General features: G+C 72.0%; 60 protein-coding genes (2 of these 60 cut by a window edge). 38 read left to right on the forward strand and 22 right to left on the reverse strand.

The genetic code is table 11. The features are described 5' to 3' along the window. Window positions 1-1,268 carry the 5' portion of an AMP-dependent synthetase/ligase gene (locus tag ABD785_RS18900; RefSeq protein WP_344829805.1) on the reverse strand. It extends 505 nt beyond the left edge of the window, so only the first 1,268 of its 1,773 coding nucleotides appear in the window; its start codon is at window positions 1,266-1,268; the stop codon falls past the left edge of the window. 164 nt (window positions 1,269-1,432) lie between these two features. Here ABD785_RS18900 and ABD785_RS18905 point away from each other — a divergent pair, with 164 nt between their 5' ends. The 7 genes from ABD785_RS18905 (at window position 1,433) to ABD785_RS18935 (ending at window position 6,588) form a co-directional block, all read left to right on the forward strand. Beyond that, window positions 1,433-2,092: a copper homeostasis protein CutC gene (locus ABD785_RS18905; protein WP_344829807.1), complete on the forward strand. Its 660-nt coding sequence runs from the start codon at window positions 1,433-1,435 to the stop codon at window positions 2,090-2,092. Between the two features lie 13 nt (window positions 2,093-2,105). Next, a complete protein-coding gene (locus tag ABD785_RS18910; RefSeq protein ID WP_344829811.1) occupies window positions 2,106-2,879 on the forward strand; it encodes a metallophosphoesterase family protein in 774 nt (257 codons plus the stop codon). 37 nt (window positions 2,880-2,916) lie between these two features. Further along, window positions 2,917-3,357, forward strand: coding sequence for an SRPBCC family protein (locus ABD785_RS18915; RefSeq protein WP_344829814.1), 441 nt, complete (start codon window positions 2,917-2,919; stop codon window positions 3,355-3,357). 96 nt (window positions 3,358-3,453) lie between these two features. Then, a complete protein-coding gene (locus tag ABD785_RS18920) occupies window positions 3,454-3,777 on the forward strand; it encodes a hypothetical protein (protein WP_344829817.1) in 324 nt (107 codons plus the stop codon). Between the two features lie 51 nt (window positions 3,778-3,828). Then, window positions 3,829-4,773: an ROK family glucokinase gene (locus ABD785_RS18925; RefSeq protein WP_344829819.1), complete on the forward strand. Its 945-nt coding sequence runs from the start codon at window positions 3,829-3,831 to the stop codon at window positions 4,771-4,773. A gap of 3 nt (window positions 4,774-4,776) precedes the next feature. Continuing rightward, window positions 4,777-5,454: an endonuclease/exonuclease/phosphatase family protein gene (locus ABD785_RS18930; protein WP_344829822.1), complete on the forward strand. Its 678-nt coding sequence runs from the start codon at window positions 4,777-4,779 to the stop codon at window positions 5,452-5,454. A 99-nt stretch (window positions 5,455-5,553) separates the two neighbouring features. Then, window positions 5,554-6,588 carry a glycoside hydrolase domain-containing protein gene (locus tag ABD785_RS18935; RefSeq protein WP_344829825.1) on the forward strand — a complete coding sequence of 345 codons (1,035 nt, stop codon included), beginning with the start codon at window positions 5,554-5,556 and terminating at the stop codon, window positions 6,586-6,588. Here ABD785_RS18935 and ABD785_RS18940 read toward each other — a convergent pair. After that, window positions 6,585-7,316, reverse strand: a complete 732-nt coding sequence (locus ABD785_RS18940) for a hypothetical protein (protein ID WP_344829827.1) — start codon at window positions 7,314-7,316, stop codon at window positions 6,585-6,587. The genes ABD785_RS18935 and ABD785_RS18940 overlap by 4 nt on opposite strands. 222 nt (window positions 7,317-7,538) lie before the next feature. Here ABD785_RS18940 and ABD785_RS18945 point away from each other — a divergent pair, with 222 nt between their 5' ends. The 3 genes from ABD785_RS18945 (at window position 7,539) to ABD785_RS18955 (ending at window position 9,928) form a co-directional block, all read left to right on the forward strand. After that, entirely contained in the window at window positions 7,539-8,177 is a 639-nt protein-coding gene (locus ABD785_RS18945) for a lysophospholipid acyltransferase family protein (RefSeq protein WP_344829828.1), read from the forward strand. 25 nt (window positions 8,178-8,202) lie between these two features. After that, window positions 8,203-9,348, forward strand: a complete 1,146-nt coding sequence (macS, locus tag ABD785_RS18950) for a MacS family sensor histidine kinase (protein WP_344829830.1) — start codon at window positions 8,203-8,205, stop codon at window positions 9,346-9,348. Window positions 9,349-9,433: 85 nt separating this feature from the next. Beyond that, window positions 9,434-9,928: a hypothetical protein gene (locus ABD785_RS18955; protein ID WP_344829832.1), complete on the forward strand. Its 495-nt coding sequence runs from the start codon at window positions 9,434-9,436 to the stop codon at window positions 9,926-9,928. Window positions 9,929-10,015: 87 nt separating this feature from the next. Here the strand turns inward: ABD785_RS18955 and ABD785_RS18960 are convergent, their stop codons facing one another. Together ABD785_RS18960 and ABD785_RS18965 are read right to left on the reverse strand one after the other, a co-directional pair. Further along, window positions 10,016-12,472 (reverse strand): AAA family ATPase, encoded by a 2,457-nt coding sequence (locus tag ABD785_RS18960; RefSeq protein ID WP_344829834.1) that lies wholly within the window; start codon window positions 12,470-12,472, stop codon window positions 10,016-10,018. Then, window positions 12,473-13,141: a hypothetical protein gene (locus ABD785_RS18965; RefSeq protein WP_344829837.1), complete on the reverse strand. Its 669-nt coding sequence runs from the start codon at window positions 13,139-13,141 to the stop codon at window positions 12,473-12,475. It abuts the gene before it with no gap. A gap of 106 nt (window positions 13,142-13,247) precedes the next feature. Here ABD785_RS18965 and ABD785_RS18970 point away from each other — a divergent pair, with 106 nt between their 5' ends. The 6 genes from ABD785_RS18970 to ABD785_RS18995 all read left to right on the forward strand — a co-directional run bounded on the left by ABD785_RS18970 (window position 13,248) and on the right by ABD785_RS18995 (window position 17,804). Next, entirely contained in the window at window positions 13,248-13,886 is a 639-nt protein-coding gene (locus ABD785_RS18970; protein WP_344829839.1) for a response regulator, read from the forward strand. 106 nt (window positions 13,887-13,992) lie between these two features. Further along, complete coding sequence (locus ABD785_RS18975) at window positions 13,993-14,913, forward strand: TIGR04222 domain-containing membrane protein (protein ID WP_344829842.1); 921 nt, start codon at window positions 13,993-13,995, stop codon at window positions 14,911-14,913. Next, window positions 14,910-15,701, forward strand: a complete 792-nt coding sequence (locus tag ABD785_RS18980) for an MbnB/TglH/ChrH family RiPP precursor modification enzyme (protein WP_344829845.1) — start codon at window positions 14,910-14,912, stop codon at window positions 15,699-15,701. The genes ABD785_RS18975 and ABD785_RS18980 overlap by 4 nt, the downstream gene beginning before the upstream one ends. Continuing rightward, a complete protein-coding gene (locus tag ABD785_RS18985) occupies window positions 15,698-16,105 on the forward strand; it encodes an SCO6045 C-terminal-like domain-containing protein (RefSeq protein ID WP_344829847.1) in 408 nt (135 codons plus the stop codon). Before ABD785_RS18980 ends, ABD785_RS18985 begins: the two co-directional genes overlap by 4 nt. 91 nt (window positions 16,106-16,196) lie before the next feature. Next, window positions 16,197-17,222, forward strand: a complete 1,026-nt coding sequence (locus tag ABD785_RS18990) for a 6-phosphofructokinase (RefSeq protein WP_344829849.1) — start codon at window positions 16,197-16,199, stop codon at window positions 17,220-17,222. Between the two features lie 57 nt (window positions 17,223-17,279). Further along, the gene (locus ABD785_RS18995; RefSeq protein WP_344829851.1) at window positions 17,280-17,804 is read left to right on the forward strand and encodes a DUF3592 domain-containing protein; all 525 of its coding nucleotides are present in this window, start codon (window positions 17,280-17,282) and stop codon (window positions 17,802-17,804) included. A 19-nt stretch (window positions 17,805-17,823) separates the two neighbouring features. Here the strand turns inward: ABD785_RS18995 and ABD785_RS19000 are convergent, their stop codons facing one another. Next, entirely contained in the window at window positions 17,824-18,897 is a 1,074-nt protein-coding gene (locus ABD785_RS19000) for a carboxymuconolactone decarboxylase family protein (RefSeq protein WP_344829854.1), read from the reverse strand. Between the two features lie 124 nt (window positions 18,898-19,021). Between ABD785_RS19000 and thiI the strand changes: the two genes are divergently transcribed. Continuing rightward, on the forward strand, window positions 19,022-20,233 hold the full coding sequence (gene thiI, locus ABD785_RS19005) for a tRNA uracil 4-sulfurtransferase ThiI (protein WP_344829856.1): 1,212 nt from the start codon (window positions 19,022-19,024) through the stop codon (window positions 20,231-20,233). Between the two features lie 18 nt (window positions 20,234-20,251). Here the strand turns inward: thiI and ABD785_RS19010 are convergent, their stop codons facing one another. Further along, window positions 20,252-21,178, reverse strand: a complete 927-nt coding sequence (locus ABD785_RS19010) for a DUF5954 family protein (RefSeq protein WP_344829859.1) — start codon at window positions 21,176-21,178, stop codon at window positions 20,252-20,254. Window positions 21,179-21,228: 50 nt separating this feature from the next. Further along, entirely contained in the window at window positions 21,229-22,395 is a 1,167-nt protein-coding gene (locus ABD785_RS19015) for a M20 metallopeptidase family protein (RefSeq protein WP_344829861.1), read from the reverse strand. A gap of 120 nt (window positions 22,396-22,515) precedes the next feature. Between ABD785_RS19015 and ABD785_RS19020 the strand changes: the two genes are divergently transcribed. The 3 genes from ABD785_RS19020 to ABD785_RS19030 are packed head-to-tail and all read left to right on the forward strand — an operon-like array spanning window position 22,516 to window position 24,594. Beyond that, complete coding sequence (locus ABD785_RS19020; RefSeq protein WP_344829863.1) at window positions 22,516-23,562, forward strand: DUF5919 domain-containing protein; 1,047 nt, start codon at window positions 22,516-22,518, stop codon at window positions 23,560-23,562. 26 nt (window positions 23,563-23,588) lie between these two features. Continuing rightward, window positions 23,589-23,927: a tRNA-binding protein gene (locus ABD785_RS19025; RefSeq protein WP_344829864.1), complete on the forward strand. Its 339-nt coding sequence runs from the start codon at window positions 23,589-23,591 to the stop codon at window positions 23,925-23,927. Continuing rightward, entirely contained in the window at window positions 23,917-24,594 is a 678-nt protein-coding gene (locus ABD785_RS19030) for a hypothetical protein (RefSeq protein ID WP_344829865.1), read from the forward strand. Before ABD785_RS19025 ends, ABD785_RS19030 begins: the two co-directional genes overlap by 11 nt. A gap of 4 nt (window positions 24,595-24,598) precedes the next feature. Here ABD785_RS19030 and aroF read toward each other — a convergent pair whose 3' ends face one another. Continuing rightward, entirely contained in the window at window positions 24,599-25,630 is a 1,032-nt protein-coding gene (gene aroF / locus ABD785_RS19035) for a 3-deoxy-7-phosphoheptulonate synthase (RefSeq protein WP_344829868.1), read from the reverse strand. A gap of 235 nt (window positions 25,631-25,865) precedes the next feature. Here aroF and ABD785_RS19040 point away from each other — a divergent pair, with 235 nt between their 5' ends. The 5 genes from ABD785_RS19040 to ABD785_RS19060 are packed head-to-tail and all read left to right on the forward strand — an operon-like array spanning window position 25,866 to window position 30,505. Beyond that, window positions 25,866-26,450 carry a sulfite oxidase-like oxidoreductase gene (locus ABD785_RS19040; protein ID WP_344829870.1) on the forward strand — a complete coding sequence of 195 codons (585 nt, stop codon included), beginning with the start codon at window positions 25,866-25,868 and terminating at the stop codon, window positions 26,448-26,450. Window positions 26,451-26,493: 43 nt separating this feature from the next. Next, entirely contained in the window at window positions 26,494-27,609 is a 1,116-nt protein-coding gene (locus ABD785_RS19045) for a histidine kinase (protein WP_344829873.1), read from the forward strand. 60 nt (window positions 27,610-27,669) lie between these two features. Next, window positions 27,670-28,422 carry a LytR/AlgR family response regulator transcription factor gene (locus tag ABD785_RS19050; RefSeq protein WP_344829876.1) on the forward strand — a complete coding sequence of 251 codons (753 nt, stop codon included), beginning with the start codon at window positions 27,670-27,672 and terminating at the stop codon, window positions 28,420-28,422. Further along, the gene (locus ABD785_RS19055) at window positions 28,419-28,790 is read left to right on the forward strand and encodes a hypothetical protein (protein ID WP_344829878.1); all 372 of its coding nucleotides are present in this window, start codon (window positions 28,419-28,421) and stop codon (window positions 28,788-28,790) included. The genes ABD785_RS19050 and ABD785_RS19055 overlap by 4 nt, the downstream gene beginning before the upstream one ends. A 5-nt stretch (window positions 28,791-28,795) precedes the next feature. Next, the gene (locus tag ABD785_RS19060) at window positions 28,796-30,505 is read left to right on the forward strand and encodes a sodium:solute symporter family transporter (protein ID WP_344830140.1); all 1,710 of its coding nucleotides are present in this window, start codon (window positions 28,796-28,798) and stop codon (window positions 30,503-30,505) included. A gap of 393 nt (window positions 30,506-30,898) precedes the next feature. Here the strand turns inward: ABD785_RS19060 and ABD785_RS19065 are convergent, their stop codons facing one another. The 6 genes from ABD785_RS19065 to thiO all read right to left on the reverse strand — a co-directional run bounded on the left by ABD785_RS19065 (window position 30,899) and on the right by thiO (window position 37,939). Then, on the reverse strand, window positions 30,899-31,753 hold the full coding sequence (locus tag ABD785_RS19065; protein WP_344829880.1) for a deoxyribonuclease IV: 855 nt from the start codon (window positions 31,751-31,753) through the stop codon (window positions 30,899-30,901). A gap of 106 nt (window positions 31,754-31,859) precedes the next feature. Beyond that, the gene (pknB, locus tag ABD785_RS19070; protein ID WP_344829882.1) at window positions 31,860-33,836 is read right to left on the reverse strand and encodes a Stk1 family PASTA domain-containing Ser/Thr kinase; all 1,977 of its coding nucleotides are present in this window, start codon (window positions 33,834-33,836) and stop codon (window positions 31,860-31,862) included. Window positions 33,837-33,913: 77 nt separating this feature from the next. Continuing rightward, window positions 33,914-35,836 (reverse strand): serine/threonine-protein kinase, encoded by a 1,923-nt coding sequence (locus ABD785_RS19075; RefSeq protein ID WP_344829885.1) that lies wholly within the window; start codon window positions 35,834-35,836, stop codon window positions 33,914-33,916. A 6-nt stretch (window positions 35,837-35,842) separates the two neighbouring features. Beyond that, a complete protein-coding gene (locus tag ABD785_RS19080) occupies window positions 35,843-36,619 on the reverse strand; it encodes a thiazole synthase (RefSeq protein WP_344829888.1) in 777 nt (258 codons plus the stop codon). A gap of 1 nt (window position 36,620) precedes the next feature. Continuing rightward, window positions 36,621-36,821: a sulfur carrier protein ThiS gene (gene thiS, locus ABD785_RS19085; RefSeq protein WP_344829891.1), complete on the reverse strand. Its 201-nt coding sequence runs from the start codon at window positions 36,819-36,821 to the stop codon at window positions 36,621-36,623. Continuing rightward, window positions 36,818-37,939: a glycine oxidase ThiO gene (thiO, locus tag ABD785_RS19090; protein WP_344829892.1), complete on the reverse strand. Its 1,122-nt coding sequence runs from the start codon at window positions 37,937-37,939 to the stop codon at window positions 36,818-36,820. The genes thiS and thiO overlap by 4 nt, the downstream gene beginning before the upstream one ends. 190 nt (window positions 37,940-38,129) lie before the next feature. Here thiO and ABD785_RS19095 point away from each other — a divergent pair, with 190 nt between their 5' ends. Genes ABD785_RS19095 through ABD785_RS19130 form a run of 8 tightly spaced genes read left to right on the forward strand, consistent with a single transcriptional unit; the run spans window position 38,130 to window position 43,679 of the window. Continuing rightward, window positions 38,130-39,299, forward strand: a complete 1,170-nt coding sequence (locus tag ABD785_RS19095; protein WP_344829893.1) for an NAD(P)/FAD-dependent oxidoreductase — start codon at window positions 38,130-38,132, stop codon at window positions 39,297-39,299. 46 nt (window positions 39,300-39,345) lie between these two features. Next, window positions 39,346-39,723: an Rv2175c family DNA-binding protein gene (locus ABD785_RS19100; RefSeq protein WP_344829894.1), complete on the forward strand. Its 378-nt coding sequence runs from the start codon at window positions 39,346-39,348 to the stop codon at window positions 39,721-39,723. A 21-nt stretch (window positions 39,724-39,744) separates the two neighbouring features. Beyond that, window positions 39,745-40,401, forward strand: coding sequence for a thiamine phosphate synthase (gene thiE, locus ABD785_RS19105; RefSeq protein WP_344829896.1), 657 nt, complete (start codon window positions 39,745-39,747; stop codon window positions 40,399-40,401). A 49-nt stretch (window positions 40,402-40,450) separates the two neighbouring features. Next, entirely contained in the window at window positions 40,451-40,609 is a 159-nt protein-coding gene (locus ABD785_RS19110) for a hypothetical protein (RefSeq protein ID WP_344829897.1), read from the forward strand. A 30-nt stretch (window positions 40,610-40,639) separates the two neighbouring features. Further along, entirely contained in the window at window positions 40,640-41,161 is a 522-nt protein-coding gene (locus ABD785_RS19115) for a carboxymuconolactone decarboxylase family protein (RefSeq protein WP_344829899.1), read from the forward strand. 56 nt (window positions 41,162-41,217) lie between these two features. Next, window positions 41,218-42,144, forward strand: coding sequence for a serine/threonine-protein kinase (locus tag ABD785_RS19120; protein ID WP_344829901.1), 927 nt, complete (start codon window positions 41,218-41,220; stop codon window positions 42,142-42,144). An 18-nt stretch (window positions 42,145-42,162) separates the two neighbouring features. Beyond that, complete coding sequence (locus tag ABD785_RS19125) at window positions 42,163-42,849, forward strand: PP2C family protein-serine/threonine phosphatase (protein WP_344829904.1); 687 nt, start codon at window positions 42,163-42,165, stop codon at window positions 42,847-42,849. Then, on the forward strand, window positions 42,846-43,679 hold the full coding sequence (locus ABD785_RS19130; protein WP_344829906.1) for a serine/threonine-protein kinase: 834 nt from the start codon (window positions 42,846-42,848) through the stop codon (window positions 43,677-43,679). The genes ABD785_RS19125 and ABD785_RS19130 overlap by 4 nt, the downstream gene beginning before the upstream one ends. 57 nt (window positions 43,680-43,736) lie before the next feature. Here the strand turns inward: ABD785_RS19130 and ABD785_RS19135 are convergent, their stop codons facing one another. After that, entirely contained in the window at window positions 43,737-45,185 is a 1,449-nt protein-coding gene (locus ABD785_RS19135; protein WP_344829908.1) for an MFS transporter, read from the reverse strand. 131 nt (window positions 45,186-45,316) lie between these two features. Here ABD785_RS19135 and ABD785_RS19140 point away from each other — a divergent pair, with 131 nt between their 5' ends. Genes ABD785_RS19140 through ABD785_RS19150 form a run of 3 tightly spaced genes read left to right on the forward strand, consistent with a single transcriptional unit; the run spans window position 45,317 to window position 47,336 of the window. Then, window positions 45,317-45,826 carry a MarR family winged helix-turn-helix transcriptional regulator gene (locus ABD785_RS19140; protein ID WP_344829910.1) on the forward strand — a complete coding sequence of 170 codons (510 nt, stop codon included), beginning with the start codon at window positions 45,317-45,319 and terminating at the stop codon, window positions 45,824-45,826. Between the two features lie 41 nt (window positions 45,827-45,867). Then, on the forward strand, window positions 45,868-46,743 hold the full coding sequence (locus tag ABD785_RS19145; RefSeq protein ID WP_344829912.1) for a homoserine O-acetyltransferase/O-succinyltransferase family protein: 876 nt from the start codon (window positions 45,868-45,870) through the stop codon (window positions 46,741-46,743). 26 nt (window positions 46,744-46,769) lie between these two features. After that, window positions 46,770-47,336, forward strand: coding sequence for a GNAT family N-acetyltransferase (locus tag ABD785_RS19150; protein ID WP_344829914.1), 567 nt, complete (start codon window positions 46,770-46,772; stop codon window positions 47,334-47,336). A 25-nt stretch (window positions 47,337-47,361) separates the two neighbouring features. Here ABD785_RS19150 and ABD785_RS19155 read toward each other — a convergent pair whose 3' ends face one another. Beyond that, on the reverse strand, window positions 47,362-48,414 hold the full coding sequence (locus ABD785_RS19155) for a polyprenyl synthetase family protein (RefSeq protein WP_344829916.1): 1,053 nt from the start codon (window positions 48,412-48,414) through the stop codon (window positions 47,362-47,364). Between the two features lie 108 nt (window positions 48,415-48,522). Between ABD785_RS19155 and metF the strand changes: the two genes are divergently transcribed. Beyond that, window positions 48,523-49,422, forward strand: a complete 900-nt coding sequence (gene metF, locus ABD785_RS19160) for a methylenetetrahydrofolate reductase [NAD(P)H] (protein ID WP_344829919.1) — start codon at window positions 48,523-48,525, stop codon at window positions 49,420-49,422. Between the two features lie 15 nt (window positions 49,423-49,437). Here metF and ABD785_RS19165 read toward each other — a convergent pair whose 3' ends face one another. The 5 genes from ABD785_RS19165 to ABD785_RS19185 all read right to left on the reverse strand — a co-directional run bounded on the left by ABD785_RS19165 (window position 49,438) and on the right by ABD785_RS19185 (window position 52,168). Beyond that, window positions 49,438-50,034: a GNAT family N-acetyltransferase gene (locus ABD785_RS19165; RefSeq protein WP_344829921.1), complete on the reverse strand. Its 597-nt coding sequence runs from the start codon at window positions 50,032-50,034 to the stop codon at window positions 49,438-49,440. Window positions 50,035-50,068: 34 nt separating this feature from the next. Further along, a complete protein-coding gene (locus tag ABD785_RS19170; protein WP_344829923.1) occupies window positions 50,069-50,353 on the reverse strand; it encodes a hypothetical protein in 285 nt (94 codons plus the stop codon). 47 nt (window positions 50,354-50,400) lie between these two features. Then, complete coding sequence (locus ABD785_RS19175) at window positions 50,401-51,201, reverse strand: hypothetical protein (RefSeq protein ID WP_344829926.1); 801 nt, start codon at window positions 51,199-51,201, stop codon at window positions 50,401-50,403. A gap of 93 nt (window positions 51,202-51,294) precedes the next feature. Continuing rightward, window positions 51,295-51,642 carry an ArsC/Spx/MgsR family protein gene (locus ABD785_RS19180; RefSeq protein WP_344829929.1) on the reverse strand — a complete coding sequence of 116 codons (348 nt, stop codon included), beginning with the start codon at window positions 51,640-51,642 and terminating at the stop codon, window positions 51,295-51,297. 61 nt (window positions 51,643-51,703) lie between these two features. After that, window positions 51,704-52,168 carry a YbaK/EbsC family protein gene (locus ABD785_RS19185; RefSeq protein ID WP_344829932.1) on the reverse strand — a complete coding sequence of 155 codons (465 nt, stop codon included), beginning with the start codon at window positions 52,166-52,168 and terminating at the stop codon, window positions 51,704-51,706. Between the two features lie 341 nt (window positions 52,169-52,509). Between ABD785_RS19185 and ABD785_RS19190 the strand changes: the two genes are divergently transcribed. Continuing rightward, window positions 52,510-52,947 carry an SAV_6107 family HEPN domain-containing protein gene (locus tag ABD785_RS19190; RefSeq protein WP_344829934.1) on the forward strand — a complete coding sequence of 146 codons (438 nt, stop codon included), beginning with the start codon at window positions 52,510-52,512 and terminating at the stop codon, window positions 52,945-52,947. 156 nt (window positions 52,948-53,103) lie between these two features. Here ABD785_RS19190 and ABD785_RS19195 read toward each other — a convergent pair whose 3' ends face one another. Then, window positions 53,104-53,760: the 3' portion of a methylenetetrahydrofolate reductase gene (locus ABD785_RS19195; protein ID WP_344829936.1), read on the reverse strand. It continues 144 nt past the right edge of the window; 657 of the gene's 801 nt are visible here — the last part of the coding sequence; its start codon lies off the right edge, out of view; it ends in the stop codon at window positions 53,104-53,106.

Genomic DNA, 53,760 nt, shown 5'->3' on the forward strand with positions numbered 1-53,760 from the left:
GCGGCCTCGTTGTTCCAGTAGCCGCGCAGCACGTTGACGCCCTTGACCATGATCTCGCCGTCGGCGCCGATCCGGATCGAGACGCCGGGCAGCGGCTTGCCGACGGTGCCGATCCGCAGCGCGGCCGGGGTGTTCACGGTCGCGGGGGCGGTGGTCTCGGTGAGGCCGTAGCCCTCGAGGATCGTGATCCCGACACCGTTGAAGAAGTGGCCGAGGCGCTCGCCCAGGGCCGCGCCGCCCGACACCGCGTGGGTGACGTTGCCGCCCACGGCGTCGCGGAGCTTGCCGTAGACGAGGCGGTCGAACACGGCGTGCTTGACCTTGAGGCCCAGGCCCGGCCTTTCCCCGGCCTTGCTGTACTCGATCGCGGTGGCCGCGGCGGCGGCGAAGATCTTGCCCTTGCCGCCCGCGACGGCCTTCTGCTCGGCGCCGTTGTAGACCTTCTCGAACACCCGGGGGACCGCGAGCAGGAAGGTCGGCTTGAACGACCCGAGGTCGGGCAGCAGGTTCGCGATCGACGGGCTGTGCCCGATCACGACGCCGGCCTCGACCGACAGGGTCTGGATCAGCCGCGCGAACACGTGCGCGAGCGGCAGGAACAGCAGGGTGGAGCCGCCGGCCCGGCCGAGGACCCGGTCGAGCTCGCCCGCCATGGCGTTGCGGCCCAGCACGGTGAAGTTGGCGTGGGTCAGCTCGCAGCCCTTGGGGCGTCCGGTGGTGCCGGAGGTGTAGATCAGGGTGGCGAGGTCGGCGCCGGTGCGGGAGGTCCTGCGGGTCTCGAGGTCGGCGTCGGAGATCTCCGCGCCGAGCGCGCTCAGCTCGTCCAGGCCGCCCTCGTCGATGACGTGGACGCGCTCGGCGCCGGCCTCACGGGCCCCGGCGGCGTGCTGCGCGGTCTCGGCGACCAGCGCGACCGCGCCGGAGTCCTCGAGGATCCAGGTGATCTGCTCGACGGAGGAGGTCTCGTAGATCGGGACGGTCACGGCGCCCGCGGTCCAGATCGCGTAGTCGGTGAGGGTCCACTCGTAACGGGTCCGGGACAGCAGCGCGACCCGGTCGCCCGGCTGGATCCCGGCGGCGACGAGGCCCTTGGCCAGTGCCACGACCTCGTTCTTGAACTGGCCGATCGTCACCGGCCGCCAGCCGGTGCCCTCCGGCCTGCGGAAGGCGATCTGCCCGGGGTTGCGGGCGGCGCGGTCGAACACCGCGTCCGTGATCGTGGCGGCGGAGGGAACTTCCACCAGGGCGGGGACGGTGAACTCGCGCACGAAAGGTCCTTAGATGATCCAGGGTGGGGCTGGTAGACGGTATCGCGTCTTGCTACCGACTGGTAGGCAGCGGCGCGGAGACGACGTTCACACTCCGTTCATGTCCATCGGCTGCCCTAGGCTGAGCAGGTAAAACACCTCATTAGCGTATCTCGGGGGATTCCATGCTCGAAGTCATCGCGCTGACCGTCGCGGACGCCGTCGCGGCCGAGCGGGGCGGTGCGGACCGGCTCGAGGTCGTGGCCGACATGGCCGCCGACGGCCTGACCCCCGGGATCGCGGAGGTCGCGGAGATCCGCGCGGCCGTCTCCCTCCCGATCCGGGCCATGCTGCGGGCGAACGCGGGCTTCGCCACGGACGCCCGCGAGCTCGACCGGCTCCGTGCCGCGGCCGCGGCCCTCGCCGAGGCGGGCGCCGACGGCTTCGTGTTCGGGTTCGTCGAGGGCGGGCGGGTCGACCTCGCCGCGACCCGCGCCCTCGCCGAGGCCGTCTCCCCGCTCCCGTGGACCTTCCACCGGGCGGTCGACCGGGCCGCCGGCGGCTGGGACGAGGTCCGCGGCCTGCCGGGACTGGACCAGATCCTCACCTCCGGCTCCACCACGACCGTCCGGGACGGCCTCGCGACGCTCCTGCGCCGGGCGGAGGCCGACGCCGCCCTGATCCTGGCCGGTGGCGGCCTCGGCGCGGAGGACGTCCCGGGGCTCCTGGCCGCGGGCGTCACGGGCTTCCACGTGGGAGGGGCCGTCCGCGAGGGGCGCTCCTGGGACGCGCCGATCGACCCCGGGCTGGTCGCGACCTGGAAGTCCTTGACCGTTTCCGGGTAGTTACATTGGTGGCATGCGCCTCCACGTGGTCAGCGACGTCCATGGCCGTTCCGACGCCCTGGCGAAGGCGGGAGAGGGCGCGGACGCCCTCATCTGCCTCGGCGACCTGATCCTCTTCGTCGACTACGAGGACCACGCCCAGGGCATGTTCGCCGACCTGTTCGGCCGCGAGGCCGCCGACCACTTCATCGCCCTGCGCGCCGGCAAGCGGTTCGACGAGGCCCGCCGCTTCTCGCGCCAGCAGTGGGCCTCCCTCGAGGGCGACCCCTGGCCGCACATCGAGCGGGCCTGCCGCGCGCAGTACGCCGAGCTCTTCGCCGCGATGCCCGCCCCCGCCTACCTGACCTACGGCAACGTCGACCTGCCGGCGATGTGGCCGGAGTTCGCCCGCGAGGGCCACACGATCCTCGACGGGCAGACCACGGAGATCGGCGGGCTGACCTTCGGGTTCGTCGGCGGGGGGCTGCGCACCGAGTACCGCACCCCCTACGAGCTCGACGACGACGTCTACGCCGCGAAGGTCGCCGCCGTCGGCCGGGTCGACGTCCTGTGCTGCCACATCCCTCCGGCCGTCCCGGAACTGCTGTACGACACCGTCGCCCGCCGGTTCGAACGCGGAAGCGAGGCGGTGCTGGAGCTGATCAGGGAGACCCAGCCGAAGTACGTCCTGTTCGGCCATGTTCACCAGCCCCTGGCCCAAAGGGTCCGGATCGGCCGTACCGAGTGCGTGAACGTGGGGCACTTCCGTTCCACCGGCAGTCCCTACGTTCTCGATCTGCCGGGGTAACCTCCGGATGTTGGGGCGTTGAGGAGGGAAACAGAAAATGGCCGACCGCACCAGTTCGAGCATCGCGATCGATGCGGACAAGAAGGTGATCATGTCGGTGATCGCCGACTATCCCGCGTACCCGGCCTGGGCCGACGGGATCAAGTCGGCCGTGATCACCGGCACCTACGACGACGGCCGTCCGGAGACGGTCAAGATGACCCTCTCCTCCGGGCCGATCAGCGACACCTACAGCGTCCGCTGCCACTGGAACGGCGACGACGAGCTCCGCTGGGACCTGGCCGAACCCGGCTCCGTCGTCACGGGCATGCACGGCAGCTATGTTCTCGTGGATCGGGCGTCCGGTGGCACGGAGGTGACCTATGAGCTCGCCGTCGACGTGAAGATTCCGATGATCGGCATGTTCAAGCGCAAGGCGGAGAAGATAATCATCGATGCCGCGCTGAAGGGTCTCAAGCGTCATGTCGAGAGCCGGTGAGCTTGCCGTATACCCGCCAGTAACCGTTCCGGCACGATACGGTACGGCCCGACCAGAGGTGTTGATGTTCGCATGACCGACCAGCCTGGGTATGTCTTGGACGAGGCTTTCAAGCTCTTCGAGACCGTCCGGCGCCGCATGGGCGACGACCGGGGCAAGCCCGGTGACGTGTGGAGCGAGGCGGTCCGCGAGGAGCGGCCCGCGGGATCCTGCCCGCACGGATGCCCGGCCTGCCGGGCGTACGAGGCGGCCAGGTCCAGCGGTCCGGACGTCGTCAGCCACGTGGTCGATGCCGGACAGTCGCTCTTCGCGGCCTTCCAGGACGTGCTGGCTGGGTATGAACGCTCACGGCCCGCCCGTCCGGGCACGTCGGAGACCGGCGGCGGCGGTGCGCATCAGGAGCCGATGGACATCGGCTGATCAGGACGAACCGGGCGCCGGGAACCGCCCGGAAGAGGAGGAGCGCGTTCGATGTCGCTGACCATTGGTGTGGACGTGGGCGGTACGAAGGTCGCCGCCGGGGTGGTCGACGAGCAGGGGCGCATTCTCGAGAAGCTGCGCAGGCCCACGCCCTCCACGAACCCGGAGGAGACCGCCGAGGTCATCTCCGAGGTGGTGCAGCTGCTCAAGAAGAAGCACGACAAGGTCGGCGCGGTCGGGCTCGGCGCCGCCGGGTTCGTCGACGAGAGCCGGTCCACCGTCCTGTTCGCGCCCAACCTCGCCTGGCGGGACGAGCCGATCAAGGAGAAGGTGGAGCGGCGGGTCGGTCTCCCGGTCGTCGTCGAGAACGACGCCAACACCGCGGCCTGGGCCGAGGCCAAGTTCGGCGCGGGACGCGGTGACTCCCATCTCGTGATCATCACGCTGGGCACCGGGATCGGCGGCGGGATCATCATCGACGGCAAGCTCTACCGGGGCCGGTACGGCATCGGGGCCGAGTTCGGCCACATGCGGGTCGTCCCGGACGGCCGCCGCTGTGGCTGCGGCAACCGCGGCTGCTGGGAGCAGTACGCCTCCGGCAACGCCCTCGCCCATGAGGCCCGCGATCTGGCCAGGGTCGAGCCCCACCGCGCCAAGAGGCTGCTGGAACTCGCCGGTGGAACGTTTGAAGCCATCACCGGCCTCGTCGTCACCGAGGCGGCCCGCGAGGGAGACCCGGCGGCGCTGGAGTGCTTCCAGTCGGTCGCGGAGTGGACCGGCCAGGGCATGGCCGACCTCACGGCCACGCTCGACCCGGGCGCCTTCATCATCGGCGGAGGACTGTCGGCGGCGGGCGACCTCCTGCTGGAGCCGATCAAGAAGACCTTCTCCGCGCAGGTCACCGGGCACGGCTACCGGACCCTGGCGGATGTGCGGATCGCCGAGCTCGGCCCGGACGCGGGGCTCGTGGGCGCCGCGGACCTGGCCCGCGACTGAGCCGTGCTCAGGGTCCTCAGCTACAACCTCAGGGCGCTGCGCGACGACGCCGAGGCCGCGGCCCGGGTGATCCGGGCCTGCGGCCCCGACCTCGTCTGCCTCCAGGAGGTGCCGCGGTTCCTCGGCTGGAAGCGGCAGCGCGACGCCCTGGCCGAGGCCTGCGGCCTGCGGGTCCTGTCCAGCCGCCGCAGCGCGGGGCTCGCCGTCCTCGGCGGGCCGGACGTCCGGCTGCTGCGGGCCGGTTACACCTTCCTGAGCTGGAGCCCGCCCCTGCACCGCAGGGCCCTCGCCGTGGCCAGGGTCAGGGCCGGCGGGATGGACCTGACGGTCGCCTCCACCCATCTGGACCTCGCGCCCGGGGCCAGGCTCAGGCACGTCCAGGAGATCCTCCGGCTGCTGGCGCCCTCGCCGGTCCCGGTCGTGCTGGCCGGGGACTTCAACGAGGAGCCGGGCGGCGCCGCCTGGAACCTGCTGTCGGCCTCCTTCCAGGACGCCTACGCCGTCGCGCCGGAGGGGGCGGAGCTGACCTTCAGCGCCCACCGGCCGCGGGTGCGCATCGACGGCGTCTTCGTTGACAAGAGGCTGCGGGTGGAGGGCTGCGGGGTACCGGGCGGGATGGAGGAGGACGTGCTGCTCGCCACCGACCACCGGCCGCTTCTGGCCCGCCTGACCCTGGCCTGACTCCACAACCCCGGCCTCTGTCAGCTAACAAAGTGTCACCGGGTGAACCTTCGGCACTTCCGCGTTAGAGACCGCCTGATGTGGTTAAAGTCCGACCTTGTGAGCGAAAAAGCGACGTCCGTGTTCGGAGTGGACTACGCCTTCTCCCGCCCGTCGGTGGCCGCGCTGAAACGTGCCGGGGCGAAGTTCGCGTGCCGCTATCTGTCGCACTCGGCGAGCAAGAACCTCAGCAGGGCCGAGGCGGTCTCGCTCACCGCGGCCGGAATCTGGATCGTGGTCGTCTGGGAGACCACCGCCGCCCGCGCGCTCGCGGGAAGGGCGGCGGGGGCCCAGGACGCGCGCGACGCCGCCGCGCAGGCGAAGTCCTTCGGGATGCCGGCCGACCGCCCGATCTTCTTCGCGGTCGACTTCGACGCGACCGCCTCACAGCAGGACGAGATCCACGCCTACCTCGACGGTGCCGCGGGCGTCATCGGCCGGGACAGGATCGGTCTCTACGCCGGGTACGGCCCCATGAAGCGCGCCTTCGACGCCCGGAAGATCACCTACGGCTGGCAGACCTACGCCTGGTCCGGTGGCCGGTGGGACGAGCGCGCGCTGCTCCAGCAGTACAGGAACGGCGTCGATCTCGACGGCGCCGATGTCGACTACGACCGGGCATTCGGCGCCGACTACGGCCAGTGGAAGGTCGGCGTATCCCCCGCGGAGGACGGACCCTTGAAGATTCTCATCAACCTCGGCAGCACCAAGGCCGTGACCATAGCCCCCGGAGCGCGGGTGGCGCTCGTGTTCGACAAGGAGTACGACGACCCGTCGGGCATCCACAAGGACGGCGCCGTCGCCGACTGGCTGCCCAAGGACACCGCCTACCACGTGGTGACGCTCTCCCTGGTCGCCTCGGGTCAGGCCGACGGCGAGAAGCTCAAGCCGACGATCACCGAGTACGAGCGCGACTCCAACGACCGGATCAAGGACCTGGTCGGCGAGGACAAGGTCGGCAACGGCACCAAGGTCGAGTACGCGCTGTCCGGCCTGGTCTACCTCAACGAGAAGAACAAGTACCGGGCCGAGGTGCAGAACTTCGGCACCGTCCCGGTCACGGTCGAGAAGGCCTTCCTGAAGATCGCCCGCTAGATGACGGCGCCGTCGTCGCCGTCGCGGGGCTCGTCGCCCATGCGCAGGACCAGGGTGACGAAGCCGCCGATGAAGGCGGCGACGGCCAGGAAGGCCGCCCAGCCGGGGGCCTCCCAGTTGAGCAGGACCGTCAGCAGGATGTAGGCGGGGCCGCCGATCAGGCACAGCCAGGCCAGGCGGGTGGTCGGGTCGCCGGTGGGCAGCGGCGGCGGGGGCGGGGGCTCGTAGTGGCCGTCCTCGTCGGGCTCCGGCATCTCCTCGACGTCGGACTTGTCGGCGGAGAACACGACCCTCGCGGTCGGCATCCGGCCCGTCGTGTCGGCCCTGTCGTCGGGGGAGTCGCCGTCCTCTTCCGGCCGGATGTCCTCCTCGTCGGGCCAGCGGACGTCGGTCGGGGTGTCGCCGAAACCGGCCACGATCTCGGCGAAGATCGCGTCGTCGTCGAGCGGGGGCGCCGGGGTCTCCACGGTCGTCGCGTTCGCGCCGGGCGCGATCCGGTCGCCCAGGATGTGCTCGTGCAGGAGCGCCTCGGCCTCGTCCTTGCGGGCGAGATCGCAGTGGACCCGGTCGAGGGGGTCGGGCTCGTCTCCCGCACCCGGCAGGGCGTAGGCGGCGATCCCGGCCTCGCGCAGCACCGCCAGCAGGTCATCTGCCAGCTCGGGCACGAGATCGATCAGAGGCGTGTAGGCGTCCGCTGACAGACCGTTCTCACGGCGGTTCACTTCCACCTGCCTCAGCTCCTCCATTGATGCCTTGAGCCTACGGTGTGAATCGTCCCACGCGGTGCAAGGGGACACGATCCGTCTGCATGCTCCGGCTCGTGCGAAGATGTACGCCAACTCGAGTCCGGCCGGTAGTCAAGAGAGAGGCGGCATCCCATGTTCTGGTGGGTCGTCAAGGCCATCGTGGGGCCCATTCTCACCATCGTATGGCGGCCGAAGAACAGTGGGATGGACAACGTCCCGGAGTCAGGCCCGGCGATCCTGGCCAGCAACCACCTGTCCTTCGCCGACCATTTCTTCGGCCCGTGGCCGCTGCGCCGCAGGATCGTCTTCCTCGGCAAGCGCGACTACTTCACGGGCAAGGGGATCAAGGGATTCCTGACGAAGTCGTTCTTCAGCGGCGTCGGGGTGATCCCCATCGACAGGACCGGCGGGAAGGCCTCGGAGGAGGCGCTGTCGACCGGGCTGCGGGTGCTGGGGGAGGGCAAGCTCCTGGGCATCTACCCCGAGGGCACCCGCGTCCCCGACAACCGGCTGTTCAAGGGCAAGACGGGCGTCGCCCGCCTCGCCCTCCAGGCCAAGGTGCCGGTGATCCCGATGGCGATGATCAACACGTTCGAGCTGATGCCGTCCGGGCAGATGCCGAAGGTGTTCGGGCTGCCGGGCCGTCCCGGTGTGCGGTTCGGCGAGCCGCTGGACTTCTCGCGGTACTACGGCCGCGAGGACGACCGCGAGGTGCTGCGGACCGTCACCGACCAGATCATGAAGGCGATCGGCGCCCTGTCCGGCCAGGAGTACTGCGACCGGTACGCCGCCGACGTCCGGGCCGAGCTGACCGGCCGGGCCCCGAAGGACGACGACGAGTAGGGCGGCGGGCGGCGGGGACGGCCGGGTGAACGTCGAGTCGGCCCTGTGGCGGGCGATCGCGGTGTTCCGCGGCGTCTCGCTCTGCTACGCGGCCGTCCTGATCGTCCGCAACGACGCCGGCTACGCCCGTCCGTGGGCGGCCTGGCCGGTCCTCGTGGTGATGGTGCTGTGGACGGCCTTCACGATCCACGCCTACCGGCTGGCCGCCTGGCGCGGCGACGAGCGGCGCCGGCGCGCGCTGGCCGTGGCCGATCTGGTGATCCCGGCACTGTGCCTGCTGGCCACCGGATTCGTGGAGTACCAGGCGAACCTCTTCGAGGGCCGGGCGAACCTGACGGTCAGCTGGGTGGCCGCGCCGGTCATGGTGTGGGCGCTGATGGGCGGGGTCAGGGGCGGCCTGGTCGCCGCGACCGTGCTCGCGGTGCCCGACCTGGCGCTGCGCGGGCTGTACGCCGACCACGTCTCGGCCTCGACGGTCAACGGGATCGTGCTGCTGTACATGGTCGGCGCCGTGATCGGCTACATGGCCAGGCTGGCGCTCGACAGCGAGGCCAGGCTGGCCCGGGCCATCGCCGTGGAGACCGCGACCCGGGAGCGCGAGCGGCTGGCCCGCGACATCCACGACTCGGTGCTCCAGGTGCTCGCGCTGGTCCAGCGCAGAGGCGGCGAGGCCGGGGGCGAGGCGGCCGAGCTCGGCAGGCTCGCCGGGGAGCAGGAGGCGGCGCTGCGGACCCTGATCGGCGCGCCCCGCCCCGAGGAGATCTCCGGCAGCGGCGACACCGACCTGAGGGCGCTGCTCACCGCGCACACCGGCGCCCGGATCCAGGTGTCGGCCCCGGCGACCCCCGTCACGCTGCCGGGTCCGGCGGCCCGCGAGGTGGCGGCGGCCGTCTCGGCGGCGCTGGACAACGTCGAGCGGCACTGCCCGCCGGAGACGTCGGTGTGGATCCTGCTGGAGGACGACGGGGACCGGGTGACGGTCAGCGTCCGCGACGACGGCCCCGGCATCCCCGAAGGACGCATGGCCGAGGCCGTCTCGTCCGGGCGGCTGGGGCTCGACCAGTCGATCCGCGGCCGGGTCCGCGACCTCGGCGGCACCGTCGAGATCACCACCGCTCCGGGCGCCGGAACCGATCTGGAACTCACGATCCCGCGCCCCCGGCGGAGCTAACGTCCGGTTTAGGTCGGGGAGAGGACGATCGTTCCAGCGGACGGCGCACCCTCTCATCTCGCGCCGCCGGATCCTGGAGCGAGACATGACCGAACCCGAACCCGGCAAGCCCGTCGCCGGCAGCCCCCCTCCGCCGCCCCCCGCTCCCGAGCCCGATCCCCTCCCGGACCCGGAACCGGCGCCCGCGCCCGCCGCGGTCGCGGCACCGCCGCGCCGCAGGTTCGAGCGGGTCAGGACCCTCGCCCCGGCCGGAGCGCTCGGCATGCTGGCGGCGGGCCTGGTCGGCGGCCTCGTCGGAGGCGGCGTGGTGGCGATCGCGGGGACCTTCGACGACGGCGGCCCCGAGCACCACAAGCGCCCGTTCGTCCGGGTCGTCCCCGACGGCCGCTGGCAGTACGGGGGCGGGCAGGGCGACGGCTGGGGCAGGGCCTACCCGGTGCCCGAGCAGGGACCGGGTTTCCGGCGGTTCAACCGGTACCCCGAGGAGATGCCGGTGCCCGCCCCGCAGCCGCAGGCGCCGACGGCGAACCCGGCGCCGCCCCTGACCGTGTCGCCCAGCCCCAGCCCCAGCCGGACCTGAGGCCGGCAGGATCTGAGGCTGGGAGGATCTGAGGCTGGGAGGAACACGAACGCCGCCGTCCCCGGTGGGACGGCGGCGTTCGACGGTTCAGGCGGAGGCGGGGGCCTCGAAGCCGACCGCCCCGCGCGGGGCGGGCAGGGCGAGCCTGACCTTGGTGTGGCCCTCGTGGGCGGCGACGGCTGCCTGGTGGTACTGCTCCAGGTCGCCGCGGAACTCCGGGTCCTGGTAGACCGTTCCGTCGATCAGCGGGCCCTGGCGGCCGTCGATGACGGCCAGGACGTCGTCCCCGGTGAGGGTCTTGTGGGTCTCCAGCGCGTGCGCCAGGGCCAGGACCTCGCCCCGGGCCTCGGTGAGGATCTCCTCGGCCTTCTCCAGCAGCTTCACCAGCAGCGTCTCGATCCGCTCCGGCAGGCGGCCGTCCGTGGGGTCGGGCGCCTTGGAGGGGGTCGCTCCGAAGCCCAGGCCGCCGCCCTTGCGGCCGCCCTTCGGCTCGGCGTTGCCCGGGCTGCCGATGCCGAGGCCCTGGAGAGCGGTCAGCGACGAGATGCCGCTGCCCATGCCCCAGTAGGCCTCCATCAGGGCCGCGACGAGCGTCGCCGACTCGAGGTCGCCCGAGACGCCCGAGCTGTTGTCCTCGCCGAAGAACATCCGCTCTCCCGCCAGCGACGCGAGCGAGACGAGGATGTCGGCCTCGTACTCCGTGCGCCACCGGGTGAACTGGTCCTCCGGCTTGATGCTGGCGACCATGCCGAGGTAGTCGCTGCCCTTCTCGATCGTCGCGATGTCGATCTCGAGGTGCTTGCGGGTCTTGTAGGCCATGACCGCGTGGCACGCCTCGTGCACCGCCACGGCGTGCCGCTCCCGCTCGATGTACTCGACGTCCTCGGGCGGGCCGAGCTGCTTGAGCCGCTTGGCGTGCATGACGTCCGACCAGGTGATGACCTCGCGCCCGGCCCGGATCGCGGTGATCAGCGACTCGTTGACGAGGTCCTTGATCGTCGCACCGGTGGCGTAGGGCGTCACGGTGGCGAGCTTGTCGAGCTCGTCGTCGGTCAGCTCGTGGTCGACCTTGTCGAAGTAGCCCCTGTAGGTGCGGACCCGGCCGGCCTTCGACGGATAGCCGACCTTGTAGATCCGGTCGATGCGGCCGGGACGCAGCAGCGCCTCGTCCAGGGCGTTCGGCATGTTCGTGGCCATCATGATCAGGATCCGGTACTTGGGCGGCGGCTTCGGCCGCATCCCCAGCGCCCTGCGGACGTACCGGTTGACGAACCCGCGCGGCTTCTTCAGCCCGGACATCTCGGTGAGCAGGGCCTGCAGCGTGCCCATGTCGCCGCCGCCCCCGCCCATGCCGCCGCCCATGACGATCTTGTCCTGGGTGCCGCCGGGCAGCCCGCCGCCCGAGGCGAGCTTCCAGCGGGTGTCCTCCGACAGGTAGGACATGCCGTTGCAGCCCGCGTGCCGGAACGCCGCGCTCCCGGCCGCGGAGAAGCCCGGCTGACCCATCGGTCCCGTGCCGGTGGGCAGCGACCTGCGGCCCAGCGAGTCGGCCTCGTCGAAGAAGACGATGACGCCGCCGTACCGCAGCGACAGCTTGCGGATCTTGCGGAAGAGCCCCTTGACCTTCAGGACGCCGACGCCCATGAACATGTTGATGAACGCGCCGGGGTCGACGAACACGTACGGCTTGCCCGTCTGCCCGGCGACGGCCTCCGCCATGAGGGTCTTGCCCGTCCCAGGAGGCCCCCACAGCAGGATGCCGCCCGGCACGTACCCGCCCTTGGCCTCGATCTCCTCGGGGTTCTCCAGGAACAGGATGTTCTCCTGGACGCGCTCCAGGACGTGGTCCTGCCCCCACACGTCGGTGAACCGGGTCTTGATGTCGTCGGGGTAGTAGACGTCGACGCCGCCCTTGGACAGGAACCAGAAGATCGCCGCGAACTGCCCGACGACGATGAACAGGATGAACAGCACCTGGATCAGCATCGGCATGGCCTGCCAGATGAGCGACGGCAGCTGGAACAGGGCCAGGACGGGTGAGGTGTCCCGGGCCTTGCCGATCACCACGGCGATGATGGTGAGCCAGATCAGGTAGGTGATCACCCTGCCGATGCGGAAGCGCGTCCAGGGCGACAGGCGGCGCGTCGACTGCCGCTCGAAGCCGCCGAAGATCCGCTCCGTCCAGAACACGTGGTAGCGCGACCACCGCTCGGACAGGAAGAAGTGGATCTGCCGCAGCAGCTCGAGCCCGGCGAGCACGAACACCCAGCGGGCGTCCTGGGCCTGCTGACGGGCGGCGTCACCGAAGGGCAGCAGCGGGTTGTCCGCCATCGACGCCCAGACCAGCGCGAACCAGACCAGGGTGAGCAGGAGCAGGTACTTGACGCGGTCGAAGAGCGAGAGGCGCTTGCGGGTGGGGCCGGGGAGAGCGGCCGGCTCGGCGTCGGGAGCGTCGACGGTCACAGCGTCCGCGGCGACGACGGGGTCGTCCGCCATCGGCTCGGTCGTCGGCACTTCCTCCGGCCTCTTACGCCGAAAGATCATTTAAGTGTTCCTCACCGTGAACGATTCGGCGATCGCGTCGAGCTCACTCTTGCGATCTTTGAAGCACTTGGCGGAGCATCGGACGATCATCCAGTAGAGGTGGCCGTCGTCGCTGGCGTAGGCGGTCAGGTCGAACGTCTGCAGGCCGCCGAGCGCGGCGCTGTAGTTGTAGGTCGTCCGGACCCCGCGTACCCCGTGTCCGGGGGTCAGCAGCTCGTCGCGGAGCAGCTCGAACCCCCGCAGGCCCGTGCCGTTGTCCGAGGCGGTCTGCCGCGACGTCTCGGTCACGGGCAGGAAGAGGTCGCGCAGATGGTTCAGCGAGATCGTGCCCTGCTCGGGGTCGGTGAGGCGGCGTACGGTGGCGTAGACGAAGGGCTGGTCGCTGCCGAGGCCGAGCAGGTGTGCGGCCGAGGGCTTGGCGTCGGCGTCGTAGGCGACGGACCAGGTGATCTTGTCGATGACCTCCGCCGTGGCGGAGTCGGGGTCGGTGTCGTTGAGTGCGGAGTTCAGCGACTTCTCATCGATCTCGTGCCACTCCGCCGGCACCCGGAAATAGGTCTTGTCGCCGGAGTTCTTCACGTAGTGATAGGACGGGTCCCCGCAGGCCGAGAGCGTCAGGGCGAGGGGGGACAGCAGGGCAAGGGCTAGTGCGCGCCGCGCGCTGGGCACCAGAGGACCTCCGCGGGGGGTGTAACTGATTGCTCATATGTACCCAAATTCCTGTTCGATCCACATTTTGTGCCAAAGTCACAACGATTTAACTCAAGGAGGTTTAATGACCAAGGTCATGGTCGTGGACGATCATCCGATGTGGCGTGACGCGGTGGCCCGCGACCTCGCCGACGCCGGATACGACGTGGTGGCGACGGCCGGGGAGGGGCGGCAGGCCGTCCGGATCGCCTCCGCGGCGTCTCCGCAGGTCGCGGTGGTCGACCTCCAGCTCCCCGACATCAGCGGGGTCGAGGTGACGCGGGCGCTGGCCGCGTCCGGGATCCGGGTGCTGGTGCTGTCGGCGAGCGGCGAGCAGGAGGACGTGCTCGAGGCCGTCAAGGCGGGGGCGACGGGTTACCTTCTGAAATCCGCGGGACGTCCGGAGTTCCTCGACGCCGTGGCGCGCACCGTCACCGGTGACGCTGTGTTCACGCCGGGACTGGCGGGCCTCGTGCTCGGGGAGTACCGGCGGCTGGCCGCCGCGCCCGCGCCCGAGCCGGACGCCCCCCGCCTCACCGAGCGGGAGACCGAGGTGCTGCGGCTGGTCGCCAAGGGCCTCACCTACAAGCAGATCGCCGAACGCCTCGTGCTCTCGCACCGCACGGTGCAGAACCACGTGCAGAACACCCTGGGGAAGCTGCAACTTCACAACCGGGTTGAGCTGGTGAGATACGCCATAGAAAAGGGTCTGGACGGCGAGTAGCCCGACAGGTCATTCTTCGCCTGAGAAATACCGGGAACCGGCCCCCCTCTCCTCGCATCTCACAGAGGAGCCGGACCCTCCCGGCTCTGGTGAAGGAGCGTGGCGCATGGCGGCTTCCGGAACGGCGACCTGGGGCATCTCGGGGCCGGAATTCCTCGGCGGTTATGGCGTGGCGGCGGCCGGGCTGCTCGTGGTGGTCCTGCTGATCCGCATGTGGGCCTCGGCGGGGAAGCGGCCTGACCGCGCCCTGCACCACTACGAGCTGGCCTTCCTCAGCGGGGGCGGCAGGCGGGCCGTCGCGGCCAGCCTGGGCGCGCTGCGCTCGGGCCAGGTGATCGCCTCGGCCAAGAACGCCAAGCTGTCGATCGTCGGCACTCCGCGGATGACCCTCTACCCCCTCGACCATGCCGTCCTCGAGGCGATCGGCCGCGGCATCACCACCGGCGGGCTGCCCCACCAGCCGCAGGTGCGGCAGCAGCTCGACCTGATCAAGGCGGAGCTGGTGGGCAGGCGCCTGCTGATGGGCCCCGCGGAACGGCGCCAGGTGCGGGCCGCCGCCCTGCCCCTGTGGCTGCTGGTCGGGCTCGGCGTGGCCAGGATCGTCGCCGGGACGGCCAACGGGCGCCCGGTCGGCTTCCTGGTCTTCATCGTCCTGCTGCTCGCGGTGCTGACGGCCGTGATGACGATCTGGGTGCCGAGCAGGACCCGCGCGGGCGCCTGGACCCTCACCGACGCCATCACCCGCTACCGGGTGTACGCGCCGCACATGTCGCCGTCCTGGTCGACCTACGGGCCCGAGGCCGTCGCCATGGGCGTCGCGATCTACGGCGGCTCGGTGCTGTTCAGCATGGACCCGGCCTTCGCGGCCGAGTCCGAGGTCGCCAGCAGGCTGGCGGGCAGCGGCGGAACCGGCTCCTGGTCGGGATCGTCGTCCTCGTCCTCGTCCTGCTCCAGCGGGTCCTCGTGCTCCAGCGGGTCGTCCTGCGGCGGCGGCTCCTCGTGCGGCGGCGGGGGATGCGGCGGATGACGGGGGTCGGGATCGGCTGGCGGCCGGAGATCGCGGCGTTCGTCGGGGCGCTGCCGGGGCCGGCCTTCACCGAGGTCGTCGCCGAGTCGCTGCACCACATCGATCCCGCCCTGCTGCCGGACGTCCCGGTGGTGCCGCACGGGGTGAAGCTGTCGCTCGGCGGCGCCGGGGAGGTCGACCCCGCGCGGGTGCGGCTCCTGGCCGAGGCGGCCGAGCTCGTCCGGGCGCCGCTGGTCAGCGAGCACGTGGCGTTCGTCCGGGCGGGCGGGCTCGAGGCGGGCCACCTGCTGCCGGTGCCGCGCTCGCGTGAGTCGCTGGACGCGCTCACCCGCAACATCAGGCTGACGCTCGCCGAGCTGGACGTGCCGCTGGCCGTCGAGCCCATCGCGGCGCTGTTCGACTGGCCCGACGACGAGTTCACCGAGGGCGAGTTCCTCACCGAGCTCCTCGACCGGACGGGCGCGCGGCTGCTGCTGGACGTCGCCAACGTGTACGCCAACGCCCGCAACCGCGGCCGGGATCCGGTCGCGGTGCTGGAGTCCTTCCCGCTCGACCGGGTGGCCTACGTCCATGTCGCGGGCGGCGCCGAGCACGACGGGCTCTACCACGACACCCACGCGCACGCCCTGCCGCAGGAGGTCCTCGCTCTGGTCGCCGAGACCGCGCGGCGGGTGCCGGACCACCTCGGCTACCTGCTGGAGCGCGACGGGGACTACCCTCCGGCCGCCGATCTCGTCCGCGAGCTGGACGCCGTCGCCGACGCCGCGTCCCTGCCGAGGATCACATGAGCGGGCTCGCCGGACGGCAGGAGGCCCTCGTGCGGGCGCTCGTCGGCGGGGGCGGCCTTCCCGCCGGGTTCGACGCCCGGCTCGTCGGGGCGGCCGCGAAGGCGCTGCTGCGCAAGCGGTCGGGAGAGATCGTCCGGGCGTGGCCCGAACTCGCCGGGAGCGAGGCGGAGATCGTCCGATGGGCGGAGGGACGGCCGTCGCTCGGGTCGTGGCGGGACGGCTGGGAGTTCGCCCGGGAGCACCGGGAGTCCCTCGGCCGGGACGCCCTGACGGCCCTGGTGGTCTGTGAGGTCCGCTGGATCCACGGGGGTGAACCCCGGCGGCGCAGGGGTCCCGTGGTGCGCCGCGTGCCTGGTGGGGCGGTTTTCGGGGCCTTTGGACGGAGGGTCGTCCTGCGCCGGTGATGGCCGGGAGGTGACGACGTTCTCACCCGTGCTTTCCCTCCCTCGAGAAGAGGTCTAGACCAGAGGGGAGGAGCGAGCGGAAGGGGAGGGCATGCGGATCGGAGTGCTCACGGGGGGCGGTGACTGCCCGGGGCTCAACGCCGTGATCCGGGCGATCGTGCGCAAGGGGATACCGGGCTACGGCCACGAGTTCGTGGGGTTCCGCGACGGCTGGCGCGGCCCGCTCGAAGGCGACACCACCGTCCTGGACGTCCAGGCCGTCCGCGGGATCCTGCCGCGCGGCGGGACGATCCTCGGGTCGTCGCGGACCAACCCGCTGAAGATCGAGAACGGCATCGCGCGGATCAAGGAGAACCTGGCCTCGCTCGGGGTCGACGCCCTGATCGCGATCGGCGGCGAGGACACCCTGGGCGTCGCACGGGCGCTGCACGACTCCGGCGTCCCCGTGGTGGGCGTCCCCAAGACCATCGACAACGACCTCAACGCCACCGACTACACCTTCGGCTTCGACACCGCCGTCGGGATCGCCATGGAGGCGATCGACCGGCTGCACACCACCGCCGAGTCCCACCACCGCGCCCTGATCTGCGAGGTCATGGGACGCCACGCGGGCTGGATCGCGCTGCACGCCGGGATGGCCGCGGGCGCGAACGTCATCCTCATCCCCGAGAAGCCCTTCGACATCGACCGGGTCGTCGCCTACGTCGAGTCGCGGTTCCGGACCCGGTACTCGCCGATCCTCGTGGTCTCCGAGGGCGCCCACCCCGTCGACGGGCAGATGGAACTGCTCGGCGGCGACCTCGACGCGTTCGGGCACGTCCGGCTCGGCGGGATCGGCGAGTGGCTGGCCAAGGAGATCGAGAAGCGCACCGGCAAGGAGGCCCGCACGACCGTCCTCGGGCACATCCAGCGGGGCGGCACCCCCACCGCCTTCGACCGGGTCCTCGCCACCAGGTTCGGGCTCCAGGCCATCGACGCCGTCAACGAGCACGACTTCGGCATCATGGTCGCGCTGCGCGGCACCGACATCGTCAGGGTCGGCCTGGACGAGGCCACCGCGACGCTCAAGACCGTCCCCGTCGAACGCTATGCCGAGGCCGAGGTCTTCTTCGGCTGAGGGAACCGGTAACGTCCCCGGTCGGTCTCAGGGAGAGACCGACCAAAGGGGACACGCATGGACATGCTCAGTTACACACCGCTGATCTTCATCGCGGCCGGGCTCGCGATCGCGGTGGCGGGCCTCCGGAACATCGTGCGCTCCCGGCGGTTCGCCGCCACGGCCTGCCGGGTGCCCGGCACCGTCACCGACGTCCGGACGCGGCTGACCGGCCAGGGCGAGCACCTGCGGGCCGTCGGGCGTCCCGTGCTGGCCTTCACCACGCTGGAGGGCCGGGAGATCCGGACCGAGGCCGAGGACCCCTCAGGTCACGGCGTCGGCCGGGAGGTCGGGGTTCTGTACGACCCGGCCGACCCGACGGCGGCCCGGATCGAGGGAACCCACTCCGTGTGGTCGGGGCTGGTGGCCGTGGCGGTCGGCCTCGTGTTCGCGGCCCTGTCCTTCGGGCTGCTCAGCGCCTTCACCGACGGCTTCGAGGACCTGCGCGGCGGCTCGGGAGGCTCGTCCACCGAGTGCTTCGACGCCCAGGACCAGCCGATCGACTGCCCCGCCGACCTCATCGGCGACGAGGAGGTTCCCTAACGTTCGCCGGACCGGTTCCCTAGACGCGGCCGTCGAGGGTGGTGGCGGTCATGGCGAGCATCCGGAAGGCGCCGACGGCCGTCAGGAGCTCGATGAGCTGGCGGCTGGACAGGAAGCCGCTGAGCTCGGTCCAGGTGGCGTCGGTCACGTAGCGGCCGGTGTGCAGCTCGTCGACGGCCTGGATGAGGGCGGCCTCGCGGCCGTCGGCGGCGGTGCCGGTCCGCGCCCTGGCGGCGAGGCCGGGCTCGGCGGCCAGGGCGCGCAGGCGCCACTCCTCCTGGGCCCAGGAGGAGTCGCGGCCGCACAGGTCCAGGGTCCGCAGCACGACCAGATCCATCCGCTCGCCCGTCAGCGTCAGATGACCGCCGACCCGGTGGGCCAGGAACCGCAGCGCGGACGGCAGGTGCGGATGCCCGGCCAGCAGCTTGCGGGCCCGAGGCGCGACCGGCAGCCACGGGACGGAAGGCCGCTCCGGGGTCCCGGCCGGGATCGGGGCGGGCGCCTCGCGCGGGCCGCGGGGCTCCGGCGGCGCCGCCGCCCAGGAGGGCGGTGAGGGCAGGGTGAGCGGGGTCCTGCTCCAGCCGTCGTAGGGGACGCCGAGGCTGCCGTAGAGCTGGGCGCCCGCGTCGTAGAAGCCCGTCACCAGGCAGAGCTCGGCGCGCTGGCGCGGTGACAGGAAGTACAGCCGGCTCCAGGTGTCGTCGCCGATCCGCTGGCAGGAGTACAGCTCGTCCACCGCGCGCAGCAGGGCGACCTGGCGCGGCTCCCAGCCCAAAGCCTCCGGGCCGCGGGCGATCCGGCGCATCCACGCCCAGTCCCGCCCCAGCGCCCGCTGGACGTTCGCGTGGTGGCCCCACTCGTAGTAGCCGCCGGCGTTCCACGACGCCCGCAGGATCACCAGCTCCCGTTCGCGCGGCTTCAGCGACAGCGCCGGATAGGAGGCCAGGTACAGCGGGAGCAGCGCGGACAACAGCCGGGGATGGCGCACCAGGACGGCTCCCGCGGCCGTCGCCGGGGGGAACCACGGCAGCGGGATCGCGGGGCGGACCCGCGGGACGCGGGGGAGGGGCCAGCGGGTGTTGATCGCGGACATGCGGAAATCCTGTCGCCCGGAGGGAGGCTCATGACGCAGTCTAATGAGGCGACTCGTTCGAAGTGCTCGCCGGGATGGGCGACACTGAAAGGTAGCCCAAAACGTCCAGCGGAGGTTGTCGATCATGACCGTGGCGAACGCCATCGGTGAGCCCTGTGTCCTGCTCAAGCTCGGTGAGATCGTTCTCAAGGGGAAGAACCGGCACCAGTTCGAACAGCGCCTGCAGAGCAACATCCGCAAGGCGGTGGCCTCCACCGGGTTCAGGATCGACCTGTGGCAGCGGTCCGGAGTGATCGTCGTGCGGGTGCCCGGCGGCACTCCCGAGGAGGTCGAGACGGTCGCCCGGCGGCTCGAGGACGTCATGGGCATCGTGATCGTCCACCGGGTGTGGCGGGTGGCCAAGACCGTCGAGGCCACCACCCAGGCCGCCCTGGACGTCGTCGCCCAGCACCCGCTGACCGCCACCGGCGGCTCCTTCGCCGTGCGCGCCCGCCGCCGCGACAAGCGCTTCCCCGTGACCTCCTCCGATCTCGGCACCTCGATCGGGTCGGAGATCAACGTCAAGTTCGGGCTGCCGGTCAACCTCAAGCGCCCCGCCATCACGGTGTCGATCGAGGTCGACCGCGACGAGGTCTTCGTCTACACCGACGGCCCGCTCGGCCAGGGCGGCCTGCCGGTCGGCTCCTCCGGCCGCGGCCTGGTCCTGATGTCGGGCGGCATCGACTCGCCCGTCGCCGCGTACCGCATGATGCGCCGCGGGCTGCGCGTGGACTTCCTGCACTTCTCCGGGATGCCGTTCACCGGCCCGGAGTCGATCTACAAGGCCTACGCCCTCGTCCGCGAGCTCGACAAGTTCCAGGGCGACTCCCGGCTGTACGTCGTCCCGTTCGGCAAGGCCCAGCAGCAGATCAAGTCCGCGGGCGACGACCGTCTCGCGATCATCGCCCAGCGCCGCCTGATGCTGAAGACCGCCGAGATCGTCGCCGAGCGCCGCCGCGGCGGAGCCCTGATCACCGGCGACTCCCTCGGCCAGGTCGCCAGCCAGACCCTCGTCAACATGACGGCCCTCGACGACGCCGTCGACCTGCCGATCCTCCGCCCCCTGGTCGGCATGGACAAGTCCGAGATCATGGACCAGGCCCGCCGTATCGCGACCCTGTCGATCTCCGAGCTCCCCGACGAGGACTGCTGCTCCATCCTCGCCCCCCGCCGCCCCGAGACCGCAGCCAAGATCGCCGACCTCCGCCAGATCGAGAAGCGCCTCGACGCCGAGGAACTCGCCGAGCAGCTCGCCGACTCCGTCCAGGAACACCGCCCCGTCTACGGCTCGGACTGAGCTGCTCCTCCGGCCGGGCTACTCCTCCAGGAGGCCCTCGGCCTTGAGCTGGAGGGCGAGGATCTCGACCGGGGGGTCGGGGTCGAAGTCGGAGGGGCGGGGGAGCTCGGGGCCGTCGGGGCCCAGGCGGGCGACCTTCTCGAGGCGGACGATGCGGAAGCGGCGGCCCTGGACCTCGAGTTCGTCGAGGCGGGCGCCGGTGAGCAGATGGGCGGCGCGGGCGTAGGCGGCCGCCGTCTCGGGGTCGGGGTGCTCCAGCACCGGCAGGACGTTCAGCAGATAGTCCGCCAGGGAGTTGCGGGCGTGGGTCGGGGTCGGGCAGGCGGCCGTGGCGGCGCGCCAGCCGTCGTGCAGGTACTCCGCGACCGAGAACGCCGGGCGCATCGGGAACAGGAACGGGTGCGTGGCGGCGGCGCGGTGGGCGTCGTTGAGCGCCTCGTCGGACAGGAATCCCGGACGCGACAGGGCCGCGGTGAACTGGGTCGACAGCAGCGAGCGCGGTTCGGAGCGAGGGAAGGCCGGCAGGAGCTCCATCGGGTGGTCGTAGGCCGAGCGCGGATCGAGGTCGGTCGGGCGCGGCGGCTCCGGCTCGGTCTCGTTCATGCGCAGGACCTGCTCGACCCGGACGACCCGGAAGCGGCGCCCGGCCACGGTCATCTCGTCGTGGCGCTCCCAGTCCAGGACGCGCGCGGCCTCCTGGTACTCCTCGGACGGCCCGAGGCGGCGCAGGTGGTTGGCCAGGTCGTCGCGGCTGCACTGGGGGGTCGCCTCACCCAGGCTGATGATCTGCCAGCCGTGGGGGGTCTCCTCGGCGACTCCGAACATCGGCCCGGCCAGGACCATGAGCGGATAGGCGCGGTGGGCGCGGAGGGCGTCCTGAGCCGCGACCGCGCGGACCGGGTCCGACAGGTCGGCCAGGTCGCGGTACAGGGCGTCGTCGTCCATGAGTACTCATGGTGCAAGGTGGACGGGGATTTCGCAGTCGGTTGGGGGATTTATCTCAGACGGCGCAACGCGAGTTCGGCGAGGGCGGTCGCCCCGTCGGTCATGACGGCCTCGTCGAAGACGGCGTCGGGGGAGTGGTTCATGGGCGCCGTCGCGGGGTCGGCGTCCGGCGGGCACGCCCCGAGCAGGATGAACGCGCCCGGCACCCGGTCGAGGACGAAGGAGAAGTCCTCCGAGGCGGGGAAGGGACGCGGGGAGTCGACGTAGCGGCCGTCGCCGAAGACCTCGGTGAGCGCCCGCGCGGCGAAGGCGGCCTCGCCGTGGTCGTTCACCGTCACGGGGTAGTCGGTCCGGTACTCCAGGTCGAGGTCGAGCCCGTGGCCGTCGGCGATGCCGCGCAGCAGCCGCACCGTCCCCTCCTCCATGAGCGCCTGGGACTCCTTGGAGAAGGTCCGGATCGTCGCGGCGAACTCGACGGAGCCGGGGATGACGTTGTCGGCGGTGCCGCCCGCGATCCGCCCGACCGTCAGCACGACGGGGTCGAAGACGTCGAACCTGCGGGTCACGAAGGTCTGGAGGGCCAGGACCATCTCGCAGGCCGCCGGGATCGGGTCGAGCGCGGCGTGCGGGCTGGATCCGTGCCCGCCGCGCCCCCGCACCGTCACGAGGAGCCGGTCGGCGGCGGCCATGGCGGGTCCGCCGCGCGACACGAAGATCCCCGACGGCAGGATGTTGGACACGACGTGCAGCGCGTAGGCGGCGACGGGCGCGCTCCCCGCGGCCTCGAGCACCCCCTCCTCGATCATGTGCCTGGCCCCGCTGAAACCCTCCTCGCCGGGCTGGAACATGAAGATCACGTCGCCCGCGAGCTCCTCGCGCCGTTCCACGAGCAGCCGCGCGGCCCCGACCAGCATGGCCGTGTGCAGGTCGTGGCCGCAGGCGTGCATCGCGCCCTCCGGCCCGGCGAACGGCAGCCCGGTGCTCTCGGTGACGGGCAGGGCGTCCATGTCGCCGCGCAGCAGGACCGCCGGCCCCGGCCGCCCCCCGCGCAGCACGGCCGTCACGGAGGTCAGGCCCGCCCCGGTGGAGACCTCAAGCGGCAGCCCGTCCAGCGCGGCCAGCACCGCCGCCTGGGTGCGGGGCAGATCGAGCCCGAGCTCGGGAAGGGCGTGAAGCTCGCGCCGCAGGGCCACGAGCCCGTCCTGGAATTCCGACATGATCCCAATATCCCCCACCGGCCCCCGCCCCGCCCGCGGTCCCCCCGAACGCGCATGCCCGCGCCGAAATCGGCCCCAAAGGATGGATCTTGGTAGGTGCCGGGCGCTTATCCTGCTGTCATGAGCGACGGATGGATGCGCAGTGCGGCCCGGCGCGTTCTCCGCCACCGGCGCAGGCAGCTCGTGACGGTCGTCGTCCTGGGGCTGTCCTCGGTCGCGATGCTCGTGGGCGCGCACGAGGCCGGGGGCTACTGGCGTGACCTGATGCTCAACATCGGCGCGAGCCTCGTGCTCGTGGTCGCCTCCTATGCCATCTTCGACTCGGTCTTCGAGGAACTGCGCGCGGGACGCGTCGTCGAGCACGACAGCCTCGACCGGAACCTGTGCCTGCGCCGGTTCGGCGAGGCCCACTCCACGCTCGCCATCATGGAGACCTGGACGGGCCTGCTCGAGGACCCGTTCGCCGCCCGCTTCCTCGACATCCTGCGCGAGGCGCTCGTCCGCGGGGTCGAGGTGCGGATCCTGCTGCTCAGCCCCGGGTCGATCGCCGCGGAGGAGCGCACCCGCGAGCTCGGCGGGGAACGCCGGGGGCCGGGCGCCGTCGACGTGGCGCGGGAGATCGAGTCGAACCTCCTGCAGCTGCACCGCTTCGCCCGCGAGCGGCTCCCCGAGCAGTTCCGCGACCGCTTCGAGGTGCGGGTCACCCCCAACATGCCGTCGGTCCAGCTCTACCGCTGGGACCAGAAGGCGCTCATCTCCTTCTTCCCGCTCAACGAGCGCGCCTACGACTCCAGCCAGCTCGAGGTGTTCCTCAACACCCCGGTCGGCCGGTTCGTCGAGGAGGACTTCGAGACCAAGTGGGAGGCGGCCGACACCGCCGACCTCGCGGCCTACATGCGGCTGGAGCTGACCGTCGCGATCCCCGGGGAGGACCCCGAGGAGGTGTCCTGCGAGTTCGTGACGATCAACGGCGACCACTACATCTCCGTCGCGGGCCTCGGCTACTTCCTCGACAGGTTCGACGACGTGCGCCTCTCGCCGCCCGCGGGGGAGCGCCTCTGGCGGCTCTCGGTCGTGGCCCGCGATCACTTCGAAGAGGTCGAGCTCAAGTTCACCCGGAAATATGGAACCGGACGGGATACTTTCCTACGTCTCATTCAGGACTGACCTCCGACCACCGCTGGAGAAATCGCATGACCGTCATCGCCTTCGAGGACTTCGCCAAGGTCGACCTGCGCGTCGGGCGGGTCCTCGCCGTCGAGGAGTTCCCCGAGGCGCGCAAGCCGTCCTTCAAGATCCAGGTGGACTTCGGGTCCGAGATCGGCACGCTGTGGACCAGCGCGCAGGCCGCCTCCGACTACACGCCGGAGGAGCTGAAGGACCGGCTCGTCATCGGGGCCGTCAATCTCGGGTCCCGGCGCATCGCGGGTTTCACCTCGCAGTTCCTGCTGCTCGGGGTCAAGGCGGAGGACGGCGGGCTGTCGCTGCTGGAGCCCGGCCGGGGCGGTGCCGTGGGCGGCAATGTCTACTGAGCGGTTCTTCTCCGCCCACTGGACGGCCCTGGCCCACGACCTCCCGGCCGAGCTGGCCGAGCACCTGGATAGGGAACGTGCCGAACTGCGCGCGCTGCTCGCCGCCCACGGCCACGGCGCCGTCATCGAGGCGGGCTGCGCCGACGGCAGCCTCATGTGGCCCGTGGCGCGCGATCTCGGCCTTCCCTACTTCGGGGTGGACCTCGCGGCGGAGGCCGTCGCCCGGCTGCGCCCGGACCTGCCCCCGGGATCGCTGGCCGTCGCCGGCGACGTCGTGGACCTTCCCCGGCTGCTGGCGGCGGAGGGATGGCGTCCGGGCGGGCGGGTCCTGGCGGTGCTGCCGTTCAACCTCGTCGGGATCCTGCCCGATCCCGGGCGGGCCCTGCTGGCCGTCGCCGACGCCGGGGCGGACGTCCTGGTGCTGGCCTACCGGCAGAGCGCGGCGGTGCGCGCGGTCCGGGCCCGCTACTTCGAGCGGTGCGGCCTGGCCGGCGCGTTCACCGAGGACGAGCGCGGCCAGCACTTCCGCGCCCCCGGCTACACCTCCTCGGCGCTCCGGCCGGAGATCGTCAAGAAGATGATCGCCGAGGCCGGCTTCCAGGTCACCGAGGAGGGGCGCTACGGCCTCTACGGGCTGAGCCTCGAGGGGCTGCCCGCGGGCACCTGACGGGTCAGACGGCGACGACCTCGGTGAGGGCGCGGCCGACGGCCTGGGGGAGGGTGCGGACGAGGGCGGCGAGTTCCTCGAGGTCGGTGTCGACGAGGGCCTGGGGGCCGTCGCAGAGGGCCGACTCGGGGTGGGGGTGGACGTCGATGATGACGCCGTCGGCGCCGACCGCGATCGCGGCGGCGGTCAGGGGGAGCACCAGGTCGCGGCGGCCGCCCGAGTGCGACGGGTCGACGATGACCGGCAGGTGCGACAGGCGCTGGGCGACCGGGACGGCCGAGATGTCGAGGGTGTTGCGGGTGGCCTTCTCGAACGTGCGGATGCCGCGCTCGCACAGCACGATGTCGAGGTTGCCGCGCTGGGCGATGTACTCGGCCGACATCAGCCACTCCTCGATGGTGCCGGACATGCCGCGCTTCAGCATGACGGGCTTGCCGGCCTCTCCGGCGGCCTGGAGGAGGGCGAAGTTCTGGGTGTTGCGGGTGCCGATCTGGAGCATGTCGGCGTACTGGGCGACGAGCTCCACGTCACGGGCGTCCACGACCTCCGTGACGACGGGCATGCCCGTCTCGGCGCGGACGTCGGCGAGGATCTTCAACCCGGCCGCGCCGAGGCCCTGGAAGGCGTAGGGGGAGGTCCGGGGCTTGTAGGCGCCGCCGCGCAGCAGGGTCGCGCCCGACCGCTGCGCCATCAGGGCGGCCTGGAGGGTCTGGTCGGGGGTCTCCACCGCGCAGGGGCCCGCGATCAGGGTCATGGTGCCGGGGCCGATCGGGACGCCGCCGACGTGGACGACCGTGCGCTCGGGGTGGTTCTCGCGGCTCACGAGCTTGTAGGGGGCGGTGATCCGGATGACGTCGCCGACGCCGCGCTGCCCGCGCAGGTTCAGGGTGCCGAACCGGGTGCTGTCCCCGACCAGCCCGACGATCGTGCGGTTGACGCCACGCGAGACGAACGCCTCGCCGCCCGCCGTCTCGACGAGCGTGACGACGTTCTGGATGTCGGACTCGGTGGCCTCAGGAGCCATCACGACGACCATGGGTTTTCCCCTCAGAAATGCCAAGAGCCCCGGACCTGTGGGGCCCGGGGCTCGTTGGTGTGAAGTCTGTCAGCGCAGCGTCCGGCTGACGATCACCCTTGACCCGGGCTCGCCATACCAAAAGAAGTAAACGACGTTACGCACGGGACACACCATAGCTCATGATCGTCCGTGGTGCCCACACCGGGGGGCGCGATTCGCCTCACAGCCGCGGGATGGCAGGATGAGCCGGAAGATGACCCCTCCTGAGAAGCCCTTGCCGCCGGGCCAGTACGTGCCACGGGGATTCCCGGTGCTGCACTACGGGCCCGTGCCCCGTTTCCGCGAAGAGAAGTGGGACTTCCGCGTCTTCGGCATCACCGCCGACGGAGGCGAGGGCCGCTGGGACTGGGCGGCGTTCCAGAAGCTCCCGCAGCACAAGATCGTCGCGGATTTCCACTGCGTCACGAAGTTCACGATCCCCGACAACCTGTGGGAGGGCGTGACCGGCCGCACCCTGGCGGAGCTGGTCCCGCCGCACCCGGACGTCACCCACGTCATGGTCTGGGCCGAGTACGGCTACAGCGCCAACATCCGGCTCGAGGACTTCCTCGCCGAGCAGACGGTCCTGGCCACCCACCACAACGGCGAGCAGATCACCGCCGACCACGGGTTCCCGGTCCGGATGGTCGTCCCCCACCTGTACGCGTGGAAGAGCGTGAAGTGGGCGCGGGCGATCGAGTACATGGTGGGGAACCGCCGCGGGTTCTGGGAGGAACGCGGCTATCACACCACCGCCGATCCCTGGAAGGAACAGCGGTACTCCTACCAGGAGGAGTAATTCTCAGTGCGTAGTCGGTAACTGTCCGTTATGGTGCCCAGTCATGGGCGTAAAGCTGCGGAGACAGAAGCACGGCTTCGGCACCTCGTCCGACGACGCCACCTTCGCCACCCTCCACACGATCTCGCAGGCGTCGCCGTCGCTGCGGGCCGGACTGAACGCCGACAGCGCGCGCAAGGCCGCCCGGCATCTGCGCGCGCTGCTGGGGGCCGAGGCCGTGGCCCTCACCGACGAGCGGAGCCTGCTCGTCTGGGAGGGGCGGGGCCGCGATCACGAGACCCTCCGGCTGGTGGCGCCCGTCCTGGCCTCCGGCCGTCCCCGGGTGGCGGAGGGACTTCCCTGCCCCGATCCGGAGTGCGTGCTGCGGGCCGCGATGATCGCGCCGCTGGCCGTCGAGGGGCGGATCGTCGGCACCCTCACCGCCTTCGGGGCCGAGTCCTGCCCGGCGCGGGTCAGGGCGCTGTCGGAGGTGGCCCGCTGGGTGTCGGGCCAGCTCGAGCTCGCCGAGCTCGACTCCTCACGGGCGCGGCTGGCCGAGGCGGAGATGAGGGCGCTGCGGGCCCAGATCTCGCCGCACTTCGTCTACAACTCCCTGACGACCATCGCCTCGTTCGTCCGCACCGACCCCGAACGCGCCCGGGAGCTGCTGCTGGACTTCGCCGACTTCGCCCGCTACTCCTTCCGCAACCCGCGCGAGTTCACCACGCTGGCCGACGAGCTGAGGTCGATCCACCGCTACGTGCAGCTCGAGACCGCCAGGTTCGGCGAGAAGCTCCGGTTCTCGGTGGACGTCGCGCCGGAGATCCTGCCGGTGGCGGTGCCCTTCCTGTCGCTCCAGCCGCTGGTCGAGAACGCCATCCGGCACGGGATGGAGGCGGCGTGCCCGGTGTTCCGGATCCGGATCACCGGCCGCGACTCCGGACCCGACGCCCGGCTGAGCGTCGAGGACGACGGCGTGGGGATGGACCCCGGCCACGTCCGGGCGATCCTCTCGGGCCATCCGGAGCCCAACGCCGGCATCGGCCTGGCCAACGTGGACGAGCGGCTGCGCCAGGTCTACGGCGACGAGTACGGCCTGGTCGTCGAGACCGCCCCCGGCGCCGGAACCAAGATCGATCTCAGGATCCCCAAGTACCGGCCGGGCGTCCACCCCGGATGACCCGCTGCTGACTGTGTGAAAGCGATTGCGCGCGGAGCGTGCGGAAGGGATGGTTCGTCCATGCTTCGTGTGCTCGCCGTCGACGACGAGCTTCCCGCCCTGGAGGAGCTGGTGTACCTGCTCAAGGCCGATCCGAGGATCGAGTCCGTCGCCCAGGCCAACGATCCCGCGCAGGCGCTGCGCGGCCTGTCCCGCATGCTCGTCGAGGGGGAGCGGCTCGACGCGGTCTTCCTCGACATCCGCATGCCGGGCCTCGACGGCCTGGATTTCACCCGGCTGCTGTCGGGGTTCGCCAGCCCGCCCGCGGTCGTCTTCGTGACCGCCCACGACGACTGCGCCGTCACCGCCTACGAGCTCGGCGCGCTCGACTACCTGCTGAAGCCGGTGCGTCCCGAACGGCTGTCGGAGGCCGTCCGCCGCGCCGACCAGGCCGTCCATCTGGCGGACGAGCCCGAACCCGGCGCCCCGGACGAGGTCATCCCCGTCGAGCTGGGCGGGCGCACCCGGATGGTCAGCCGGTCGACCGTCACCCACGTGGAGGCGCACGGCGACTACGTCCGCCTGCACACCGGGGAGGACACCGCCGGCTACCTGGTGCGGATCCCGCTGGCGGTGCTGGCCAGGCGCTGGGAGGAGGCGGGCTTCATCCGCATCCACCGCAGCACCCTGGTCGCCTGCGGGCACATCAACGAGCTGCGCTTCGACGAGGGGCGGGCGGCCGTCCGGGTCGGCGAGACCCTCCTGCCGGTGAGCCGCCGCCACACCCGGCAGGTCCGCGACCTGCTCGTCCGGCGCTTCAGGATCGACACGTGAGCGGCGGCAGGCAGCGGGTCGTCGTCGAGCACCCGCGGGCGCGGCAGGCCCGGGTCACCCGGTGGAGCGTCGCCCGCGACATCGGGGAGCAGACCGAGCTCGGCGAGCTGTTCGTGCGGTCGCTGGTCCGGGCGCAGCTCCGGCAGGCCCTCCGGGCGGCCGGGATCGTCCTGGTGATCGTCGCCGGGGGGCCGCTGCTGCTCGCGGGCGTACCGGGCGCCGCGCGGCTGCGGCTGCTGGGGCTGCCGGCGAGCTGGCTGCTGCTGGCGCTCTGCGTGCAGCCGGTGTGGATCGCGACGGCCTTCTGGCAGGTGCGCAGGGCCGAGCGGATCGAGGAGGAGTTCGCCCGGGTGGTCGAGCGGTCGTGACGGTCATGGTGCCGGCCGTCGTCATCGCGCTCACCGTGCTGGCCGGGGCGCTCGGCGGGCTGACCAGGCTCGGCGGTCTCGGCCGGGCCAGGACCTCGGGCGGCCCCTCGGACTTCCTCGTGGCCTCCCGGTCGGTGACGCCCGCCTGGAACGCCTCGGCGATCGCGGGGGAGTACATCTCGGCGGCGGCCTTCCTCGGCAGCGCCGGTCTCGTCCTCGCCTATGGCGTCGACATGCTCTGGATGCCCATCGGCGCCGCCGCGGGCTACGTGGTGCTGCTGGCCCTGGTGACCGGCCCGCTGCGGCGCTCGGGCGCCTACACCCTGTCGGACTTCGCCGAATGGCGGCTCGGCGGCGTCGCGGTCCGGCGCGGCGTCAGCGTCTGCGTGTGCTTCATCGGCTGGTTCTACCTGCTGCCGCAGTTCCAGGGCGCGGGCGTGACGCTCAGGGCCGTCGCGGGGGTGCCGCTCTGGGCCGGCTGGGCCCTCGTGGTCGTGGTGGTGCTCGGGGTCGTGCTGTCGGGCGGGATGCGCTCGATCACGATCGTGCAGGCGGTCCAGTTCTGGCTGAAGCTGGTGGCCGTCGCGGTGCCCGCGGTGGTCTTCATGACGGTGTGGAACCACTCGGGGGTGCCGTCCGACCCGACCCGCCCCGGCGGGCTGGGCTTCCAGCACGCGACGACCGTCGAGGCGGGCTTCGACACGGCCTTCGTGGTCGCGGAGGACACCCGGGTCCGGGTCGAGGGCGTCCTCGACCGGGAGCGCTACGACGGCGACGAGGTCGTCATGGCCGCCGGGCCGCACGAGATGGCCGAGGGGACCTCGATCCGCTTCCCGGCCGGGGCCAGGGTGCCGCACGCCGACCACCTGCCCGACCTCGACGGCGAGGCCTGGGGGGTGCCGTTCGGCGGCCGCGATCATCCGCTGTTCGCCACCTACTCGGCGCTGGCCGCGATCCTGCTCGGCACGATGGGCCTGCCGCACATCGTCGTGCGGTTCTACACCAACACCGGCGGCGCGGCCGCGCGGCGGACCGCCGCGCTCGTCCCGGTGCTGCTGGCGCTGTTCTACGTGTTCCCCAGCCTGTTCGGCGCGCTCGGCCGCCTCTACACCCCCGAGCTGCTGATGACGGGGGAGACCGACGCGACCCTGCTGATGCTGCCGGCCAGGCTCGTGCCCGGCACCCCGGGGCTGCTCCTGGCGGCCCTGCTCGCGGCTGGGGCGTTCGCGGCCTTCACCAGCACGTCCTGCGGGATCGTCGTGGCGATCGCGGGAACCCTCTCCCAGTGCGTGCTGCGCGGCGGCGTCGCGAGCTTCCGGTGGGGGGCGGTGCTGGCGCTGGCCGTCCCGCTGACGATCGTGTCGCCGGTCGGCTCCATCGGCGCGGCCTCGCTGGTCTCCCTGGCCTTCACCATCTCGGCGGCCTCGCTCTGCCCGCTGCTCGTCCTCGGCATCTGGTGGCGCCGGCTGAGCGCCGCGGGCGCGGTGGCGGGGCTGGCGGTCGGCGGCGGGCTGTCCGTCGCCGCGGGGCTGTGGCGGATCCTGGGCGGTCCGCACGACGGCTGGGGCGGCGCGCTCCTGGCCCAGCCGACCATCGTGATCGTCCCGGTCGCGTTCGCGGTGATGGTGGGGGTCTCCCTGGTGACCGACCCGCCCGCCGGGGCGGGCCGGGCGATGGCGCGGCTGCATCTGCCCGAGGAGATCGGCGTCCGCTGAGCGTCCGCGAACGGCACGTCCGACCGTTCGTCGCGGGGAACCGACCGCTCGACCGGTCGTCACTCTACGTACAACGCTGACTACTTACCGTTCGTCGCGGAGGGCCCACCGGGGCCTTCGGACGGCCCGGAAGCCCTCTAATGTTCTCTTCAGCAAGGCGATTCTGGAGGTCCTCCGGAAGCCCGCGGTGTCCATGTGACCTCCGCTGGTGGAGGACCACAGCCGCCGGGTCCCGTACCGGGGGGGTGGGACCCAGCGGTGATGGCTCAGGCGCTGAGCGGACAGTCGGGGGGTTGTCCGTCTCAGCGCCTGAGCGCTTTCCGCCTTGCCGCGCGGGTCCTAAGGACGTGCTCGTCCGGCCCCTCACGGGGCCGGACCCGCTGCTCGTGTTGATCAGTCCTGATCCCGCAGCCGCTTGAGCTCCTCGACGTCGGCCTTGTGCGGCTCCGCCGAGCGGCCCGGTGTCTCGATGATGAACGGGACGCCCGCCACCGACGGATGGCCCAGCAGGCGCCCGAACGCCTCGGCGCCGATGTGACCCTTGCCGATGTTCTCGTGCCGGTCCTTCTTCGAGCCGCAGACGTCCATGGAGTCGTTGGCGTGGACGAGCCGCAGCCGCCCCTCGCCGACCGTCGCGACCAGGAGGTCGAGGCACTCCTCGACGCCCTTGTCGGCGGCGAGGTCGTGCCCGGCGGCGAAGGCGTGGCAGGTGTCGAGGCAGACCCCGAGCTTCGGGTGGTGCTCCAGCGCGTCGAAGTAGGGGCCGAGCTGGTCGACGGTCGCGCAGAGCATCGCCCCCTGCCCGGCCATCGGCTCCAGCAGCAGGCTGGGCGCGTCGTCGGGCAGCCCGGCGAGGACCGGCAGCAGGGTCTCGTGGATCTGCGCCATGGCCAGCTCGTAACTCTGGGTGACGGCCGAGCCGGTGTGGACGACCACCCCCAGCGCGCCGATCTCCCGGCCTCTGGCCAGGGCGTGGGTCACCGACTCGAGGGACTTGGCGAGGGTCTCGGGGTTCGGCGAACCGAAGTTCACGAGGTAGGGCGCGTGCACGTAGACGGGCAGGCCGCCCTCGCGCAGCCTGGCGTCCTCGGCGGGCTTGCCCGCCGCCTGCGCCCACCCCCGCGGATTGGACACGAAGACCTGGACGGCCTCCGCGCCGATCTCCGCCGCGTACTTGAGTCCCCCCGTGCCGAGGCCCCCGGCCACCGGCACGTGCGCCCCGATCGGGCTCTTCTTCTGCGTGGTCATAGTGCCGCCCAGCGTAGTCCGCCGGTCCGACACCTCCCGCCGATCGCGGGAGGCGCCGGTTCGGTCCAGGCCGGTTCGGTCCTCGGCCGGTTCGGTCCTGGCCGGTTCAGTCCCAGAGGGTGATGGTCGTGCCCTGCGGTACGCGGTTGCCCTCGGCGGGGTCGGACCGCTGGACGGTGCCGGACCCGGCGCCGCCGTCGCTGTGCTGGATGACGACGTTGAAGCCGCGCTGCTGGAGCCGCTGCTGGGCCTCGGCGACGGGCCTGCCGACGACCCGGGGGATCCGCTTGTTGCCCTGATCGTCGACGCTGTCGTCGTCATCGGGGTTGTTGGCGTTGTTGCTGCACCACGGCGGGTTGAACTGGCCGAGGAAGCAGTTCTCCTTGTTGATGACGAGGGTGACCGTGTCGCCCTGCTTCAGCGGGGTGCCGGGCGGGGGCGTCTGGCTGAGGACCTCGTTGGCGCGCTTGCCCCGGTCCTCGCCCTCGGTGAACTGGATGTTGAGCCTGAGGTTGAAGGTGCCGAGCCAGCCGTTGGCGTCGTCCTTGAGCCTGCCGACGACGTTGGGCATCGCGACCCCGTTGCTGACGACGATCTTGATCGTCTCGTCGGGGGAGGCGTCCTTGCCCGCCTTGGGGTCGGTCTTGATGACCTTGTCCTTGGGGATGCTGTCGCTGGGGGCGTAGGTCACGTCGAACTTGGTGAACCCGGCCTTGCCGAGGCGGTCCTTGGCCTCCTCGACGGAGCTGTTGGCCACGTTCGGGATCTCCTTCGGCCGCCGGCCGAGGGAGATGACCAGGGTGATGGCCTCGCCCGGCTTGACCTTGGTGCCGACGCCGGGATCGACGGCGGCGACGTCGCCCTTCTCCACGCCCTGGCCGTCGGAGTAGTCGGCCTTGCCGAGCTTGAAGGAGATGCCCTGGTCGTTGAGGGTGTTGATCGCCTCGCCCTTGGGCACTCCGATGATCTTCGGCACGTGGTCGTACTGGCCCGACACCTGGTACCAGGTCGCCCAGCCGATCACCATCGAGGCGATGACGCCGAGCGTGACCAGCACGAACCTGCCGGTGACGAAGTGCATGATCCGGTCGAGCAGCAGGACCTGGTCGCCGCCGGAGGGGCCGGTGTCGTAGTGCACGGGCGGCAGGATGCCGGTGTGCGACTCGCGTCCGCCGGGCGCGGGGTTGTGCAGCACCGCGGTGGCGTTGTGCGGCCGCTCCTGCTGGGGAGCGGGCGCGGGGACGGCCAGCGACGGGTCGGTGAGCAGCGCGTAGAAGTGGTTGGCGTCGCCGGGCCTGCTGTCGGCGTCGCGGCTGGTCGCCGCGGTGACGACGGCGTCGAGCCGGGGCGGGATGCCGGGCACGAGCGAGGACGGCAGCGGCACCGTGTCGTTGACGTGCTTGTAGGCGACGGTCAGCGGCGAGTCGCCCTCGTGCGGCTGGCGCCCGGTGAGCAGCTCGAACAGCAGGACGCCCGCGGCGTACACGTCGGACCGGACGTCGGAGCGCCCGGCGATGACCTGCTCGGGGGCCATGTAGGCCACCGTGCCGATGATGACGCCGGTCTTGGTCTGCTTGTTGTCGGTCTCGGCGCGGGCGAGGCCGAAGTCGGCCACCTTCACCTGGCCGTCCGTGGTGAGCAGCACGTTCTCGGGCTTGACGTCCCGGTGGACCACGCCCGCACGGTGGGCGGCGCCGAGGGCGGCCAGCACCGGCTTCATGATGTTGACGGCGACCTCGACGGGCAGCCGCCCGCGCTCGTTGAGCAGATCGCGCAGCGTGCGCCCCGGGAGGTACTCCATCGTCAGGTACACGTACGCGCCGTCGACCCGCTGGTCGTAGACGGCCACCACGTTGGGATGGGAGAGCGCCGCGGCGGCCTTGGCCTCGCCGATGAACCGGCGCACGAACTCCTCGTCCTGCGCCAGATGCTGGTGCATCACCTTGAGAGCGATGATCCGGTCGAGCTTGAGGTCGCGCCCCACGTAGACGGTGGCCATGCCACCGCGCGCCACCCGAGACTCCACGCGGTAGCGCCCGTCGAGCACCTGCCCGACGAGTGGGTCCACTTGAGTCGCGTCCATTCGCGTGATTCTACGGGCGATTCACACCGAAGCTCATCGGTCTCCAGGACTAGCTCTCGCTCGTACCTGAACCGTGATCATCTGGGCTTACGTACCCGCAGGAGCTCGATCGCCGAGTTCTTGCCGCCGACGGCGAGCGTCGAAACGCCGTCCCAGGCGAGGGAGCTGATCCCCAGGGGGCCCAGGTCCAGCGGCGGCCTGACCGCCTCCCCGGTCAGCGGATTCCAGAACCGCAGGACGCCCTTGTCGTCGCCGGAGGCGACGAAGCCCTCGGTGAGGACGACGCCACGCACGGTGATGTCGCCGCGCATCCGCTGCGTCTGCTGGAAGTTGGCCAGATCCCAGACGCGGACGGTCGTGTCGTCGCCGCCGCTGACCACCATCGGCCGCCCGCCGACCAGCCGGTAGGCCAGGGCGTTGATCTGCCCGTTGTGCTCGCCCATGGTCCGGTCCACGCTCTTGTCGACCAGCGACCAGACATGGATCTGCCCGTCCCGGCCTCCCGCGAGGACCAGCGGGCCGGACGGGGTGTTCGCGACGGTCATGGAGCCGAGCCAGTTGCCCTTGTCGACCCAGATGTCGCGCAGCTTCTTCTTCGTCCTCAGATCGTGGACGGCGATGTGGTTGCCCGCGTTGACCAGGAGGACGTCGCGGCCCTTGACGTGGGCGAGCCGCACGTCGTAGGTGCCGGACTCCGGCCCGGGGACGGTGCCGAGGGAGCGTCCGGTGGACAGGTCCCACAGCCGGACGGTCTTGTCGCCGCCGCAGGAGGCCACGAACGTGCGCAGCACCGAGACCGAGCGCGTGTAGTCCAGATGGCGGAAGCGGTAGCCGAGCGCCTCGCGGGTCTCGAGGTTCCAGGCCAGGACGGTGTCGTCCCTGCCGCCCGCGGACAGCAGGATCGGGATCTTCTTGACCCGGCCGAAGGCGAGCGAGCTCACGACCTCCTTGTGGCCCCTCAGCACCCCCAGCCGCTCGACGCCGAGGACCGGAGGGGCCTTCTCGTCCTCTGGCCGCAGCGCGAGATAGGCCGCGGTGCCGCCGCCCGCCAGCAGGACCGCGCCGACGCCCGCCCCCGCCAGCATCCGGCGGCGCGAGGGCCCGGGGGCGGGCGGGGGCGGGGGAGCGCTGATGGGAAGGGGGCCGGTGCCGGGAGCGGGTTCGGGCGCCCGCACGTCGACCTGGCCCAGCAGGAACTGCAGGAGCTGCTCGGCGTCCGGGCGCTCCAGCGGGTCGCGGGCGAAGGCGCGGGCCACGACGGGCCGCAGCGACGGCGGCAGCGGCCCGAGGTCGGGGTCGTCGTTGATGATCCGGTTCATGACGACGCCGAGGCTGACCTTGCCGAAGGGCGGCTCACCGGTCGCGGCGAACAGCATCGTGCCGGCCCAGGAGAAGACGTCGGCCGCCGTGCTGAGATCGGTCGTCGTGAACTGCTCGGGGGCCATGTAGGCGGCGGTGCCGAGCCGCTCGGTCGACTCCAGGGCCGACTCCAGGGCCTTGGCGATCCCGAAGTCGACGACGCGGGGGCCGTCGGAGCCGAGCAGGACGTTCCCCGGGTTGAGGTCGCGGTGGACGATCCCGGCGCCGTGGATGGCGGCCAGCGCCGTGGCGGTGCCGATGGCGAGGCGCTCCAGGGAGGCCTCGTCGAGCGGGCCGGTCCGCTTGACGATCTGCCGCAGCGACGGCCCGTCGACGTACTCGCTGACGAGGTAGGGCTGGCTGCCCTCGACCTCGACGTCCAGCACCTGGGCGGTGCAGAAGCGGGCGACCCGGCGGGCGGCGTCCAGTTCGCGCAGGAACCGGGCGCGCCCGCGCTCGTCGGCGGCCAGGTTGGTGTGCAGGACCTTGATGGCGACCTGGCGGCCCTCGGGCGTCTCGGCGAGATAGACCGCGCCCTGCCCGCCCTCGCCGATGAAGCCCGTCAGGCGGTAGGGACCTATCTCCTGGGGGTCGCCCAGGCGCAGGGGCTGCGGTCCGGATTTATCCCGCAAGTCAGCCATAGGTAGTTATTTTTGCATCTCTGTGAGCCCCTGGAACGACGAAGAGGCATGTGCGAGGTGCCGCTTCGGAATCCGCCCGGCCAGCCGGGCGGCCCTTCCGGCCTCCACCGCGTGCCGCATCGCGGTCGCCATCAGCACCGGGTCCTGGGCCCTGGTGACCGCCGTGGCCAGCAGAACGGCGTCGCATCCGAGCTCCATCGCGAGGGCCGCGTCGCTGGCGGTCCCGATGCCGGCGTCCAGGATGACCGGAACGTTCGCCCGCTCGACGATCAGTTCGATGTTGTGCGGGTTGCGGATGCCGAGGCCGGTGCCGATGGGCGAGCCGAGCGGCATGACGGCCGCGCAGCCCGCCTGCTCCAGCCGCCGGGCCAGCACCGGATCGTCGTTGGTGTAGGGCAGGACGACGAAGCCGTCGTCGACCAGGCGCTCGGCGGCGTCGAGGAGCTCGACCGGGTCGGGCAGCAGGGTGTGCTCGTCGGCGATGACCTCCAGCTTGATCCAGTCGGTGCCGAGAGCCTCGCGGGCCAGCCGCGCGGTCAGGACGGCCTCGCCCGAGGTGAAGCAGCCCGCGGTGTTCGGCAGGACCCTGATGCCGTTGCGGTCGAGCAGGTCGAGGACGGAGCCCTTGGTGCCCGGGTCCACCCGGCGCATCGCGACGGTCGTCAGCTCGGTGCCGCTGGCCAGTAGCGCCGCCTCCAGCGTGTGCATGCTGGGCGCGCCGCCGGTGCCGGTGATGAGGCGGGAGGAGAAGGTCTCTCCCGCGATGGTCAGCTTCGCGGACACGTCAGCCCCCCTGGACGGCGGTGAGGATCTCGACCCGGTCGCCCTCGGCGGCCGGGGTGGTCGCCCAGGCGGTCCTGGGCACGACCTCGTCGTTGACGGCCACCGCGACGCCGCGGCCCGCCGTGGTGACGCCCGCCACGACGGCCTCGAGGGTGCTGTCCTCGGGAAGCTCGGTGGCCGAGCCGTTGACGATCACTTTCATGGATGTGCTCCTGCTGCGGGGACCGACGGGAAACGGTCGAGGGTGAAGGGGCGGGCGACCTCGGGGAGGGGCTCGCCGGCCAGGACGGCCGCGAGGGCGTCGGCGGTGACGGGCGTCAGGAGGATGCCGTTGCGGAAGTGGCCGGTGGCCACCAGGAGGCCCTCGGGCCCCGCCGGACCGGCGGGGCCGAGGATCGGGGCGTTGTCGGGGGAGCCGGGCCGGAAGGAGGCGGTGACCTCACGGAACTCCAGCTCGGTGACGCCCGGCAGCAGCGTGCGGGCGTCGCGGAGCAGCTCCCAGACGCCGCCCGCGGTGACCCGGCCGTCGAAGCCCAGCTCCTCCTGGGTGGCGCCGATGACGATCTCGCCGTCCGGGCGCGGGACCACGTACATCGCGAAGCCGCGGACCAGGGCCCGGGTGGCGCGGGTGAGGAACGGGACCGGGCAGTGCAGCCGGATGACCTGGCCCTTGACCGGCCGGATCGGCACGTCGGCGAGCCGCCCCGACCAGCTTCCGCCCGCGAGGACGACCCGCTCGGCCGCGACGACGCCGCCGTCCTCGAGCCGGACCCCGGTGACCCGGCCGTCCCGCTCGACGATCTCGGCGGCCCGCTTCCGGACGAGCGGCAGATGCGCGGTGGCCTTCAGAAGGGCCGCGGTGAGCCGGCGCGGATCGGCGGAGCCGTCGGCGGGAGCGAGGATGCCGCCGCGGACCTCGGGGGCCAGCATCGGCTCCAGCCTGCGGCACTCCCGGCCGGTCAGCAGCTCGGTGCCGACGTCCAGGGTCCGCTGGAAGGCGTGCTGGTCGCGGAGCCAGGCGAGGTCGTCGCCGTCGTAGGCGACCGACAGGACGCCCTCCTGCCGGTAGGCGATGTCGATCCCGGTGAGGTCCAGCAGCTCGGCCGCGAAGGCCGGGTAGCGGTCGCGGGAGTCGATGCCGAGCTGGAGGTGGTTCTCCTCGCCGTACTGCAGCTCGCCCACGGGGGTGAGCATCCCGGCCGCCACGTGGCTGGCGCCGCCGCCGGGTTCGGGGTCGATGAGGGTGACGGGCAGCCCCCGCTGGGACGCCCGCCAGGCGATGCCGAGGCCGATGACCCCGGCGCCGATGATCACGTTCACCGTGCTGCTCCCTTCGCCGGCATGATCCGGATCAGGTCCTGGCGGTCAGAGGCCCGCGCCTCACTCTCAGCCCGCGCACACCGGGGCTCCCGCGCCTTGCTCGCCTCAGGGTATGCCTGACCTGGACTGCTCACTCGTCTGGACACCCGTCCGAAATGTCCGCGAGGGGGGAAAGTTAGGGTGTCCTTCCATGGAACGCGTCATCGTTGTGGGCGGCGGGCTCGCCGGGGTCAGGTCGGTCGAGTCGCTGCGGGCCAAGGGCTTCGAGGGCTCGATCACGCTGGTGGGGGCCGAGGAGCACCGGCCCTACGACCGGCCTCCGCTGTCGAAGCAGGTGCTGACGGGCGAGTCGGAGGACACGACCGTCGACGCCGCCTGGGACTCCCTCGACGTCACGCTGGCGCTGGGCGTCACGGCGACGGGGCTGCGGGTGGCGGACCGGGTGCTGGAGACCACCGCGGGAGAGCTCCCCTACGACGGCATGGTCATCGCCACGGGCGCGGAGCCGATCCGGCTGCCGGGACCCGGGCGCCAGCACGTGATGCGGACCGTCGACGACGCCCGCGCCCTCAAGGCCGGGCTGGTGCCCGGCCGGCGGATCGTCGTGGTCGGGGCGGGCTGGATCGGCGCCGAGGTCGCCACGAGCGCCGCGAAGCTCGGCTGCCGCGTGACCGTGCTGGAGGCCGCCGACGCGCCGCTCGCGGCCGCGATCGGGACCGAGATCGGCGCGCTGACCGTGCCCTGGTACGCCGAGGCCGGGGTCGAGCTGCGGTGCGGGGTCAAGGTCGCCTCCATCGAGGACGGCGGGGTCGCGCTGGTCGGCGGGGAGTGGATCGAGGCCGACGAGGTGGTCGTCGGGATCGGGGTGCGGCCCTCGCTCGGCTGGGTGTCGGGGCTCGAGGTCTCCAACGGGATCGAGGTCGACGCCTCGCTGCGGACGTCGCGGCCGGAGATCGTCGCGGTGGGGGACTGCGCCGCCTGGTGGTCGAACCGCTACGGGCGCAGGCTGAGGGTCGAGCACTGGGACGTCGCGCTGAACGCCCCCGAGGTCGCCGTCGCGACCCTCCTGGGCGAGGAGGCGGTCTACGACGACGCCCCCTACTTCTGGTCCGAGCAGTTCGGCCGCATGGTCCAGTACGCGGGCCACCACCCGGCCGCGGACCGGATGATCTTCCGCGGCTCGCCCGGCGATCCCAAGTGGGCCGTCTGCTGGCTGACCGGTGACCGGCTGGCCGCGGTCCTGACCGTCAGCAGCCCGCGCGACCTGGTCCAGGCCCGCAGGCTGATCGCCGCGGGCACCGCGGTCGACGCGGAGCGGCTCGCCGACCCGGCCGTCGCGATCAGGAACGCGGTTTTGTAGGGATCGGCGCGGTTGGCGGGGTGCGGGAGATGGTAGACACGGAAGCGTGACTTCCACGCACGTTGACATCGACGAACAGATCGACGCCCTGGTGGGCGACTGGTACACCCTGGCCGCGGCGGGCGAGGCCCTCGGCGTCACGGCCAGCCGGGTCAAGCAGTGGGTGAAGGAGGGCAAGCTGCTGGCGGTCTACCGCAGGACCGGCGGCGGCCCGCAGGTCCCGGCGGGCTTCATCGCCGACCGCGAGATCATCAAGGGCCTGGCCGGCACCCTGACCCTGCTCCAGGACGCCGGATTCGACACGGCCGAGACCCTGAGGTGGCTCTTCACCGAAGACGACAGCCTGCCCGGCAGCCCGGTGCAGGCCATGCGCGAGAATCGCGGGACGGAGATCCGCCGGCGCGCCCAGGCGCTGGCCCTGTGACGCGCGACTGAGGGAGACCCGATGAGCGGGCTGGTGACGGAACGGGGCGTGCGGCTGCGGTCGCGGCTGGCCGAGGCCCGGCTGTACCTCTGCACCGACGCCCGGACCGCTCAGGGGGATCTCCCGGCCTTCCTGGACGCCGCCCTGTCCGGGGGCGTGGACATCGTCCAGCTCAGGGAGAAGGGCCTGGAGGCCCGGCAGGAGCTGGAGCATCTGAAGGTCTTCCGCGAGGCCTGCGACCGGCACGGCGCCCTGCTGGCCGTCAACGACCGGGCCGACATCGCCTACGCGGCCCACGCCGACGTCCTGCACCTCGGTCAGGACGATCTTCCGGTCCCGGTCGCCCGCAAGATCATCGGAGCCGATCCGGTCATCGGCCGCTCCACCCACTCGGTGGAGCAGGCCGCGGCCGCCGCCGACGAGCCGGGGGCCGACTACTTCGCGGTCGGCCCGGTCTGGCCCACGGCCACCAAGCCGGGCCGCCCGGCCGCCGGATTCGAGCCGGTCCGCTCGGCGGCGGGGGTCAAGCGCCCCTGGTTCGCCATCGGCGGCATCGACGCCTCGAACCTCGACGAGGTCCTCGGGCTCGGCGCCACGCGGGTGGTCGTCGTCCGGGCGATCACCGAGGCCGCCGATCCGCGCGCGGCCGCCGCCGAGCTGGCCGCGCGGCTGCGCTGAGCAGCGCGCCGCCGTCCGGAGACCCGGCCGGATGGGCGATAATGGGGACATGAACCCCGACGACGAGCGGCCGGTGGACCTCACCGACGACGATCTCGAGATCCTGCCCGACCAGACGTCGGACGACCTCGACGGCGGCTGGGGCGACTGGCGTTCCGACGACAGCAACGACGACCGGCTGCGCGAGGACGTCCCCCCGCACTGGTGATCGTGTCCCGTCTGTGGGACAAATGGCCACATGTCAGATCAGCCGCGTATCGCGCCCCTTCCCGAGGGGGACTGTCCTCCCGGGGTGGCGGGCGTCGTCGCCGCCTTGGGCCCGCTCAACATCTTCACGACGCTCGGCAAGAACGCCGAGCTCTTCGACGCGTGGGTGGGTTTCGGCGGCCATCTCCTCGCCTCGAAGACGATCTGCCCGAGGATCAGGGAACTGATCATCCTGCGGGTGGCCGCGCGCACCGGGTGCGACTACGAGCGCGTGCACCACGAGCGGATCGGCCGCGAGAACGGCGTCACCGAGGCCGAGATCGAGGCGCTCGGCAGGAACCTGCGCGACTACGCCTGGGACCCGGGGGAGTGGCCGGTTCTGGCGGCCGTCGACGAGCTGCACACCACCTCGACCATCAGCGACGGCACGTGGGCCCGGCTGGCCGGTGTCCTCGACGAGAAGGCGATCATCGAGGTGCTGATGCTCATCGGGCAGTACACGATGCTGGCGTTCGCCCTTAACGCGATGAAGGTCCAGCCTGAATCCTCCTGATGTCAGGCGCCGAAGCCTGATATATCTGCATTCCGATCTCTCGCCGGAGTGCTTCAGTGCAGATCAACCAGGAGGCTCCCCTCCGCCCCGACGACCCCCGCAAGGTCGGCCGTTACGCCCTGCTGGGCAGGCTCGGCGAGGGCGGTCAGGGCGTGGTCTACCTGGGCCGGGCCGCCGAGGGCGGGCTGGTGACCGTCAAGCTGCTGCGCGGCGGCTCCGGGGCGTCGGACCGGGCCAGGGCCCGGTTCGTCAAGGAGGCGGACGCCGCCAGGAAGGTCGCCGCCCCGCAGACCGCGAGGATCCTCGACGCCCGCCTGACCGGTGAGCGGCCCTACATCGTCAGCGAGTACGTGAAGGGCCCGACCCTCCAGGACATGATCGCGGGGGAGGGCCCCCTCGCGGGCGCCGAGCTGAAGAAGGTCGCCGTCAGGACCGCCGCCGCGCTGGCCGCGATCCACCGGGCCGGGATCGTGCACCGCGACTTCAAGCCCGCCAACGTCGTGCTCGGGCCGAAGGGCGCGAAGGTGATCGACTTCGGGGTCGCGCGGTCGTTCGAGTCCGGCACCCCGCAGACCTCCCATCCGGTCGGCACCCCCGCCTACATGTCGCCCGAGCAGATCGAGGACGACCCGGTCGGGCCGAAGGCGGACGTCTTCGCCTGGGGGGCGACGATGGTCTACGCGGCCACCGGACGGCCCCCGTTCGGCCGCGGGCCGTCCGCCGCGGTCATGCGCCGGATCACCGACCGCGAACCCGACCTGGGCGAGCTCAAGGGCTCGCTGCGCGGCCTGGTCGCGCGGTGCCTGGACAAGCAGCCCGCCGCCCGGCCCACGGCCACCGAGATCGTCAGGTTCCTGCGCGCCGAGGCCCGTCCCGCTCCGCCGCAGCCCAGGAAGGTGCCCCGCTACCGCAGCAGGATGATCTACGCGCTGATGGCCGTCATGGCGCTGGGTTTCGTCCTGGGGATCGTCCTCAGCGGCTGATCGTGGGATTCTAAGGCCGTGCCGCCAGCCCTCCGCTCGGTCGCCTCCTCGGACGCGGGCCCCGTCCGACCCAGGAACTGCGACTCCTTCCACGTCGGCCCGAGCGTCCTCGCGGTCGCCGACGGCGTCGACGACGCCCCGTTCGGCGATGTCGCGAGCGCGCTGGCCGTCGACCACGTCCGCCGCCTCGAAGAGGCCCCCGGCACGCTCGCCGCCGCGGCCCACGCCGCGAACACGGCGCTGCGCACCCGCGGCGCCCAGACGCCCGCCCTGCTCGGCATGGGCACGACCCTGCTGGCCGTCCGGCTGGAGGGCTCCGCGCTGAGCTGGGTCTCCTTCGGTGACTCGGCCCTGCACCTGTTGCGCGACGGCGTCCTGAGCACGCTCACCCCCGCCGAGGACGTGATCCGCTCGCTTGTGGCGGAGGGCAGGGTCGAGGCCGACGGGCTCGTCGCTCCCGCCCTGCTGGACGGCGGCTCGCTGTTCGTGGTGGCCCAGCAGGCGCTGGAGGTCGGTGCGGGGGACAGGCTGCTGCTCGGGACGCGCGGGCTGGCGGAGCTGGCCGCGGAGGACCTCCACGCCGCGCTGTCCGTGCCGGAACCGGGCCCGGAATCGGCCGTCATGGCGCTGGTGGAGGCCGCCAGGGCCGCCTCGGCGGCCGAGAACCTCACGGTCGTCGTGGCCGACGTGGTCGAGGCCCCGTGACCCCGCTGAGCGTCGTCAAGGCGCCCGGATACCTGGTCGAGAAGCGGATCGGGCGCGGAGCCTTCGCCGACGTTCTGCGCGCCCGGCACGAGGCGTCGCGGCGGACCGTGGCGCTCAAGGTGCTGCGGGAGCAGCCCGACGACGCCCAGCGGCTGCGGTTCGCCCGGGAGTTCGCGGCGGCGCGGCGGTTGTCGGGCCATCCGAACGTGGTCGAGCTGCTGGCGCACGGCGAGCTCGAGGACGGGCGTCCCTACCTGGTCACCGAGTACTGCGAGGCCGGATCGCTGGCCGACCGGCTCGCCGGGGCGGGCCCGCTGCCCCTGGCCGAGGTCGTGCCGCTCGCGGTGAAGGTCGCCGAGGCGCTGGCCGAGGCGCACGGCGCGGGCATCCTGCACCGCGACATCAAGCCCGCCAACCTCCTGGTCACCAGGGACGAGCCCGCCGCGCTCGCCGACTTCGGCATCGCCGCGCTGACCAGCGACGACGCCGCCCCGCCCCGCGCCGCCACCCCGGCCTACGCCCCGCCCGAGCTGCTGGACGCCGACTACCGGGGCCCGACGCCCGCGGGCGACGTCTACTCCCTCGGCGCGACCCTCTACGCCCTGCTGTCGGGACGGCCGCCGCACCATCCGGGACGCCCGCTGCCCGCCTACGCGCTGCGCTCGCACTACGTGCACGCCAGGGAGACCCCGATCCCGCCGCTCCCGGACGTCCCCGAACCGGTCATGGCGGTCCTGCACCGCTCGCTGCACCGCGACCCGGCCGCCCGCTACGCCACGGCCGCCGGATTCCGCGACGCCCTGCGCGACTGCCCGACGCGACGGGGGTGAGGTCCCGGCGCCGCCCCCGTAAGGCGCGCCGGGACCTCCGCTTCGTGCTCTGACCGCTCAGACCGCGGCGGGCTCCTTCACGGCCTCGCCGCGGAGGCCGGCCGGGGCGTGTGCGGGCCGCAGCCCGAACAGCGCGACGGCCGCGGTGATCGCGTAGGCGACGGCCGCGATGACGAAGGCGGTGGTGAAGCCGCTCTCGGCGGGCAGTTCCGGTGCCCCGGGCGGCAGGTTCTTCAGGGTGTTGCTGGTCAGCAGGGTGGTGAAGATGGCGCTGGCCAGCGAGCTGCCGACCGTCCGGGAGATGGAGTTGATGCCGTTGGCCACCCCGCTCTGGTGGTGGGGGACCGAGGCGGCGATCAGCGCCGGCATCGAGGCGTAGGCGAAGCTCACCGAGACGCCGACCAGGATCCCCGCGACGATCACCGAGAAGGGCGTGCCGTGCGCGGCGATCAGCCACAGGTAGCCCATCAGGCCGATGCCGGAGCTGACGACGAGCGTGTGCCGGGGCCCGGAACGGCCGACCAGCATCCCGCCCAGCGGGGCGGCGAGCATGGAGGCGATGGTGCCCGGCAGCAGGAACTCCAGCGACGCCCGCAGCACGGACGCCCCGAAGCCGTACCCGGTGAACTCCGGCATCTGGGCGAGGTAGGAGACCCCGAGGAACTGGACGAACATCGCGAACCCGACGAACATCCCGGCCAGGTTGGTGAACAGCACCGGCCGGTGGGTGAACATGGCGAGGTCGACCAGCGGCGCGGCCACCCGGCGCTCGACGGCGACCCACAGGGCCGCGACCAGGGCCGAGGCGGCGAAGCAGCCCAGCGTGGCGGCGGAGGTCCAGCCCCACGCGTTGCCCTGGGACAGGGGGAGCAGCAGCAGGACCAGGAATCCGCCGAGGGTGAGCGCGCCGAGCAGGTCGATCCGCCCGCCGCCGCGGTGCCCCGTGGCGGGGACCCGCGCGGCCACGAGGCCGAGCGCGATCGCCGCCACGACGGTGGAGAACCAGAACACGATCCGGTAGTCGGGGTCGGTGCCCTGGGTCAGCAGGCCGGTCACGACGAGGCCCAGGCCGCTCCCGAAGGCCAGGGTGCCGCTGACCACGGCCATCGCGCCGTGCAGCTTCGCGGGCGGAAGCTCCTCGCGCAGGATCGACAGCGCCAGCGGGAAGATCGCCGTCGCCGCGCCCTGGAGGGCCCGCCCGGCCAGCAGCAGCCACAGGCTCCCCGCGACGGCCGCGACGGCCGAACCGGCCACGGCCAGCGCCAGCACGGCGAGCAGGGTGCGCTTCTTGCCGAACTGGTCGCCGACCCGGCCGAGCAGCGGGGTCATGACGGCGGCCGACAGGAGCGTCGCGGTGGTGACCCAGCCGGCGTTCGCGGCCGAGGTGCCCAGCTTCCCGGCGATGAGGCCGAGGATCGGCACGGCCTGTGTCTGCATGAGCGACACGACCATCGCCGCGAGGCTGAGGACCGCGACGAGCGTTCCGCCCTTGCGTTCCTGGGGCATGGGGGTCTCCCTAGATTCTCTGGCCGACAGGTTCTGGATCGTTCCAGAAAGCTTGAGCACATAGATGCTTGAAGTCATCAAGTATCTGTCATTACTTGAGATGGTCAAGCTTTCTCGCGTAGCCTGGGCCTATGAACCGGCTCACACCTCCGCGTGAGGACCTCCGCCAGGCCGTGATCCGGTTCGTCTCGGCCTACATGCACGACGCCGGCGCCTCCGCCACCGCTCAGGGGCTGACGACCGCGCAGGCGCAGCTGCTCATCCAGCTCGACGAGCCGCTGCCGATGCGCGTGATCGCCGACCGGCTCTTCTGCGACGCCTCGAACGTCACGGGGCTGGTCGACCGCCTCGAGACGCGCGGCCTGGTCGTCCGGGCGCCCGACCCGGGGGACCGGCGGGTGAAGCTCGTCTCCCTGACGCCCGCCGGCCTCGCGCTGTGCGAGCGGATCCGCTCGGACCAGCACGGCCTCTTCGCGGCCCTGGCAGTCCTGGACGAGGACGGGGCGGCGGCGCTCAAGGGCCTGCTCGGCCGGATGACCCCGGCGATCGAGGACGCCCGGGCGGGGGGCCGCCAGGAATCGCGGCGAGGTCTCGGAAGCGAGCCGGTCAGTTCACCTGGATGTAGCAATCTTGGTGCATGATGTGTGACGTATATCGCTTCTGGGACAGTTTGTGGTGCTTAATGGGCTTTTGGGGTGCCGACCTGCGGGTCGGAATCGTTGATCTGATGCCGCGACCCGGCCTGGCCCACCGCCAGTTCGCCGACATGATCACCGCGGCGGGCCTGCCGGTGGAGATCGTCGCGATCCCGCTGCCGATGGGCGCGGACGTGGCGGATCCGGCGGCCTGCGGCCTGGACTGGCGGCTCATGGCCGCCATGGACGGCCTGATCGTCACCGGCACCGAACCGCGTTCCCCGTCGCTGCACGCCGATCCGATGCGGGCGATCGTCGCCCGCATCCTCGAGGTCGGCGCCCCTTCGACGATCTTCTCCTGCTTCGCGGCCCACGCCGCGCTGAGCGTGCTGCACCCGATCCAGCGCGAGCCGCTCCCGGTGAAGTACCGCGGCGTCCTCCCGCACACCGCGGCGCACCACCCGCTCACCGAGGGACTGCCGGAGGGCACACCGGTCCCGCACTCGCGCTGGAACCGGGTCCGGCTGCCCGCCGAGATCGTCCCGGTGCTGGTGACCGCCGACGACTGGCATCTGGCCGCCTCCGCCGACGGCCTGCGCCACATCTTCTTCCAGGGGCACCCGGAGTACGACGCCGACACCCTGTTCCGCGAGTACCGCAGGGACGCCCGCCGCTACCTGGCGGGGGAGACCTCCTGGTTCCCCGAGCTGCCGACCGGCTTCCTCGACGGCGACACGCGGGCCGCCCTCCTGGCCTTCCGCGCCCTGGCCATGGCCCGCCGCGAGCCGTCGGTCATGGACCGCTTCCCCACCGCGGGCTTCATCGACCGCTGCACGGCCACCTGGACGGACGCGGCGCGGTGCGTCACCACCAACTGGCTGACGGCGCTGGCCACCGCCAGGGAGGCCGTCCCCGCCGCCTGACCCCCGATCCCCTAGGCTGCACCGTCATGGTCGTCCTTCCCACGCTGATGCGCTTCCCCGAGGCCGCCCTCGAGACCGGGGACCTGGTGATCGGGGCCTTCGGGCCCGGCGACCTGCCCGGGCTCACGGCGATGATCGAGTCGGGGGACGGGGACGCGGGGCTGCCGCCGTCCGCGCCGCTGGAGACCGCCGCCCTGGAGCGGTGGCTGGAGTCGGAGGCGGAGGAGTTCCGCCGGTCGGGCGGGGGGATCCATCTGGCGATCCGGACGGCCGGGGGCGTCCATCTGGGCGGGATGAGCCTGTACAAGACGGACTGGGCGGCCCGCACCGTCCAGGTCGGCTACGGGCTCAGGACGTCGGCGCGCGGGCGGGGCCACGCGACGGAGGCGCTGCGGGCCGTCGCGCCCTGGGCGCTGCGCGAGGGCGGCATGCAGCGCGTCCAGCTCTGCGCCAACACCGACAACCTCGCCTCCCTGCGCGTCGCCGAGAAGGCGGGCTTCGTCCGGGAGGGCACGCTCCGCCGCGCCAACCTCGAGAGCGACGGCCTGCACGACCTGGCCGTCTTCTCCCTCCTCGACACCGACCTGGGCTGAGGCTCCCTAGGGCCTGAGACAGGCCCTAGACGCGGCGGGCGGTGGCGGCGACGGTCAGGTCGGTGAGGGCCGCGACGGCCTCGGCGGCGATCGGGGCGGCGGCCAGAGCGACGTGGGCCTGGGCGGCGAACTCGTCGATCATCGACTCGCAGCCCGACAGGGCGCCGGTCTCGACGAGGATCGTGCGGAGTTCCTCGACGCCGGACAGGTCGAGACCGGGGTCGCCGAGCCTGCGGCGCAGGACCTCGCGCTGGGCGGGCGTGGCACGTTCCTGGGCCAGGGCGATCAGGACGGTCCGCTTGCCCTCGCGCAGGTCGTCGCCCGCGGGCTTGCCGGTCTCGGCCGGGTCGCCGAAGACGCCCAGGACGTCGTCGCGCAGCTGGAAGGCGGCGCCCAGGGGAAGCCCGTAGTCGGACAGCGCCTCGAGATCGGCGGCGGAGGCCCCGGCCATCGCGGCGCCCAGGTGCAGCGGGCGCTCGATCGTGTACTTCGCGCTCTTGTACTTGACGACCCGCAGCGCGCTCTCGACGTCTCCGGTGCCGCGGGCCTGCTCGAGCATGTCGAGGTACTGGCCGCACATGACCTCGGTGCGCATGACGTCGTACAGGGGCCTGCCGGGGGCCAGGACCTCGCCGGGCAGCCCGCTGGTGTCGAACATCTCGCCCGACCAGGCGAGGGTCAGGTCGCCGAGCAGGATCGCCGCGCCCATCCCGAACGGCACCGCCGAGCCGGGCCAGCCCTCGGACGCGTGCAGCGCCTCGAACCGGCGGTGCACCGACGGCTGCCCGCGGCGGGTGTCGCTGCCGTCCATGACGTCGTCGTGGATCAGCGCGCTGGCCTGCAGGAGCTCCAGGGAGGCCGCCGCGGCGATGATCTCCGGGCCGTCCGCGCCGCCCAGGGCCCGCCAGCCCCAGTAGCAGAAGGCGGGGCGCAGGCGCTTGCCGCCCGCGAGCAGGACGTCGAGGGCGGAGAGCATGGGGGAGAGATCTTCGCTGATGCCCAGGAGCCCGGGACGTTGGCGATCGACGAACGCGTAGAGCGCCTCGTCGACCTCTTTGCGGACACGGCTCGAAGACATGGCGATCAGCCTAGCCGGGGCCGTGCGTTTTCCGTCCCTGTGGGCGTTCCCGTCCCCAGGAGGTTCACATGCCGCCCGATCCGCGTTCCCGACCAGTAATCTACCTTCATGACGTCCGGACGGCCCTCCATCAAGGCACTGCTCTCATCAGGCGAGAAGTCCTACTCCTTCGAGTTCTTCCCTCCCAAGACCCCGCAGGGCGCGGTCAACCTGTGGCGGAGCATCCGTGAGCTGGAGGCGCTGCGCCCGTCCTTCGTCTCGGTGACCTACGGCGCCGGCGGGTCGACCCGTGACACCACCGTCGACATCGTCGAGCGGGTCGCCACCGACACCACCCTCATGCCTGTGGCGCACTTCACTGCCGTGAACCACTCCGTCGGCGAGCTGCGGCAGCTCATCGGCCGGTTCGCCTCGGTCGGGGTCACCAACATCCTCGCGCTGCGCGGCGACCCCCCGGGCGACCCCATGGGCGAATGGATCAAGCACGAGCAGGGCCTGGAGTACGCCGACGAGCTGGTCGGACTGATCAAGTCCTGCGGCGACTTCAACGTCGGCGTCGCGGCCTTCCCCTACAAGCACCCGCGCTCACCCGACATCGAGAGCGACACCCGCCGGTTCGTGCAGAAGTGCCGGGCCGGAGCGGACTACGCGATCACCCAGATGTTCTTCAGGGCGGAGGACTACTTCCGGCTGCGCGACCGGGTCTCCGCGCTCGGCTGCGACGTCCCGATCCTGCCGGGGATCATGCCCGTCACCCGGCTGAGCACCATCGAGAGGTCCGAGCAGCTGTCCGGGGCGCCGTTCCCCGCCGATCTCGCCGAGCGGTTCCACGCGGTCGGCGACGACCCCGAGGCCGTCCGGCGGCTGGGCATCGAGCACTGCGCCGAGCTGTGCCAGGAGCTCCTCGACCAGGGGGCGCCCGGCATCCACTTCATCACCATGAACAGCTCCACGGCGACCCGCGAGGTCTACGGCCTGCTCGGCGCGAAGGCCGCCGTCACCGCCTGATCCGCGCCTCCCCGGTCAGCTGTTCTGGTGGCTCGGCTGCTGCTTCAGCGCGAGGGGGAGCGGGGCCCCCATCACCGCGTAGGGCGGGCCGCCGCCGGGGAACTCGAAGCCGCTCAGCAGGTCGGTGAAGCCGACCGAGCGGTAGAGGTTGCGGGCGGGCGTGTCGGGACGCAGGTCCAGGGTCGACAGGACCACGGTCTGCTCGGACCGTTCCGAGCAGATGGTCGTGAGCAGCCTGCGGCCGAGGCCCTGGCCCTGGAAGCCCGGATGGACGTGCAGCTCGGCGACCTCGAAGGTGTCGGCCAGCCACCGGTCGGAGTGCTCGCGGCCGCCGCGCCGCTCCAGCTCGCCGTTGACGACGTCGTGCCACCACTGGCCGGACGCGCCGTGGAAGCCGTAGACGAATCCCGCGATGGTCGTGCCCAGGGCGCGGCGGCGTTCGAACACGTAGGCCTTGAAGCCCGGATAGCTCGAATGCCGATGCATGATCGTCTGGCGCCCGGGGAGCTGGTCGGAGGGGGGTTCCATGGCCGCTATGTAGACGTCCAGGAGGCCGTTGAGGTTACGGCGGAACACCCTGGTGTCGATCTCACGCAGGCTCGGCTCTTTCACCTCGCCGAGCCTACGGCCGAGGGCCCCGGTCCGGTCAATTGACGGGGAGACTTCGTTGCGTGGCGTAGAGCCGGTCGTAGATGTCCCACAGGATCTGGTCCGAGGCCTTTCGCAGGGTCGACTGGTTGTTCACGAGGTCGCCGCCCCAGGTTCTGGCCTCGGGGCCGAGCCAGGCGTCCGTGGCGTTGAGGGTCTTGTTCGGCGGTCCGAGCGCCTCGCGCATCGCGTCGATGCTGCCGTAGGCGGCCGTGTAGGCGCGGAACAGCGCCGCGTAGGCGGGGTTGGCCACATGGCCGGGCGGAAGCGTCGTCACGTCCATGGGCTGGGGGAGGCTGCCCGGGGCGGGGGGAGCGGACGGGGAGCCCATCAGACGGCCTTCGAGGTGACCAGGCCGGCCTCGACGAGGCCGAGGGCGTCGTCGACGTGCGGGGCGAGCGGGGTGGCGTTCAGGATCTGGACCGCGGTGCTCGTGGAGCCGAGTCTCCCGGACTCGGCCAGGAGCGAGGCCACCCACGCGGAGTCGAGATGGAGCTTGGAGTCGGCGAAGGTCAGGGAGGTGATCAGGGCCTTGACGCGTGCCTTGTCGCCCTCGGCCGCGTCGATGAGCCGGGCCGTGCCCGCCGGGCCGAGCTGCTGGTAGAGCGTCCGGGTGTAGTCCGGGTCCTTGGCGTGGGCCTGGATCCGCTTCCAGACGTCGGCCGGGATCGGCTGGTGGTTCTGGATCGCCTCACGGACGGCGAGCGCGTCCGAGGTCGCGCCCTTCATCGACGCGGCGCTGTCCGGATAGGCGCCGATCTCGGTGTCGGTGAGCCCGGGAGGGTCGGGCAGGTCCTTCGACGGAGGCAGGGCCGCCGACTCGAAGACCGGTGCGGGCCTGACCGGAGTGGCCGGGGGGACGCTGGTGACGTCCGGGGTGTCCTGGTGGGTGAGCGCGTAGATGCGGCGCCGGGTCAGCATGCCGATCTGCTCGTTGATCCACAGCTGCACCGTGAGGGCCTGCCGGTACCCCGCGGAGGAGACGCCGGGGGGCGGCGGATGGGCGGCCAGCCAGCCGTCGATCGCCGAGGACGCCGTTCTCATCTGCTGGATGAGATGGGCGAGGGCGTCGGTGTCGAATCCACGGAACTGGGCGTCATGGCTCGCCGGTCCGGAGCGCATGGTCGGCATCGCGGCTCCTCACATAAGGACACCTCTCATGACTTGTGTACCACAAGGCCTCCCGACCCGTCTGCCAGGAATGTCTACCCGGCGCCCGCTCGGTCAGCCGAGGGCCTTCGCGACGGTCTCCGGGTCGCGGGCGACATGGGCGCGGCCGTCGTCGGTGATGACGATCGGGCGTTCGATCAGGGACGGGTGTCCGGCCAGGATCCCGATCCACTTCGCGCGGTCGCGGGGGGCGTTCCTGAGGTCGAGGTCCTTCGCGATCTGCTCGCCCATCCGGGTGATGTCCCACGGTTCGGCGCCAAGCTTGGTCAGGACGGCCTCGAGCTCCTCGGCGCTCGGGGCGTCGTCGAGGTAGCGGCGCTCGGTGTAGGCCACGCCGGCCTCGTCGAGCGCGGTCTTCGCGGCGCGGGACTTCGAACAGCGCGGGTTGTGCCAGATCTCCATGCTCCGACCCTACCGAGCTCCGATCCTGCCGACCCGGCCCGGGCGGCCGGGCTCCGCGCTCTCAGGCGATCTCGGCGGGGGTGCCGGCGGTGAGCCTGAGCAGCTCGTCGTAGGTGGTCGGGAAGACGGTGTGCGGGTGGCCGGCCGCCGCCCAGACGACGTCGTGGCGGGACAGCCACAGGTCGACGAGGGTGCGGATCGGGGCGGGGTGGCCGAGAGGGGCGACGCCGCCGATGGGCTGTCCCGTCGCCTCCCGGACGAACTCCGGTGTGGCCCGCCGGACCGACTTCGCGCCGACCACCGAGGCGGCCAGCAGGGTGTCGACGCGGTGCGCGCCGCTGGTCAGGATCAGGAGGGGGGCGCCGTCGGCGTCGAACACCAGGCTGTTGGCGATCGCCCCGACCGGGCATCCGAGCTGGTCGGCGGCCTCCTGTGCGGTGCGGGCCGAATCGGGGAGCTCGACCACCTTCCCGGACGCTCCCAGCTCGGACAGGAGCGCGGCGACGGTCTCGGCGTTCGCATGCATGATCGGCAGCCTAACCATGCCGGGAAGTTTTGTCAGACCCGTTTGTTCTACTCGGTAACACCCGGTTGAGCTGGGGTTGCGACACGTCGATCGAACACGTTGACGAATGGAGCGGCCCCGGGTTACCTTGGGGACATGTCGAACCGGTGTTCGACATGGTGCGGGACTCGCGGACCGCACTCGGGCACCAAGGCGAGGTGGAGGCAGCGCAACCGCCAGCTCGCTCCGGCTCGGGCAGGGGGAGGGGAAGCCCTTTGCCCGGGCCGGTCACCCGGGGAGCGAACGCGAGGTTCGTTCCAGGTGGAGCCAGCCGGCCCCGCTTGGCCAGAAGGAGGCCAGCAATGACCGTGCATCCGATGCCCCCCATGCCGACCCGGCGGGTCGCCCCTACAGCACAGAGCATGCTGCGCGTCTCGCGCCAGCTGCTCGCCGATGCGGCAGAGGCGACGCACTCCGGCGTCCGCTACTCCACCGCCCACCTCGCGGCCCTCAGGGCCGCCGCCGCGGTCCTGACCGTCCGCGAGCACATCACGGCCCCCCGCCGCGGCAAGCCGCGCACGGCCTGGGCCCGGCTCCAGGACGCCGAGCCGCTCCTCACCGAGTGGGCCAACTTCTTCGCCGCGGGCGCCGACAAGCGCGCCGCCGCGGAGGCGGGCCTGCCCAACGCCGTCACCCAGGCCGAGGCCGACGACCTGCTCCACGACGCCGAGGTCTTCGTCACCCTGGTCGAGGACACCCTCGGCATCTCCACCCAGCAGTCCCTCCCCCTGACGGGCTGACCCCGGCGGGCCCGGCTCGGCGGGTGAAGTGGAAGAGGCCGCCGACCAGGGCGGAGGCGGCGAAGGAGTCGTAGAGCTCCCCGGCGGCGGTCGTCTCGGCGGTGTGGACCGGCACGCCGCGCTCGGTCGTCGCGGACCAGTTCGTCGCGGGCTGGTTCAGCGTGGGGAGGCCTGTCCGGAGCCGCGCGGGAAGTCGGGCTCCAGCAGGGCGGCGAGCTGGCGGTAGCGGCTGACGGGCACCAGATGGACGCCGTCGAACGCGCCGGACTCCCGCAGCGCCAGGACCTGCTCCCGGGCGGCCCGCACCCCGGCGTCGCGGTCCGCGGCCACGGCCTCCACCAGGGAGGCGGGGATGGAGATGTCGGGGATCGTCGCCGCCAGGTTCCCGGCCATGCGGGGACTCGCCAGGACCATGACGCCCGCGTAGACCGGCTGGTCGGTCCGCAGGGAGTCGCGCCAGCGCAGCAGGGCGTCGTTGTCGTAGCAGACCTGGGCGAAGACGAAGTCGGCTGCCGACTTGAAGGAGGGGAGGGGGCGCAGGCCCGAGGTGACGCCCAGGCGGAAGGGCGCGGTGCCCGCGAAGGCGGGGTCGTCGGTGGCGGCGCGCGCCTCCGCCAGCATCGTGCGCACGTTCAGGTCGCCGGTGCGGTTGCCCGCGGTGGGCTTGTCGCCGTAGACGAACAGGAAGCGCTGGACTCCGTAGGCGGCGGCGGTCAGCAGGTCGCGCCGGAACCCCAGCAGGTTGCGGTCGCGGGAGTTCAGGCAGGCGATCCCGCGCGCGCCCATGGCCTGCACCTCGTGCGCCACCGCGAC

The organism is Actinocorallia longicatena, from assembly GCF_039534125.1.
GTDB classification, from domain to species: Bacteria; Actinomycetota; Actinomycetes; order Streptosporangiales; family Streptosporangiaceae; genus Actinocorallia; species Actinocorallia longicatena.

Coding starts and splice junctions, on each gene's coding strand:
- ABD785_RS18905 (WP_344829807.1), top strand. CDS start 1,433: ATGCTCGAAGTCATCGCGCTGACCGTCGCGGACGCCGTCGCGGCCGAG.
- ABD785_RS18910 (WP_344829811.1), top strand. CDS start 2,106: ATGCGCCTCCACGTGGTCAGCGACGTCCATGGCCGTTCCGACGCCCTG.
- ABD785_RS18915 (WP_344829814.1), top strand. CDS start 2,917: ATGGCCGACCGCACCAGTTCGAGCATCGCGATCGATGCGGACAAGAAG.
- ABD785_RS18925 (WP_344829819.1), top strand. CDS start 3,829: ATGTCGCTGACCATTGGTGTGGACGTGGGCGGTACGAAGGTCGCCGCC.
- ABD785_RS18945 (WP_344829828.1), top strand. CDS start 7,539: ATGGACAACGTCCCGGAGTCAGGCCCGGCGATCCTGGCCAGCAACCAC.
- ABD785_RS18955 (WP_344829832.1), top strand. CDS start 9,434: ATGACCGAACCCGAACCCGGCAAGCCCGTCGCCGGCAGCCCCCCTCCG.
- ABD785_RS18960 (WP_344829834.1), bottom strand. CDS start 12,472: ATGATCTTTCGGCGTAAGAGGCCGGAGGAAGTGCCGACGACCGAGCCG.
- ABD785_RS18970 (WP_344829839.1), top strand. CDS start 13,248: ATGACCAAGGTCATGGTCGTGGACGATCATCCGATGTGGCGTGACGCG.
- ABD785_RS18975 (WP_344829842.1), top strand. CDS start 13,993: ATGGCGGCTTCCGGAACGGCGACCTGGGGCATCTCGGGGCCGGAATTC.
- ABD785_RS18980 (WP_344829845.1), top strand. CDS start 14,910: ATGACGGGGGTCGGGATCGGCTGGCGGCCGGAGATCGCGGCGTTCGTC.
- ABD785_RS18985 (WP_344829847.1), top strand. CDS start 15,698: ATGAGCGGGCTCGCCGGACGGCAGGAGGCCCTCGTGCGGGCGCTCGTC.
- ABD785_RS18990 (WP_344829849.1), top strand. CDS start 16,197: ATGCGGATCGGAGTGCTCACGGGGGGCGGTGACTGCCCGGGGCTCAAC.
- ABD785_RS18995 (WP_344829851.1), top strand. CDS start 17,280: ATGGACATGCTCAGTTACACACCGCTGATCTTCATCGCGGCCGGGCTC.
- ABD785_RS19000 (WP_344829854.1), bottom strand. CDS start 18,897: ATGTCCGCGATCAACACCCGCTGGCCCCTCCCCCGCGTCCCGCGGGTC.
- thiI (WP_344829856.1), top strand. CDS start 19,022: ATGACCGTGGCGAACGCCATCGGTGAGCCCTGTGTCCTGCTCAAGCTC.
- ABD785_RS19010 (WP_344829859.1), bottom strand. CDS start 21,178: ATGGACGACGACGCCCTGTACCGCGACCTGGCCGACCTGTCGGACCCG.
- ABD785_RS19015 (WP_344829861.1), bottom strand. CDS start 22,395: ATGTCGGAATTCCAGGACGGGCTCGTGGCCCTGCGGCGCGAGCTTCAC.
- ABD785_RS19020 (WP_344829863.1), top strand. CDS start 22,516: ATGAGCGACGGATGGATGCGCAGTGCGGCCCGGCGCGTTCTCCGCCAC.
- ABD785_RS19025 (WP_344829864.1), top strand. CDS start 23,589: ATGACCGTCATCGCCTTCGAGGACTTCGCCAAGGTCGACCTGCGCGTC.
- ABD785_RS19030 (WP_344829865.1), top strand. CDS start 23,917: ATGTCTACTGAGCGGTTCTTCTCCGCCCACTGGACGGCCCTGGCCCAC.
- aroF (WP_344829868.1), bottom strand. CDS start 25,630: ATGGTCGTCGTGATGGCTCCTGAGGCCACCGAGTCCGACATCCAGAAC.
- ABD785_RS19040 (WP_344829870.1), top strand. CDS start 25,866: ATGACCCCTCCTGAGAAGCCCTTGCCGCCGGGCCAGTACGTGCCACGG.
- ABD785_RS19045 (WP_344829873.1), top strand. CDS start 26,494: ATGGGCGTAAAGCTGCGGAGACAGAAGCACGGCTTCGGCACCTCGTCC.
- ABD785_RS19050 (WP_344829876.1), top strand. CDS start 27,670: ATGCTTCGTGTGCTCGCCGTCGACGACGAGCTTCCCGCCCTGGAGGAG.
- ABD785_RS19060 (WP_344830140.1), top strand. CDS start 28,796: ATGGTGCCGGCCGTCGTCATCGCGCTCACCGTGCTGGCCGGGGCGCTC.
- ABD785_RS19065 (WP_344829880.1), bottom strand. CDS start 31,753: ATGACCACGCAGAAGAAGAGCCCGATCGGGGCGCACGTGCCGGTGGCC.
- pknB (WP_344829882.1), bottom strand. CDS start 33,836: ATGGACGCGACTCAAGTGGACCCACTCGTCGGGCAGGTGCTCGACGGG.
- ABD785_RS19075 (WP_344829885.1), bottom strand. CDS start 35,836: ATGGCTGACTTGCGGGATAAATCCGGACCGCAGCCCCTGCGCCTGGGC.
- thiS (WP_344829891.1), bottom strand. CDS start 36,821: ATGAAAGTGATCGTCAACGGCTCGGCCACCGAGCTTCCCGAGGACAGC.
- ABD785_RS19095 (WP_344829893.1), top strand. CDS start 38,130: ATGGAACGCGTCATCGTTGTGGGCGGCGGGCTCGCCGGGGTCAGGTCG.
- thiE (WP_344829896.1), top strand. CDS start 39,745: ATGAGCGGGCTGGTGACGGAACGGGGCGTGCGGCTGCGGTCGCGGCTG.
- ABD785_RS19110 (WP_344829897.1), top strand. CDS start 40,451: ATGAACCCCGACGACGAGCGGCCGGTGGACCTCACCGACGACGATCTC.
- ABD785_RS19115 (WP_344829899.1), top strand. CDS start 40,640: ATGTCAGATCAGCCGCGTATCGCGCCCCTTCCCGAGGGGGACTGTCCT.
- ABD785_RS19135 (WP_344829908.1), bottom strand. CDS start 45,185: ATGCCCCAGGAACGCAAGGGCGGAACGCTCGTCGCGGTCCTCAGCCTC.
- ABD785_RS19140 (WP_344829910.1), top strand. CDS start 45,317: ATGAACCGGCTCACACCTCCGCGTGAGGACCTCCGCCAGGCCGTGATC.
- ABD785_RS19145 (WP_344829912.1), top strand. CDS start 45,868: ATGGGCTTTTGGGGTGCCGACCTGCGGGTCGGAATCGTTGATCTGATG.
- ABD785_RS19150 (WP_344829914.1), top strand. CDS start 46,770: ATGGTCGTCCTTCCCACGCTGATGCGCTTCCCCGAGGCCGCCCTCGAG.
- ABD785_RS19155 (WP_344829916.1), bottom strand. CDS start 48,414: ATGTCTTCGAGCCGTGTCCGCAAAGAGGTCGACGAGGCGCTCTACGCG.
- metF (WP_344829919.1), top strand. CDS start 48,523: ATGACGTCCGGACGGCCCTCCATCAAGGCACTGCTCTCATCAGGCGAG.
- ABD785_RS19170 (WP_344829923.1), bottom strand. CDS start 50,353: ATGGACGTGACGACGCTTCCGCCCGGCCATGTGGCCAACCCCGCCTAC.
- ABD785_RS19175 (WP_344829926.1), bottom strand. CDS start 51,201: ATGCCGACCATGCGCTCCGGACCGGCGAGCCATGACGCCCAGTTCCGT.
- ABD785_RS19180 (WP_344829929.1), bottom strand. CDS start 51,642: ATGGAGATCTGGCACAACCCGCGCTGTTCGAAGTCCCGCGCCGCGAAG.
- ABD785_RS19185 (WP_344829932.1), bottom strand. CDS start 52,168: ATGCATGCGAACGCCGAGACCGTCGCCGCGCTCCTGTCCGAGCTGGGA.
- ABD785_RS19190 (WP_344829934.1), top strand. CDS start 52,510: ATGACCGTGCATCCGATGCCCCCCATGCCGACCCGGCGGGTCGCCCCT.